This window comes from Micrococcus sp. TCR-5 (genome assembly GCF_052220525.1).
GTDB classification, from domain to species: Bacteria; Actinomycetota; Actinomycetes; order Actinomycetales; family Micrococcaceae; genus Micrococcus; species Micrococcus luteus.
The window spans coordinates 55,627-112,122 of record NZ_JBQPDO010000008.1 but is presented as its reverse complement, the minus strand read 5'-3'; the positions used below and the strand labels follow the sequence as shown (position 1 = coordinate 112,122).

At 72.2% G+C, this 56,496-nt stretch carries 49 protein-coding genes and 2 riboswitches (2 of these 51 cut by a window edge); of the genes, 28 read left to right on the top strand and 21 right to left on the bottom strand.

Translation table 11 applies throughout. The features are described from left to right. Positions 1-967: the 5' portion of an AAA family ATPase gene (locus tag ACTSKS_RS06575; protein ID WP_206481071.1), read on the bottom strand. Its footprint begins 95 nt before the window's first position; 967 of the gene's 1,062 nt are visible here — the first part of the coding sequence; it begins with the start codon at positions 965-967; its stop codon lies beyond the left edge, outside the window. A 115-nt stretch (positions 968-1,082) separates the two neighbouring features. Here ACTSKS_RS06575 and ACTSKS_RS06570 point away from each other — a divergent pair, with 115 nt between their 5' ends. From ACTSKS_RS06570 to ACTSKS_RS06510, 13 genes are all read left to right on the top strand, one after another. Next, positions 1,083-3,062, top strand: a complete 1,980-nt coding sequence (locus ACTSKS_RS06570; RefSeq protein ID WP_442927383.1) for a type I restriction-modification system subunit M — start codon at positions 1,083-1,085, stop codon at positions 3,060-3,062. Further along, positions 3,059-4,246, top strand: a complete 1,188-nt coding sequence (locus ACTSKS_RS06565) for a restriction endonuclease subunit S (protein ID WP_442927382.1) — start codon at positions 3,059-3,061, stop codon at positions 4,244-4,246. The genes ACTSKS_RS06570 and ACTSKS_RS06565 overlap by 4 nt, the downstream gene beginning before the upstream one ends. Before the next feature lie 6 nt (positions 4,247-4,252). Next, the gene (locus ACTSKS_RS06560; RefSeq protein WP_134415906.1) at positions 4,253-7,519 is read left to right on the top strand and encodes a type I restriction endonuclease subunit R; all 3,267 of its coding nucleotides are present in this window, start codon (positions 4,253-4,255) and stop codon (positions 7,517-7,519) included. Position 7,520: 1 nt separating this feature from the next. After that, positions 7,521-8,447 carry a GIY-YIG nuclease family protein gene (locus ACTSKS_RS06555; protein WP_166795238.1) on the top strand — a complete coding sequence of 309 codons (927 nt, stop codon included), beginning with the start codon at positions 7,521-7,523 and terminating at the stop codon, positions 8,445-8,447. A 110-nt stretch (positions 8,448-8,557) separates the two neighbouring features. Further along, a complete protein-coding gene (locus ACTSKS_RS06550; protein WP_242821237.1) occupies positions 8,558-9,988 on the top strand; it encodes a DUF262 domain-containing protein in 1,431 nt (476 codons plus the stop codon). Further along, the gene (locus tag ACTSKS_RS06545; RefSeq protein WP_134415900.1) at positions 9,978-12,035 is read left to right on the top strand and encodes a GmrSD restriction endonuclease domain-containing protein; all 2,058 of its coding nucleotides are present in this window, start codon (positions 9,978-9,980) and stop codon (positions 12,033-12,035) included. The genes ACTSKS_RS06550 and ACTSKS_RS06545 overlap by 11 nt, the downstream gene beginning before the upstream one ends. A 46-nt stretch (positions 12,036-12,081) precedes the next feature. Continuing rightward, the gene (locus ACTSKS_RS06540; protein ID WP_248087451.1) at positions 12,082-12,897 is read left to right on the top strand and encodes a DUF262 domain-containing protein; all 816 of its coding nucleotides are present in this window, start codon (positions 12,082-12,084) and stop codon (positions 12,895-12,897) included. Positions 12,898-12,945: 48 nt separating this feature from the next. Then, positions 12,946-14,622 carry a GmrSD restriction endonuclease domain-containing protein gene (locus tag ACTSKS_RS06535; RefSeq protein WP_248087455.1) on the top strand — a complete coding sequence of 559 codons (1,677 nt, stop codon included), beginning with the start codon at positions 12,946-12,948 and terminating at the stop codon, positions 14,620-14,622. Between the two features lie 75 nt (positions 14,623-14,697). Continuing rightward, on the top strand, positions 14,698-14,907 hold the full coding sequence (locus ACTSKS_RS06530) for a hypothetical protein (RefSeq protein ID WP_134377219.1): 210 nt from the start codon (positions 14,698-14,700) through the stop codon (positions 14,905-14,907). Further along, complete coding sequence (locus tag ACTSKS_RS06525; protein WP_134377220.1) at positions 14,904-15,464, top strand: hypothetical protein; 561 nt, start codon at positions 14,904-14,906, stop codon at positions 15,462-15,464. The genes ACTSKS_RS06530 and ACTSKS_RS06525 overlap by 4 nt, the downstream gene beginning before the upstream one ends. Before the next feature lie 187 nt (positions 15,465-15,651). Next, positions 15,652-16,848 (top strand): homing endonuclease associated repeat-containing protein, encoded by a 1,197-nt coding sequence (locus ACTSKS_RS06520; protein WP_134415896.1) that lies wholly within the window; start codon positions 15,652-15,654, stop codon positions 16,846-16,848. A gap of 49 nt (positions 16,849-16,897) precedes the next feature. Then, positions 16,898-17,638 carry a 4a-hydroxytetrahydrobiopterin dehydratase gene (locus ACTSKS_RS06515; protein WP_081339235.1) on the top strand — a complete coding sequence of 247 codons (741 nt, stop codon included), beginning with the start codon at positions 16,898-16,900 and terminating at the stop codon, positions 17,636-17,638. Positions 17,639-17,648: 10 nt separating this feature from the next. Beyond that, positions 17,649-18,338: a hypothetical protein gene (locus ACTSKS_RS06510; RefSeq protein WP_134377222.1), complete on the top strand. Its 690-nt coding sequence runs from the start codon at positions 17,649-17,651 to the stop codon at positions 18,336-18,338. A gap of 58 nt (positions 18,339-18,396) precedes the next feature. Here ACTSKS_RS06510 and ACTSKS_RS06505 read toward each other — a convergent pair whose 3' ends face one another. Next, complete coding sequence (locus ACTSKS_RS06505) at positions 18,397-19,197, bottom strand: enoyl-CoA hydratase/isomerase family protein (RefSeq protein ID WP_095346979.1); 801 nt, start codon at positions 19,195-19,197, stop codon at positions 18,397-18,399. A gap of 21 nt (positions 19,198-19,218) precedes the next feature. Between ACTSKS_RS06505 and ACTSKS_RS06500 the strand changes: the two genes are divergently transcribed. After that, a complete protein-coding gene (locus ACTSKS_RS06500; RefSeq protein WP_275898395.1) occupies positions 19,219-19,347 on the top strand; it encodes a hypothetical protein in 129 nt (42 codons plus the stop codon). Positions 19,348-19,356: 9 nt separating this feature from the next. Here the strand turns inward: ACTSKS_RS06500 and ACTSKS_RS06495 are convergent, their stop codons facing one another. Then, a complete protein-coding gene (locus tag ACTSKS_RS06495; RefSeq protein ID WP_163721043.1) occupies positions 19,357-19,899 on the bottom strand; it encodes a MarR family winged helix-turn-helix transcriptional regulator in 543 nt (180 codons plus the stop codon). A gap of 132 nt (positions 19,900-20,031) precedes the next feature. Here ACTSKS_RS06495 and ACTSKS_RS06490 point away from each other — a divergent pair, with 132 nt between their 5' ends. After that, on the top strand, positions 20,032-20,418 hold the full coding sequence (locus tag ACTSKS_RS06490) for a hypothetical protein (protein WP_163721041.1): 387 nt from the start codon (positions 20,032-20,034) through the stop codon (positions 20,416-20,418). A 9-nt stretch (positions 20,419-20,427) separates the two neighbouring features. Here the strand turns inward: ACTSKS_RS06490 and ACTSKS_RS06485 are convergent, their stop codons facing one another. Genes ACTSKS_RS06485 through ACTSKS_RS06475 form a run of 3 tightly spaced genes read right to left on the bottom strand, consistent with a single transcriptional unit; the run spans position 20,428 to position 24,397 of the window. Next, entirely contained in the window at positions 20,428-21,630 is a 1,203-nt protein-coding gene (locus ACTSKS_RS06485) for an acyl-CoA dehydrogenase family protein (RefSeq protein ID WP_163721039.1), read from the bottom strand. Then, on the bottom strand, positions 21,627-23,228 hold the full coding sequence (locus ACTSKS_RS06480; protein WP_134415894.1) for a fatty acyl-CoA synthetase: 1,602 nt from the start codon (positions 23,226-23,228) through the stop codon (positions 21,627-21,629). Before ACTSKS_RS06480 ends, ACTSKS_RS06485 begins: the two co-directional genes overlap by 4 nt. Before the next feature lie 20 nt (positions 23,229-23,248). Beyond that, entirely contained in the window at positions 23,249-24,397 is a 1,149-nt protein-coding gene (locus ACTSKS_RS06475; protein ID WP_134415892.1) for an acetyl-CoA C-acetyltransferase, read from the bottom strand. 258 nt (positions 24,398-24,655) lie between these two features. Between ACTSKS_RS06475 and ACTSKS_RS06470 the strand changes: the two genes are divergently transcribed. Continuing rightward, a complete protein-coding gene (locus tag ACTSKS_RS06470; RefSeq protein ID WP_095346987.1) occupies positions 24,656-24,910 on the top strand; it encodes a DUF6480 family protein in 255 nt (84 codons plus the stop codon). A gap of 138 nt (positions 24,911-25,048) precedes the next feature. Here ACTSKS_RS06470 and ACTSKS_RS06465 read toward each other — a convergent pair whose 3' ends face one another. The 7 genes from ACTSKS_RS06465 to ACTSKS_RS06435 form a co-directional block, all read right to left on the bottom strand. Next, positions 25,049-25,444 carry a hypothetical protein gene (locus ACTSKS_RS06465; RefSeq protein ID WP_063188917.1) on the bottom strand — a complete coding sequence of 132 codons (396 nt, stop codon included), beginning with the start codon at positions 25,442-25,444 and terminating at the stop codon, positions 25,049-25,051. Between the two features lie 190 nt (positions 25,445-25,634). Continuing rightward, positions 25,635-27,077 (bottom strand): alanine/glycine:cation symporter family protein, encoded by a 1,443-nt coding sequence (locus tag ACTSKS_RS06460; protein ID WP_095694964.1) that lies wholly within the window; start codon positions 27,075-27,077, stop codon positions 25,635-25,637. Between the two features lie 60 nt (positions 27,078-27,137). After that, positions 27,138-28,493: an RNase H family protein gene (locus ACTSKS_RS06455; RefSeq protein WP_134415890.1), complete on the bottom strand. Its 1,356-nt coding sequence runs from the start codon at positions 28,491-28,493 to the stop codon at positions 27,138-27,140. A gap of 206 nt (positions 28,494-28,699) precedes the next feature. Then, positions 28,700-29,206 (bottom strand): TetR family transcriptional regulator, encoded by a 507-nt coding sequence (locus ACTSKS_RS06450; protein ID WP_041102654.1) that lies wholly within the window; start codon positions 29,204-29,206, stop codon positions 28,700-28,702. After that, the gene (locus ACTSKS_RS06445) at positions 29,203-29,862 is read right to left on the bottom strand and encodes an ABC transporter ATP-binding protein (RefSeq protein WP_230594433.1); all 660 of its coding nucleotides are present in this window, start codon (positions 29,860-29,862) and stop codon (positions 29,203-29,205) included. The genes ACTSKS_RS06450 and ACTSKS_RS06445 overlap by 4 nt, the downstream gene beginning before the upstream one ends. A 41-nt stretch (positions 29,863-29,903) precedes the next feature. Beyond that, complete coding sequence (locus ACTSKS_RS06440; RefSeq protein ID WP_122055045.1) at positions 29,904-31,634, bottom strand: ABC transporter permease; 1,731 nt, start codon at positions 31,632-31,634, stop codon at positions 29,904-29,906. Beyond that, positions 31,634-32,701: a thiamine ABC transporter substrate-binding protein gene (locus tag ACTSKS_RS06435; RefSeq protein ID WP_134415886.1), complete on the bottom strand. Its 1,068-nt coding sequence runs from the start codon at positions 32,699-32,701 to the stop codon at positions 31,634-31,636. Before ACTSKS_RS06435 ends, ACTSKS_RS06440 begins: the two co-directional genes overlap by 1 nt. A 66-nt stretch (positions 32,702-32,767) precedes the next feature. Continuing rightward, a riboswitch (TPP riboswitch) is annotated at positions 32,768-32,873 on the bottom strand. A gap of 46 nt (positions 32,874-32,919) precedes the next feature. On the opposite strand from ACTSKS_RS06435, the gene ACTSKS_RS06430 reads away from it, so the two are divergent. Continuing rightward, positions 32,920-34,206: an AI-2E family transporter gene (locus tag ACTSKS_RS06430; protein WP_442927379.1), complete on the top strand. Its 1,287-nt coding sequence runs from the start codon at positions 32,920-32,922 to the stop codon at positions 34,204-34,206. Here the strand turns inward: ACTSKS_RS06430 and ACTSKS_RS06425 are convergent. Beyond that, on the bottom strand, positions 34,172-35,221 hold the full coding sequence (locus tag ACTSKS_RS06425; protein WP_145950681.1) for an agmatine deiminase family protein: 1,050 nt from the start codon (positions 35,219-35,221) through the stop codon (positions 34,172-34,174). The two genes, ACTSKS_RS06430 and ACTSKS_RS06425, sit on opposite strands and share 35 nt — an antisense overlap. A 131-nt stretch (positions 35,222-35,352) precedes the next feature. On the opposite strand from ACTSKS_RS06425, the gene ACTSKS_RS06420 reads away from it, so the two are divergent. The 4 genes from ACTSKS_RS06420 to ACTSKS_RS06405 all read left to right on the top strand — a co-directional run bounded on the left by ACTSKS_RS06420 (position 35,353) and on the right by ACTSKS_RS06405 (position 42,961). After that, positions 35,353-38,997 (top strand): proline dehydrogenase family protein, encoded by a 3,645-nt coding sequence (locus ACTSKS_RS06420; protein WP_442927378.1) that lies wholly within the window; start codon positions 35,353-35,355, stop codon positions 38,995-38,997. 19 nt (positions 38,998-39,016) lie between these two features. After that, complete coding sequence (locus ACTSKS_RS06415) at positions 39,017-39,598, top strand: acyl-CoA thioesterase (RefSeq protein ID WP_230259749.1); 582 nt, start codon at positions 39,017-39,019, stop codon at positions 39,596-39,598. Between the two features lie 31 nt (positions 39,599-39,629). Beyond that, positions 39,630-41,624, top strand: a complete 1,995-nt coding sequence (locus ACTSKS_RS06410; protein WP_230259748.1) for an FMN-binding glutamate synthase family protein — start codon at positions 39,630-39,632, stop codon at positions 41,622-41,624. A gap of 116 nt (positions 41,625-41,740) precedes the next feature. Further along, entirely contained in the window at positions 41,741-42,961 is a 1,221-nt protein-coding gene (locus ACTSKS_RS06405; RefSeq protein ID WP_041102662.1) for an MFS transporter, read from the top strand. A 210-nt stretch (positions 42,962-43,171) separates the two neighbouring features. Here the strand turns inward: ACTSKS_RS06405 and ACTSKS_RS06400 are convergent, their stop codons facing one another. Further along, positions 43,172-43,375, bottom strand: coding sequence for a cold-shock protein (locus ACTSKS_RS06400; protein WP_010080175.1), 204 nt, complete (start codon positions 43,373-43,375; stop codon positions 43,172-43,174). A gap of 238 nt (positions 43,376-43,613) precedes the next feature. After that, on the bottom strand, positions 43,614-44,138 hold the full coding sequence (locus ACTSKS_RS06395; RefSeq protein ID WP_020628180.1) for a flavin reductase family protein: 525 nt from the start codon (positions 44,136-44,138) through the stop codon (positions 43,614-43,616). Between the two features lie 73 nt (positions 44,139-44,211). Beyond that, positions 44,212-44,331: riboswitch (SAM riboswitch) on the bottom strand. Between the two features lie 192 nt (positions 44,332-44,523). On the opposite strand from ACTSKS_RS06395, the gene ACTSKS_RS06390 reads away from it, so the two are divergent. Next, the gene (locus ACTSKS_RS06390; RefSeq protein ID WP_230282018.1) at positions 44,524-45,138 is read left to right on the top strand and encodes a hypothetical protein; all 615 of its coding nucleotides are present in this window, start codon (positions 44,524-44,526) and stop codon (positions 45,136-45,138) included. A 47-nt stretch (positions 45,139-45,185) separates the two neighbouring features. On the opposite strand, the gene ACTSKS_RS06385 is transcribed toward ACTSKS_RS06390, so the two are convergent. Together ACTSKS_RS06385 and hisD are read right to left on the bottom strand one after the other, a co-directional pair. Next, positions 45,186-45,554, bottom strand: a complete 369-nt coding sequence (locus tag ACTSKS_RS06385; RefSeq protein ID WP_095347005.1) for an RNA-binding S4 domain-containing protein — start codon at positions 45,552-45,554, stop codon at positions 45,186-45,188. A 10-nt stretch (positions 45,555-45,564) separates the two neighbouring features. Continuing rightward, positions 45,565-46,881, bottom strand: coding sequence for a histidinol dehydrogenase (gene hisD / locus ACTSKS_RS06380; protein WP_442927376.1), 1,317 nt, complete (start codon positions 46,879-46,881; stop codon positions 45,565-45,567). A 131-nt stretch (positions 46,882-47,012) separates the two neighbouring features. On the opposite strand from hisD, the gene ACTSKS_RS06375 reads away from it, so the two are divergent. Beyond that, entirely contained in the window at positions 47,013-48,590 is a 1,578-nt protein-coding gene (locus tag ACTSKS_RS06375; protein ID WP_317676555.1) for a mechanosensitive ion channel family protein, read from the top strand. Positions 48,591-48,606: 16 nt separating this feature from the next. Here ACTSKS_RS06375 and ACTSKS_RS06370 read toward each other — a convergent pair whose 3' ends face one another. Together ACTSKS_RS06370 and ACTSKS_RS06365 are read right to left on the bottom strand one after the other, a co-directional pair. Continuing rightward, positions 48,607-49,143: a universal stress protein gene (locus ACTSKS_RS06370; protein WP_002855803.1), complete on the bottom strand. Its 537-nt coding sequence runs from the start codon at positions 49,141-49,143 to the stop codon at positions 48,607-48,609. A 73-nt stretch (positions 49,144-49,216) separates the two neighbouring features. Then, complete coding sequence (locus ACTSKS_RS06365) at positions 49,217-50,032, bottom strand: MBL fold metallo-hydrolase (protein WP_095694952.1); 816 nt, start codon at positions 50,030-50,032, stop codon at positions 49,217-49,219. Between the two features lie 12 nt (positions 50,033-50,044). On the opposite strand from ACTSKS_RS06365, the gene ACTSKS_RS06360 reads away from it, so the two are divergent. From ACTSKS_RS06360 to ACTSKS_RS06340, 5 genes are all read left to right on the top strand, one after another. After that, entirely contained in the window at positions 50,045-51,196 is a 1,152-nt protein-coding gene (locus ACTSKS_RS06360; protein WP_317676554.1) for a glutathione S-transferase family protein, read from the top strand. A gap of 200 nt (positions 51,197-51,396) precedes the next feature. Further along, on the top strand, positions 51,397-52,164 hold the full coding sequence (locus tag ACTSKS_RS06355; RefSeq protein WP_101967505.1) for a LamB/YcsF family protein: 768 nt from the start codon (positions 51,397-51,399) through the stop codon (positions 52,162-52,164). Further along, positions 52,161-53,921, top strand: a complete 1,761-nt coding sequence (locus tag ACTSKS_RS06350; RefSeq protein ID WP_442927374.1) for a carboxyltransferase domain-containing protein — start codon at positions 52,161-52,163, stop codon at positions 53,919-53,921. The genes ACTSKS_RS06355 and ACTSKS_RS06350 overlap by 4 nt, the downstream gene beginning before the upstream one ends. Next, positions 53,918-55,696, top strand: coding sequence for an acetyl/propionyl/methylcrotonyl-CoA carboxylase subunit alpha (locus ACTSKS_RS06345; protein WP_060774875.1), 1,779 nt, complete (start codon positions 53,918-53,920; stop codon positions 55,694-55,696). The genes ACTSKS_RS06350 and ACTSKS_RS06345 overlap by 4 nt, the downstream gene beginning before the upstream one ends. Beyond that, on the top strand, positions 55,693-56,400 hold the full coding sequence (locus ACTSKS_RS06340) for a GntR family transcriptional regulator (RefSeq protein WP_041104493.1): 708 nt from the start codon (positions 55,693-55,695) through the stop codon (positions 56,398-56,400). Before ACTSKS_RS06345 ends, ACTSKS_RS06340 begins: the two co-directional genes overlap by 4 nt. 22 nt (positions 56,401-56,422) lie before the next feature. On the opposite strand, the gene ACTSKS_RS06335 is transcribed toward ACTSKS_RS06340, so the two are convergent. Continuing rightward, on the bottom strand, positions 56,423-56,496 hold the final stretch of the coding sequence (locus ACTSKS_RS06335; protein ID WP_317676553.1) for a putative hydro-lyase. Its footprint extends 739 nt past the window's final position; the window shows 74 of its 813 coding nt (coding positions 740-813); the start codon falls outside the window, past its right edge; its stop codon occupies positions 56,423-56,425.

Sequence of the window (56,496 nt, the reverse complement as noted above, 5' to 3'; positions counted from 1 at the left end):
CGCGGGCAGCTGCGTCCGGCTGCCCGTCGTCAGTCGAACGCTGAAGCCCGATGAAACGAGGAACGATGTCACGCTCGTTCTCCAGAGTCATCTCCAGTTCTCGCAGGAGGAAGGTGCTGTGAGTGGCTACGAAAATCTGCACCCCATGCCGGGCCAGGTGGATGAGGGCATGGGCCACTGCCTTCTGAGAGGACGGATTGAGGTTGGCCTCGGGCTCGTCCCAGAACAGATACCCACTCTCCAACAGTGCCCCGGAGGAGATGAGCCGGACGATCATCGCCAGCTTCCGGTGGCCTTCGGCCAGCAGCGGTGCTTCCAGATTTCCGATGCCAGGTTGGTGGAGATAGAAGCGGCCGCCTCCCTCAGAGACCGTTCCTCCTTGGAGAAGCTCGGAGAAGGGAGCCAAGAGCTCGTTGGCGCGGCGGCCGCGCGGTCCACGGAGCGCCGGCAACAGCAGCAGCTGTACAGTGTCCCGCCATGTCTCTTCGAAGGGGGTCTGATATGTGTCGTAGAGGGAGACGAAATCGGCTCCCAGTGACAGAAGTTCGTGGGACGGCATGAAGACGGGCTGGTCCTCCTCGAGGGCCTCCGTCGGGTGCTTGGCGAGCTCGACTTCGGTGCGTGAGCGCGAAGAGAAGCTGAATTCCAAAGGTGTCCCCACACCCTCAAGCTTCAGTCGGACACTGCTTCGCGCAGTCCCCTGAACGCGGCGGCTCAAGCGGCCCAGCGAATCCGGGCGAAAAGTCCCCACCAGCTTGTCGGCGATGGCTGGCTGCAGCTCACGCTTCGTCGCACCGGGGTTCTCACGAAGCGAGCGTGTGGCCGCATAGAGCAGCTTCAGCAGCTGGGATTTGCCGGTGGAGTTGTCACCCAGAACAACATTCAGTGAGCGCGAGAATTCCACATTGATCGCTTCGAACGGACCGAAGGCCTCAGCCTTCAGGCCCGCCACCGGGTGCTTCGCCATGCGACCAGCGTACTGTTCCGGTGTACCTAAGTGGGTACACCTGTGATCTCCTGGCATCTGTTCGTGTCGATGCGGCCAGCATTCTGCCTCCACCCGACCCTGCTGAAAGGCCCCCATGCCCGCCCCTACCCCCGTCACCTCCCCCCAGAACCTCTCGAACTTCGTGTGGGGGATCGCGGATCAGCTGCGGGGCGTGTTCAAGCCGAACCAGTACGGCACGCTCGTCCTTCCGCTCACCATCCTGCGCCGTATGGAGGCGGTCATGGACCCGCACCGGGAGTTCTTCGCGGAGTTGGCGGAAAAGGGGCATCCGGACTTCGTCCTGGACAACCTGGTGCAGTCCCGCACGGGCCTGACGTTCTACAACCTCAGCCCCTTCACCCTGGACCGCATCCTGCAGGAGCCGGACCTGCTCCGCACGAACCTGCTGGCCTACGTGGACGGGTTCTCCCAGAACGTGGCGGACCTGTTCACCTATTACGAGTTCGACAAGACGGTCGCCAAGCTGGACGAGCACGACCGCCTCTTCCTGGTCCTGCAGCAGTTCGCCTCCATCGACCTCTCCCCGGACACCGTCTCCAACGCGGAGATGGGCACCCTCTTCGAGGACCTGATCCGCCGCTTCGCTGCTGCCTCCAACGAGACCGCCGGTGAGCACTTCACCCCGCGCGACGCGGTGAAGCTCCTCGTGGACCTGCTCACCGCCAACGACGACGACGTCCTCACCGGCTACCCGGTCCGCACCGTCTATGACCCCACGGCCGGCACCGGCGGCATGCTGTCCCTGTTGGACGAGCGCCTGCGCCGCATGAACCCGAACGCGGAGGTCCGCCTGTTCGGGCAGGAGCTCAACGACCAGTCCTATGCGATCTGCAAGTCCGAGCTGCTCGGCAAGGGCCAGGACGCGGACGGCATCGCTCGCGGGGACACCCTCAAGAACGACGCCCACCTGACCGAGCGCTTCGACTACGTCCTCTCCAACCCGCCCTACGGCGGCGACTGGAAGGCCTCCCGCACCGCGGTGGAGAAGGAGATCGCCGCCGGCGGCGCCACGAACCGCTTCCCGGGCGGCACCCCCGCCATCAGCGACGGCCAGATGCTGTTCCTCCAGCTCGTGGCTTCGAAGCTCCGCCCGGTCTCGGAGGGTGGCGGCCGGGCCGGCATCGTTCTCAACGGCTCCCCGCTGTTCACGGGCGGGGCCGGCTCGGGCCCGTCCGAGATCCGCCGCTGGCTGCTGGAGTCGGACCTGGTGGACGCGATCGTCGCGCTGCCCACGGACATGTTCTACAACACCGGCATTGCCACCTATGTGTGGGTGTTGGACAACAACAAGCCGGCAGACCGCCGCGGCACGGTGCAGCTGATCGACGCCCGCACGTTCTTCACCAAGCTGCGCCGCAACGTGGGCTCGAAGAACAAGGAGCTGTCCAAGGCGGACCGCCAGCGCGTGCTGGACATCTACCGGGACTTCGACGCCCAGTCCGAGGACAATACCGAGTTCTCCAAGGTCCTCACCCCGCAGGATTTCGGCTACCGGGAGATCACCGTGGAGCGCCCGCTGCAGCTGCGTTTCGAGGTGGAGGACGCCACCATCGCGGCGGCGCTCGCCACCAAGCCGGTGGACAAGCTTCCCGACGACGGCCGCTCGGCTCTCGAGGCCGCCCTCGCTTCCCTGCGTGGCCGGGTCTGGGACCACCAGCCCACCTTCGTACTGGAGCTGAAGAAGGCGTTGAAGGAGCACGGCGTGACCGCCGGTGCCCCGCTGGTGAAGGCCCTGACCGGGGCGATCGGCGTGCACGATCCCGAGGCGGAGGTGGTGAAGAACAAGAAGGGCGAGCCGGAGCCGGACACCTCGCTGCGGGACACCGAACTGGTGCCCTTCGGCCGGGACATTCACGAGTACTTTGAGGCCGAGGTGGCCCCGCACGTGCCCGGCGCCTGGATCGACGAAGCGAAGACGAAGATCGGCTACGAGATCCCCTTCACCCGGCTGTTCTACACGTACGTGCCGCCGCGCCCCCTCGAGGAGATCGACGCCGAGCTCAAGCAGCTCACGGCCGAGATCATCGAGCTGCTGCAGGAGGTGGAGCGGTGACAGCTCGATCCTCATCCAGGAAGTTCGGGTGGTGCGTTGACCTCGTTTCAGACAATGCGCCCGAGGAGTCGGAGTTCCGCGTCGCAGCTGAATCAATGGTCGGGCATACCGGTCGGCTCGTGACCGATCATCAAATCGACTCGGAGGGGCGCGGCACTTCGTTCCGAGCCGGTGATCTCCTCTTCAGCAAGCTGCGCCCGTACTTGGCGAAGTCGTGGGTTGCTAATCGTGACGGTGAGGCCCTCGGGGACATCCATGTGTACCGTCCGGTCGATGAAATGTGTTCTCGCTACCTCGGGTACCTAGTGCTGAGTTCCTTCTTCCTGGAACAGGTGAACGCGTCCACGTATGGAACCAAGATGCCGAGGGCAAACTGGGACTTCATCAAGACCATCGAAGTCTGGGCGCCTGACTTCGACACGCAGCGGCGCATCGCGGACTACCTCGACCGCGAGACCGCCACGATCGACGCCCTGATCGAGAAACAGCGTGCCCTCGCGGGAGCTCTCCGCGAGCGGCGCAGCGCGGCTATCGAACATGCACTTCAAGCGGCTGCCGATCGACGACTGCTGCTCAAACGCCTTGTCTCACGAGTCGACCAAGGCATCTCGCCAGACACGAGCTCGGCTACTGGCCTGGAAGACATCTGGGTCTTGAAGTCGGGCGCCAGCAACGATGGATTCTTCAACGAGGAGGCATCGAAACCGGTGCCTGAGAGTGTCACGGTTCCCCTTGGGATTGAGCTCCATGAGGGAGACTTGGTGGTATCCCGTGCCAGTGGTAGTCCGAGGCTCGTAGGATCGGCAGCAATAGTCGGTCAGCTGTCACGCCGCCTCGTTCTTTCGGACAAGAACTTCAGGCTGGTGCCAAGTCAGAACGTGTGGGTCCGATACCTCTACCGGGCTCTGAACTCGCAGATCTATCGGGAGCAAGTCCTGCGGTCGATCAGCGGAGCCGAAGGGCTTGCGAACAACCTGCCATTGTCGAAACTAATGAACTTCACGGTGCCCGTCCCACCCCTGGAAGAGCAGCGCGAGATCGCCGACCACCTCGACCGCGAGACCGCCACAATCGACGCCCTGATCGCCAAGGCCGAACGCTTCATCGAGCTCGCCCGGGAACGCCGTGCTGCACTGATCACCGCCGCCGTCACCGGCCAGATCGAGATCCCCACGGAGGACTGACCGCACATGGCCATCCACAACGAGAGCGAGCTCGAGACCTACATCTGCGAGTACCTGGAGCAGCACGACTGGCTCTACTCGCCCAGCGATGCCGGCTACGACCGCAAGAACGCGATCTTCCCCGAGGACGTCCACGCCTGGCTGGCGGAGAACCAGCCGGAGGACTACGGGCGCCTCGTGAAGGCCGATGCCCCGGCCTCCGCCCAACAGGCGCAGCGGGACCAGATCACCACCCGTCTGATCGACGTGCTGAACAAGCCGCAGGACACCGGCGTCGGCGGCACGCTCAACGTGCTTCGCAAGGGCTTCAAGGTCGGCACCTCCGCCACCCTGCGCATGGCCGAACCGCGGCCGGCCACGAACCTGAACCCGGCCGCCGTCGCCTCCTACGAGCGCATGCGGCTGCGCGTGATGCGTCAGGTGCACTTCAACCCGGCCACCAACCAGTCCGTGGACCTGGTGCTCTTCGTCAACGGCCTGCCCGTGGCGACGATCGAACTGAAGACCGACTCCACCCAGTCCATCGGCCACGCGAAGAAGCAGTACCGCGATCGCAACCCGAAGGCCACGCCGCTGTTTGGGTTCGGCACCCGCGCCGTGGTCCACTTCGCCGTCTCCAACCGCGAGGTCTGGATGACCACCAAGCTGGCCGGGAAGGACACCTTCTTCCTGCCCTTCAACCAGGGCGACGACGGCCACGCCGGCAACCCGCTCAATCCGGACGGCGGTTCCTCCACGGCCTACCTGTGGGAACGGATTCTCCAGCGGGACACCTGGCTCGAGATCCTCCAGAAGTTCGTCTTCCTCAAGAAGGAGACCGTGGAGGACGAGTATGGCCGCTCGCGCCGGAAGTCCACGCTGATCTTCCCGCGCTTCCACCAGTGGGAGGCCGTCACCACGATGCTCGCCGCCGTCCGCGAGGAGGGCGCCGGCAAGTCCTACCTGATCGAGCACTCCGCGGGCTCCGGCAAGACCAACACCATCGCCTGGACTGCCCACCGCCTGCTCTCCACCTACGGGGCGGACGAGCAGCGGGTGTTCGACTCGGTCATCGTGGTCACGGACCGCACCGTGCTGGACGACCAGCTTCAGGAGGCCGTCCGGCAGATCGAGCGGACCTCCGGCATCGTGGTGGCCGTGGACCGCAAGAACCTCGGGGGAGAGGCCACCAGCAAGTCCGCCCTGGTGAAGCAGACCCTGTTGCAGGGCAACCGGATCATCGTGGTGACGCTGCAGACCTTCCCCGCCGTGCTCGAGCTCCTCAAGGGTGACTCGACGCTCGCCGGCCGCACCTACGCAGTGATCGCGGACGAGGCGCACTCCTCCCAGACCGGCTCCGCCGCAGCCAAGCTCAAGCGCGTCCTCACCCCAGACGAGCAGGCCGACCTCGAAGACGGGGGAGAGGCGGACACCGAGTCCGTCCTCGCCGCCGAGGTCGCCGCCACCGGACGCGCGGAGAACATCAGCTTCTTCGCCTTCACCGCCACCCCGAAGGACAAGACCCTGCAGATGTTCGGCCGCCCCTCCGGCGAGTACGACGAGAAGGGCCAGGAGATCCCGGCCTCCTTCCACCGGTACACCATGCAGCAGGCCATCGAGGAGGAGTTCATCCTCGACGTGCTGAAGAACTTCACCAACTACGACACCGCCTTCAAGCTGGCCCTGGCCGGACAGCAGGGCGAGTTCCGTCCGGAAGGCGACCGGGCCGCCGTCGGGAAGCCGACCACCGAAGTGGACCAGACCGAGGCGAGCAAGAAGCTCATGCGGTGGGTCAAGCTGCACCCGACGAACATCGCGCAGAAGGTCAAGATCATCGTGGAGCACTTCCGCGCCAACGTGGCCGGACTGCTCGACGGGCAGGCCAAGGCCATGGTGGTCACCGACTCCCGCGCCGCCGCCGTCCGGTACAAGCGCCAGATGGACCAGTACATCCAGGACATGGGGTACACGGACGTGGGCACCCTGGTGGCCTTCTCCGGCGAGATCACCGACGACGACTTCGGGCTCGAGAAGGTCACAGAACGGTCCATGAACCCGTCCGTGACCGGCGACCTGGCGAAGGCGTTCGACGGGGACGGCTACCAGGTGATGATCGTGGCCAACAAGTACCAGACCGGCTTCGACCAGCCCAAGCTCTGCGCCCTGTACGTGGACAAGAAGCTCTCCGGCGTGCTCGCCGTCCAGACGCTGTCGCGCCTGAACCGTGCGGCACCCGGCAAGGACACCACCTACGTGCTGGACTTCGTGAACTCCGAAGACGACATCCAGGCCGCCTTCGAGCCGTACTACGCCGGCGCGAAGCTGGAGACGGTGACGGACCCGAACCTGATCCATGACCTGGGGACGAAACTCGACGCCGCGGGCGTGTACGACTGGGACGAGGTCGACGCGTTCGCCGAGGTGTGGGTCGTGTGGAAGCCGGGGAGCGGGCAGGAGGGCCTGCAGGCTGCGCTGGAGCCCGTGGCATACCGGTTCCGCAAGGAGCTGGCGCATGCGCGGATGAACCAGGACGAGACGCGCGTGAACGAGCTCGTGCTGGTGCGCAAAGACATGCGGTCCTTCGTCAGCCTCTACGACTTCCTCTCCCAGATCTACGAGTTCGGGGACACCGAGCACTACAAGCGGGCGCTGTTCCTGCGGCACCTGGTGCAGCTCGTGGGCGATCAGCCCGGCGGTGAGGAGCTGATCGACCTGAGCGATGTGCAGCTGGTGAGCATTCGGCAGAGGAAGACGTCCTCGGGGGACATCGGGTTGACCGGTGGGGCCGCGCTGAAGGGGACGACCGCTGTGGGAGGCGGGCAGGTGCGTGAGAAGCAGCGCGGGCCGTTGGAGGAAGTGATCGAGAAGATCAACGAGATCTTCGCCGGCGAAGGCGTGGATGCCTCCCCGTCCCAGCAGGAGGCGTGGGTCAGTGCCCTCGTGGCGCCGCTCATGGAGGACGAGAAGCTGCTGGGGCAGGCTGGAGCAAACTCGCTGGAGCAGTTCCTGGCGAGCCCGAACCTGGAACGGTCAGCGATGGGCGCCGTGTACGCGAATGAGGACGCCTTCGCGAAGATGACGGACATCGTGGGCAGGGGCGGGGACCCATCCAAGATGATCGTCGCGGCGATCGGGGAGTACCTGTACTGGAAGGTGCGGAGCGAGGGGACTGGGCCGGTGGACGTTGCTCACGGACGGTCCGCCGTTTTCGCTGACGAAACGGCCCCTTCGCAGGGTACTTCCGTCGATGAGAGGGCGAGCGCGACGCCGTCGCGCGTCCGGAAGGGGAACTGAGATGGCACATCCCAAGACACTGCAGGTCTTCCTGATGGACGGTGCACCCACCGGTCGGCTGAAGTGCACCCTCGACAACTGGACGGGCCTCGTCTACGTGGTGCCACGCACCAGTCTCAACGCGGACGGGCACCCCGAGGCGTTCGAAGGCACCGGTGTGTACCTGCTGCTGGGGCAGGACGCCGATTCCGGCGACGACGTCGTCTACGTCGGGCAGGCTGTCGGGCGGGCCAACGGCAACGGCATGGTAGGCAGGATCCGGGAGCACGTCCGGAGGGAGGCGCACGACTTCTGGAACCGAGCCATTCTCCTCTCCACCCTCGGGGACACCTTCGGTCCCACGGAAGTGACCTACCTGGAGCACTACTTCCACCAGGCTGCATCCACGGCCGGTCGCTTCACCGTGGACAACGCGGTAGCGCCCTCCCAGGGCAACGTCACTGAGGAGAAGAAGGCGGAGCTGGAGGAGTACGCCGACAAGGCCAAGATCCTGATCAGCGCCCTGGGGCATCGCGTCTTCGAGAGCGCTGACGGCTCACATGCCGCGGCCGCGGCTGGCCGGGCCACCCAGGCGCCCGAAGCGGAGCCGAAGCGCACCCTGTTCACCATGACGGTCAACGGCGTCAGAGCCCAGGGACACCCGACGCCGGACGGGTTCGTCGTCCTGCGGGGCAGTGGCCTCATGGAGGGGCTGCGGCCCAGCGCACCCCCCGGTGTCCGGGCGGGCCGGGAGCGCTTCGCCGACCACATCGGTGCCGATGGGGTGCTGACCGAGGACGTCTCCTTCACCAGCTCCTCGGCCGCGGCCGGATTCGTGGCCGGCGGGAGCATGAGCGGGCCGTCCTCATGGCGGGCGCCGGATGGGCGCACCCTCGGCGAGGTCGAGGCCGCCTCGGCCGCGCCGGAGCCCATGGAAGACGACGCCTGATGAGGACGCGGCCGACCGCCTTGGATGCCGCCGTCGACCATCCGCGGGGTGCCCAGAGCGACGCCCAAGGACCGGGGACGGAGCGCTCGGGGTCGTTGACCGCGAACGTCATGACCGTCGCGGACGCACTGCGCGACCCTCGTCTCCGTATCCCCGAGTACCAGCGGCCCTATACGTGGTCCACGACGAACACGGGGCAGCTCGTCGAGGACATCCGTCGCTTCCGTTCGGCCGCGTCCTACCGGATCGGCACCATGATCGTGCACGCCGAGGACGGCTGGCTGGACATCGTCGACGGCCAGCAGCGGTACATGACCTTCGCCCTGATCGCGCTCGCACTGCAGGAGGTCCTGGGCGACACCGCCGAGCGCGCCGAGCACCAGCGTGCGGCCCTGGACCGCGCGGCGGCCATCGAGCTGCCGCCGGGCCGCCGGGACGTGTCGGAGCGCCACATCGTCGAGAACCACCGCCTCATCCTGCAGACATTCCGGTCCTGGAAGAGCTCCGAGGTCGAGGATTTCGCGGACTACTTCTTGGACCACTGCACGTTGGTGCGTCTGGTCGTCAACGACCTCGACGCAGCATTCCAGATGTTCGACTCGCAGAACACCCGTGGCCGGGCGCTCCTGCCCACCGACCTGTTGAAGGCCTATCATCTCCGCGCCTATGGAGAGGCCACATCGGACCGGGCGGCGATCCTCACGGCCGTGCGGGAGTGGGAAGCTACCCCGCCGTTCGAGATCCACCATCTCTTCTCGCGTCTGCTCTATCCGATCCTCCGCTGGAGCGCCGGTGAGTCCCTGCCGCGCGACGGCTTCACCGCGTCCCGGATCGGAGCGTTCAAGGGGATCTCCGCGGGGCCGACGGGCCTCGGCCGACTGCCCTGGGCGCACGGGCTTCTCATGGCCAAGGCCCACGTGGACGACTACAACGGGCGCAACGCCGCGCTGATCGCGCACGGTGCCCTTCCTCCGCTGGAATTCCCGTTCCAGCTGACCCAGCCCGTCATCGACGGCGAGATGTTCTTCCGCCTCGTGCGCCACTACACCCGGCTCGCGAGGGCCCTCGGCGTCTCCGCGACGGACGCGGAGCAGACCGCCGGGGACGACGCCCGTCGCGGGAGGGAGAACAGGCAGTTTCAGACGATCACCCGGCTCGTCCGAGCGACCGGTACCGGCGCTGGCTACCGCTACACACAGGAGCTCTACGGAGCGCTGCTGCTGGCCTACGCGGACCGGTTCGGCGACCACGACATCGAGCGCGCCGCTCTCGTGCTCGCACGGCATGCCTTCGCATTGAGAACGCGGTTGACGCGGGTCTACCCGCGCTCCGTGGAACTTCACGCGCTGGGCCAGCACGGGGCGCCGGACCTGGAGGACCGGGTCAACCTGTTCCGCCTGATGAGGAGCAGCCTGGACCCCGCCGCCGTCACCGGGCGCGTGGCGGCCCTCCCCGGGCCGTACGTGGACGAGGCCTCCCCGGTGGAGCGTCTCTACTCGGACACGCCCTGGGACACGGAGGAAGCCCACGATGCAGACTGAGAAGCACGCGCCTGAGGCGCTGACGATCGAGGAGTTCTTCACCGCCGCCCGGCACTACCGGGTGCCGGTCTACCAACGGGCCTACGCCTGGACGCAGGTCGAGATCGCGACACTCCTCGCAGACGTGCGCCGCGCTCGCCTCCGCTCGGAGAAGCCGGATACGCAGGGAGCCTCGTCCGACTACTACCTCGGCTCGCTGGTGGTGAACCGAGCCACGACTCCTGAGGGCGTGCCGATCGACGAGGTGGTCGACGGGCAGCAGCGCCTGACCACGCTGACGGTGCTGGCGGCCGTCGCGGAGCGTGTCATCCGTGCCGGTGTCCTCGACCCCCGGGCGTTGGCCGTCCTGGATTACGAAGGGCGCCCCGAGGCCGGGGAGGACCTCGCGACCCTCCGCCGTCGGGGCGCCCCCGCCGGGACGTCGTTCCAGGTGGACGCCATCGGGGTGGCCGTCGAGACGATCGCTGCGGCCTGCCGGCGGGCCGTGGACCGGCAAACCCCGGCAGACGATCAGGAGGTGATGTTCGACGGCGACGACCTCGCGTACCTCTGGAAGCATGTCCGGTTGCTGCGCACCGAACTTCCGAAGGGCACGGACCTCAACCACTATTTCGAGGTGATGAACACTCGCGGTGAGCAGCTCGCCAAGCACGAGATCCTCAAGGCCACATTGATGCGGCCTCTCCAGGACGCCACGGACCGGAAGGTGTTCGCGCACGTCTGGGACGCCTGCGCCGTTCTGGACCGCCACGTCCAGCTCCAGTTCTCAACCGAGCGGCCGAAGGATGGCGGTGAGGCGGCAAGAGACGCCGTCTTCGGAGCGTCCTGGTCGGCCCTCCTCACACGGGATTTCGCGTCGCTGCGGGCAGCTCTCGCGCCGAGCCTGACCGCGACGGTGTCGGGCGCCCGCACCATCATTGGGGCTCTGCGGGCCGCCGGGCAGACCGCCGTGGAGTCCTGGCCCTCGTCCGACCAGCGCCAGGACGACGCCGATACCGGCGCCTACGGGACCATCGTCGACTTCCCGAACTTGCTGCTGCATGTGCTGCGCGTGATGCAGGAGAAGGGTGAGGGGGCCGAGCCCGGCCTGCCGCGGTGGGGCCAGGACTCAACGGGGGCCGTGCGGCTCGAGGACGGCTCCCTGCTGGAGCAGTTCGCCCAGCACGGCCAGGCCGACGCGGCCTGGTCTCAGCGCTTCCTCGTGACGCTGCTCCGTATGCGCCTTCTGCTGGACACTTATGTGATCAGGACTCTGGCGACGACGGGAACACAGGCGGACGAGGAGAACTGGGTGCTCAGCCGAGCTCAGAAGCTCGAGACGGAAGCCGGCGAGCGCTCTCCGCGCCGACGGCTGGGTGTGAAGAACACCTTCCAGGATCCGCAGGTCCAGGACGCCGTCCGGAACCTTCAGGCCATGTTCCAGGTCACCGACACGCGCCGCACGTCCAAGTACTTCCTGTACCGCATCCTGCGATGGCTGGATGCGCAGCCGGTGGACGGTGTGGACGGCGTGGCGTTTCAGCTCATGCTGGAAGATCTGGCGCGGGAGCGCCTCCGTGCCTACGACGCGGACGAGGGATTGGACCTTGGGGTCAAGGTCCCGAACTTCGTGTTCAACGTGCTGGATTACATCCTCTGGGATCTCGGACGTAATCCGTCCGCCGAAGCGGGGGCGCTCGGGGCTGCACTCGGCGACGTTGAACGGAGTGTCCTGTCCCAACGCGCAGGCTCATTCCGCTTCCGGTACCGGACTTCGGTGGAGCACTTCTATCCCGTGGTTCCTGGCGAAGGGCAGAAGGTCCTGACATCGACGGAGGTGAACCGTTTCGGGAACCTGTGCATCATGGGCCGACGCGAGAATTCCCAGCGGAACAACCTGATGCCCGTCTCGAAGGTGAAGCAGTACTCCTCGGACGAGCAGAGCCTCAAGTTCCAGCTCATGGCCGGCATCCTTCACGCCGAGGGCGACTGGGACGCCCCCCAGATCAAGGAGCACGGGAACAGCATGCGGCGGATGATCCAAGAATGGCAGGGCAAACGGCCCTGACATCGCGGGACGATCTGGCCCCAGAGGCCCCCGTTAAGCTCGTCACATGGTCGCCGCGCGTGAAGTCACCCTTCAGGAACTCCTCGGGGGCTCCTACCAGTACACGGTCCCGCTCTATCAGCGGACGTACTCCTGGGGCCGCCCGCAGTGGCAGCGACTGTGGGAGGACGTCGTGGACGTCGCCGACCACCGGCGGGACAACCCTTCGGCGACCCACTTCCTCGGTTCGCTCGTTCTCGCCGGCTTCCGGGACAACGGGCCCGGTGGCGTCCAGCGGTGGCTCGTGGTGGACGGGCAGCAGCGGCTGACGACGCTGACGCTCCTCCTCGCCGCTGTCCGCGACCACCGGGCTGAGCACGAAGGCCCCATGCACGCCGATCGGGTCAACGAGAAGTACCTGGTCAACAAGTGGGAGGACGGCGACCTCCGCTACAAGGTCCTGCCCACCCAGGCCGATCGCGGCGCCTACCGCGGACGGATCGAGCACGCCCCGGACGCTGCCGAAGGCTCCAGGATCAGCGAAGCCCACCAGTTCTTCCTGACGAAGCTGCTCGGGTTGAGTCAACCGTCTGCCGACGGTGAAGAGGAGCCGCTGACCTTGGCGGAGGTCGAGTCCGCCGTCGTCGCCGGCCTGTCGATCGTGTCCGTGACCACCGGGGAGAACGACAACGCCCACCGCATCTTCGAGTCGCTGAACAACACCGGCCTCAAGCTCACCCAGGGCGACCTGCTCAGGAACTACCTGTTCATGCAGCTGCCCACACGGGCGGATGAGGTCTACACCACCCTGTGGCTCCCGTTGCAGAACCTGCTCTCCAATGAGGAACTGGAGACCCTGTTCTGGCTCGACCTGGTGCAATAGGATCCCAAGATCCGCCAGACGGAGATCTACGCGGGGCAGCAGCGGCGCATGCGTGGCCTGCAGGACGAGTCGCAGGTCAGGGCGGAAGTCGAGCGGTTCCTGGCGTTGGGGCGTCTCTACGACGTGATGCTCCGCCCGGAGAAGGAGAAGGACGCCGCAGTGCGGTTCCGCTTGGCGCGCCTGCGCGCCTGGCGCACGACGACGACGTTCCCGATCACACTGCACCTGATGGAGCGCCGGTCGTTGGGGGACATCGACTCGGACGAACTGGCCCGTGCGCTCCTCTACCTCGAGTCGTACTTGGTCCGTCGTCTCGTCTTCGGTCGCTATTCCGACGGTCTCAACACCACCTTGCTCGCGGCCACGGCCGACATCCAGGGTCAGGACGACCCGGCGGATGCCCTGCAGCGCTTCCTCTCCAGCGGACGGAAGCACTTCGCCTCCGACGATCAGATCCGCCAGGCCGTGATGACGGCACCCTTCTACACGACGGGCCGGGCGGCCCACCGGAAGCTGATCCTCCGGTGGATCGAGGAGTCCTACGGCAGCAAGGAACCGGTGGACCTCGACAGCGCGACCATCGAGCACGTCTTGCCGCAGACCCTCACGGAGGAGTGGGAGCGCGCTCTGGCCGGCCAGCTCGAGGCGCACCAGGACCTTCGAGAGGTGCACACCGAGCTCCTCCACACCTTGGGCAACCTCACCCTCACCGGGTACAACAGCGAGCTGAGCAATGGGCCCTTCGCGGTCAAGCGTGCGGAGCTGGCCAAGAGCGGCATCCGCATGAACCAGGAGATCTCCGCTGAGCCGGTATGGGGTCCCGCGCAGATCCGTGCTCGCGCCGAGCGGCTGGCGGACCGGATCGTCGGTATCTGGCCGGGACCCTCAGCAGAGGCCGCCTCGGGAGTCGCCCACACGGCCTGGCAGACGCTGACGGACGCCGTCGAGGCCATTCCCGACGGGTCCTGGACCTCCTACGGCGAACTGGCACGGCTGATCGGAAGCCATCCGGTCCCCGTGGGGACCTACCTCGCACGGACGGCGCTGCCGCACGCTCATCGTGTGCTCCAGGCGGGTGGCACCGTCTCTCCGTCCTTCCGGTGGTCCGACGTCCACCGCACGGACGATCCGCATGACGTCCTCGCAGCCGAAGGCGTGCGCTTCTCCGAGGACGGACGGGCCGACGGCGGCCAGCGGCTGCTGGCGGAGCAGCTCGCCGAGCTCATCGACGTTGACGTCGACCTGACCGATCCCCGGTCACTCGCCGCCCCGGGCAACGACCCTGCGCTGCGGGACCGCTGGGTCGACCGACTTCACGACCACAACGATCCCGAAACGGCCCGCGCACTGATCGAGGTCCAACGAGGATGGGTCGAGCGCGGTGGCCGGGCGGAATTCGCGGACAATGCCGCCGGCGGTTGTTTCTTGGTCGTCCCGCGCACGTCAGCACGCGCCATCTGGCCGGTGATCCTGTACCCGACGTACGGCGTCGAGGTCGTCTTCTATCATCTGGCGAAGTGGGCTCCCTTCACGGACGAGACGCTTCTCGACGAGTTCCGGGGACGTCTGAATCTCATCCCCGAGGTGGAATTCGGCCCTGAGTCTCTCCGCCGGCGCCCGAGCATCAAGCCGCAGACCCTTCAGCCGGCCGCGGCGCAGGAGGCGTTCCTCGACGCGCTGGAATGGTTCCTGCGCACCGTCCAGGAGGACGACAGGACTTCCTGACAGCCCGGCCAGGGGCAGGTCCTGACGAGGCGCTGACCCCCTCACCCCGTCCACCTCACCCAGTACGCTCGCCCCATGAAGATCGGTCTCCGCAAGCCCAGCCTGAAGAAGTCCATCAAGGCCCGCACCACGGGCCGCGCCAAGCGCGCGATCAAGCGCAAGGTCATCCCCGGCTACGGCCGCAAGGGGATGGGCTGGCTGCGCGATCCGAAGCGCGCCGCCCGCAACGCGGTCTACAAGCGCACCACGTTCGGTCTCGGCGATGTCCTGCGGATGTTCCGATGAGCGCGCCCGGCAGCATCACCGCCGACGGCGCTCGCGGTCTCGCCACACACCGCGCCCCCGGCGCCGTCGAGCTCGTCGAGCCGCCCCGCGAAGCTGTGGAGTGGATGGCCTCATCCGCCCCCGCGACCGACCTCTGGTGGACCGCCACCGTCTGTGGCGAGGAGGACCCGGGCTGGCACCGGCTGGAGAGCGCCGCCCAGATCGCGGACCTGGTGCACGCCCTCACCGACCCGCGGGACAAGCTGATCCTCGAGGACGAGCCGCCCACCCGGTACGCGCAGATCATGCTGCTGGGCGACGGGCTCTTCATGGTGGAGATCGCCAAGCGGTTCGAGGGGCTCGGGGCCTACAACTGGCGGATCGGCCGGGGCCGGGCTGCGGACGAGGCCGCCAACGACCCCCAGGACCTCGTCCAGCCCCTGCAGGAGCTCACCGCCGCCGAGACCGTCGAGGTCCTCGTCAGCTGGGCACAGGGCCACGGCCTCCCGCTGCCCTACGGGGCGGCCCTGCGAACCTACGGCACCCCGCCGGACCCGGGGCTCGGGTTCGACTCGTGACGCTCTAGGGGCGCGAATGTTCCCGGGCGCGGTGCAGTGCCGACCGTATGGTGTGATAAGCGTCATGCAATTCCGATGATGAAGGAGCACAGTGGAGTTCGAGGTCCCTTCCGTGTCACCCGGCTCGGAGTCTCTTAACGCCCCGTTCACCTCGAAGCGACGCCGTGAGCTCGCTGCGCTGGCCAGCATGACCATCCTGCCGTCGACCCCGCGCGCTGTGAGGATGGCCCGGGAGTACTTCGAGGGCAGCACACTGGCCGAGATCGGGGAGCGGTTCGGCCGCACCCGGGAACGGGTCCGGCAGCTCATCCGTGATGAAGCGGGGTACTCGACCAAGGAATTGAAGGCGTACCGCGAACTCCTCGCTGACGAGGAGTTCCGCATGAAGCGGGCGGCCGCCGTGTCCTGGTCGGAGCGACACGTGGGCGTGCCGCTCTCTGTGGCATCGCAGGATCTGAGTCTGTCCCAGCAGGAGCTGCGGCGGTTGCTGGGCAAGCGCGTCAAGTTCCATCTGGGAGACGCCAAGCCGCGCAAGACGTCCTCGGCTACCCCGGACGAGGTTCTGCTCTCTGCTCTCCGCGAGTTCTACGAGGAGACGGGAGAGACGGCGGCGCAGTCGTTCACCCAGTGGTCCCGGAGCCACGGAGTGCCCACTCACCAGACAGTGGCCAACCGGTTTGGTGGATGGAACGCCGCTCTCGAACGCGCGGGCATCGCGGTCACGGACCGGCGTCGGAGTCGATCCAAGTACTCCGACGCAGAGTTGGTCGAAGCACTGGTGGACGCGTGGTCCTCAGCGACGCCGCCCCGCACCTACCTCGAACTCTCGGACTGGCTCTCCGCGCGCCCGGGCATGCCGTCGGCGGCCCTGATCCGCAATCGTCTCGGCGTGGGGTTCGAAGAGATGCGAGCGCGCGCCCTGCGCGTCGTGGCCGGTCAGTCGATGGGCTTCCCGGGGCGGAAGCGGACCCGGGTCGACTGGAAGGGCAAGCTCGATCCGGGGGACGACCCGCTGACCCTGGTGCGCCGGGCGATCGAGGACCGAGGGCCGCGCCTGACCGTCGCCGCCTACAACAGCTGGGCGGCGGAACACGGAGTCCCCGCCACGCCGACGGTCCTGCGCCGCGCTGGCACCAATTGGGTCCAGCTCGTGGAGGCGGCCGGCGGTACCCCCAACCCGCCGAAGCCCGCCAACCCCTTCACTACCGAGGAACTCCGGGTGTGGATGGAGCGGTTCATGACAGAGTCGGCCACCCACAGCCAGTCCGCTCACGAGGAGTGGCGCCAGGCCCACGGTGGCCCTTCGGCTCAGACGATCACCACCCGTCTTGGCCCGTGGCGAGAGGTCCTCGAAAATCTCGGCGGGGGCCAACGAGAGGGCTGAACCGGCGGTGAGCGCCCCGTGAAGTTTGTCCCCCGGGCATCATGGCCCCATGACGTCCGCTCTCAACCGCCTCGAGCATCTCGCCGCCCTCCCACCTCACACCGCGATCGACCCAGCCGAGCTTGCTGTGGCCCTCACGGGGGTGCCAGAGCTCGGGGGTTGGCGCGTCACGCCGTCGCCCACACCCGCCGGCACCACCCCACCCGAGCTCACCATCACCTACGCCACCGACGACTTCGCCACGGCCCTGGCCCTGGCGAACCGGATCGGGGAGGCAGCCGAGGCCGCCGACCACCACCCGGACCTGACCGTCTCCTACGGCCGGCTCACCGTGGGCATGCACAGCCACGACGTCCGCGCCCTCACCTCCCGCGACGTCCGCCTGGCCCGCACCGTCGCCCGCCTCGCCAGCGAGGTCCTCGCCCCCCACGCCCTCGCCGCGTACGGCACCCTGGCGCCCGGCCGCTCGAACGCGCACGTCATGGACGGTGTGCGCGGCACCTGGATCCCCGGCACCCTCCGCGGCACGCTCCACGCCAGCGGCATCGGTGCGGCCACCGGCTACCCAGGCGTCGTCCTCGCGGGCACCGCGCCCGCGCACGCGACCACCGACGTCCCCGCCCAGGTGCTCGTCTCCGCCGACCTCCCGGACCACTGGGACCGCCTCGACGCCTTCGAGGGCGCCGGCTACCGGCGGGTGCCCGGCGTCGTCGCCCTGGAGGACGACGACGCCGTCCGCCCCGCCTTCGTCTATGAGCTGGTGCCCGATGCCGTCCCGCCGTCCGCCTGAGCCCCCCGCCATGACACCGCACCTCGACACCCACCCCGACGCCCGCCCCGACCCCGGCTCCCGCCAGCGGGCCCTCGTCCGGCGCTCGCCCCTGATCCTCGCGGCCGTCGTCCTCCTGGCTGGAGCCGCCGTCCTCGCCGCCCAGGGACACCGCGAGGCGGCCGGCCTCAGCCTGCAGATCGTCACGGTGGTCCCCGTGCCGATCGCCCTCGAACGCGCCCACCGGGTCCGCCTGCCCACCGCGCTGCATGCGATGTACGCGGCCCTGCTGCTCGTCGCACCGTGGGTGGGTGCCGCGCTCGGCGGCTACGACGCCTGGCCGTGGTGGGATGCCCTCGTGCACTTCTACTCCGGCGTGCCGATCGCGCTCGGGTGCGTCTTCCTGCTGGGCGTCGCGGCCGCGCGCCGTGGGCTGGTCCTGCCGCCCGGGCTCGAGGCGCTCCTCGTGATGGCGCTGCACTCGCTCGTGGCCCTGGCGTGGGAGATCGCCGAGTTCACCGCCGACCAGGCGCTCGGCGCGCAGACGCAGAAGGGCAACACGGACACCATGACGGACATGATCGTCGGCACGCTCGGGGCCCTGATCGTGGCGTTCGCCCTGTACGCGCACCGCACCCGCGGCCGCTTCGCCTGGCTCTCGCGCTTCACCGGGGCTCGGACGGACCTCGCCGGGGGGCCGGCGCAGCCGCCGCCGGCCTGAGCCCGCGGCGGCGTCGCCTCAGTGGGCGACGCCGCCGGCCCGCGCCGCCGCCCACCTCTCACCGGCCCGCGAACGCCTCCACCCGCCGCACGGCCTCCGGGTGCTCGGACGCCGCCGCGATCGACGCCGCCTCCTGCCGCACATGCGCGCGCAGCGCCTCGACGTCGGCCCCGCGCGCCAGCGCCTTCGTCGGCCCATAGGTGTGCGCCGGACCGGCCACCAGCTCGTCCTCGAGCTCCGCCAGACGCGCCGCGAACGCGCCGCCGGCCACCGCCTCGGTCGCCAGGCCCCATGCGACGGCCTCGGTCCCGTTCAGGCGCCGCCCGCCGAGGAGCAGCTGCGTCGCGCGCACCGGCCCGAGCACCCGCGGCAGCCAGTAGGACACGCCCGTGTCCGGTGTCATCCCGAGCGCGGAGAACGCCGTCAGCAGCTGCGCGTCCTCGCGCACCAGCACGACGTCGCCGCCCAGCATGAGCCCGAGCCCCGCCCCGGCGGCCGTCCCGTTGACGCCGGCCAGCACCAGCAGGCGAGAGCCCGTCAGCGCCACCGCGACCTCGCCCGCCGCCTCGCCGAGCTCCTGGATCATCGCGCGCCGCTCCGGCCCGGCGGGGGAGGCGGCCATGGCCTGGACGTCCCCGCCGCCGCAGAAGATCCGCCCGGCGCCGGTCAGCGTGAGCACGTGCACGGAGTCGTCCGCCTCGGCCGCGGCGATCGCCGCGAGCACCTCGCGCGCCATCGTCAGTCCGAGCGCGTTGCCCTTCGCGGGCCGGTTCAGCGTCAGCCGCACGACGCCGGGCCGCGTCTCGACGAGGACGGCGGGGGCGTCGTCGGAGGAAGAAGGGGTGGGTGCGGTGCTCATGTCAGCTCCTGGGGTTGGCGGGTGCGGTGCGCGGGTGCCGGCCGCGAGGACGGCCGGCCGGGCATGGGGTGGGTGCGCGATCCGAAGCGCGCCGCCTACAACGCGGTCTACAAGCGCACCACGTTCAGCGTCTGGGACCTGTTCCGCTGAGTCTGTTCCTCACGCGGGCTGGTCCGCCTCGTCCTCGTCATGCTCCTCCACGCTGCGGATCAGGGCCCGCAGGAACGCGGCCGCGCCGGCGAGCTCGACCGGGGTGAGGCCCTCCACCGCGGCGAGCATACTGCGGTGCATGGCGCCCAGGGTGGCGCGGACCTCGTGGTCCGTCTTGGCCGTCGGCTCCACCACCACGGATCGGCGGTCCTGTGGGTGGGGCGCCCGTCGGGCGTAGCCGTCTCGGACCAGTCGGTCCACCAGGGCGCTGGCGGAGGCCGGGGTGATCTCCAGGGCGCTGGCCAGATCCCGCTGACGGACCTTGTGGCCGCGTCGGTCGGCCCGCAGCAGGTAACGCAGGGCTGACAGGTGGGTCTCTCCCATCCCCATGCTGTCCCGGGTGCGGGCGCGCATGCGCCGTTCGGCCTCCCGGTAGCGTCGCAGCAGGTTGAGCACGTCCACAGGTTCGATCTCACGGGCGCCGCGGGTGTACCAGTAGCCCGACGTCGGTTCGCCATCCGTGCTGGTCAGCGTGGTGTGCTCCTCACCCATGCGCTCTTGAACCTCCCTGTTCACGTCACCCCGAAAATTTGGTTAGTCTTCCTAACGCATAGTTAGACTAACATTTTCCAGGTCACGGCGATCTCTGTGAGGGGGCGCCCGGGCCGCGGCGAGAGGAATGTCATGACAGCAACGCTGGAGGCCCCCCAGGCCATGGGGCGGACCCTGTCCGCCGTCCCGCCCATACTCGAGTCCCCGGCGCCGCAGCCCGCCGCCTTCCGTGAGCGCTGCGCCCGCCTGGCCATGAGTGCCGCGCGGGCCGTCACCGTGTTCCCCGAGGTCGCTGAGGCCAGGTTCGCCATCACCGGCACCCCCTCCGCCCCCGCGCTGGAGGTGGACTGCATCCTGCGGGACGGAGAGGACACCGCGGCGGTCATCGAGACCATCGCGGTGCACCTCGTCGAGGACCTCGAGGAGCTGCTCGGCGCACGGTTCCACGAACGTCGGCTGGAGCTGGTCGTGGACCGCAGCCTGCCCCGGGTGGGCGTGGGGGTCGTCTCCGCGCCCTGAGGGAGGCGCTCACGCGAACGCGCTCATCCCGGTCAGGTCCCGGCCGAGGATCAACGCCTGCACGGACTCGGTGCCCTCGTAGGTGTGCAGCGCCTCGACGTCGGCGAAGTGCCGCATCACCCGGTGCTCGAGGAGGATGCCGTTGCCGCCGAGCATGTCGCGGGCGATCTGCGCCACCCGCCGCGCGCCCCGCGTGCAGGCGTACTTCAGCAGGGACGCCTGCTCGTCGCGCAGCCGCCCCGCCGCCTGCAGGCGGGCCACGGCCACGCAGCGGGTCTGCATCGCGGTCACCTCGTCCAGCATCTGCGCGAGCCGTTCCTGCACCATCTGGTGCGCCCCCAGCGGCTTGCCGAACTGCTCGCGCTGCCGGGCGTACGCGAGTGCGGCCTCGAACATGGCGGTCGCGTGGCCCAGCGCGGACCAGCCCACGTTCACGCGGGTGGCCACCAGCACGCGCGCGGCGTCCTTGAACGTCGCCACGCCCGGCAGCCGCGCGTCGTCGCCGACCCGCACGTCGGTCAGCGTGATCTCCGCCTGGTGGATGGCCCGCAGCGCGCCCTTGCCCGTGATCACCTCGGCCTCGTAGCCGGGCGTGGACTGCTCCACCACGAACCCCTTGACCTGGCCGTCCTCGGTGTCGCGCGCCCACACGATCGTGATGCCCCCGGCGGCCCCGTTGCCGATCCACTTCTTGGCGCCGTTCAGCACCCAGCCGCCGGCGCCGTCGGGCCGCGCGGACGTCTCGAGGGACACCGAGTCCGAACCGTGCAGCGGCTCCGTGAGCGCGAACCCGCCCGGCAGCGTGCCGCGCGCCACCGGCTCGAGGTACCGCTCCTTCTGCTCCGGGCTCGCGCAGTGCACCAGGGCGCGCAGCACGAGCCCGCCCTGCACCGCCGCCGCGGCCGCCATCGACCCGTCCGCGCGGGAGATCTCCATCGCCACCAGGCCCGCGGCCAACGGGGACATCACCGCGTGCCCCGGCACCTCCAGCCCGTCGGTGAGCAGGTCGAGCTCGCCCGCCCGCGCCACCAGGTCCAACGGGTACTCCGCCCGGTCCCAGTGCCCGTCGATCCGCTCGAGCACCTCCCGGCCGTAGGCACGGGCGCGGTCCCAGTGCGCGCGGTCCTCGTCCGTCGCCTCCCCGAACGCGTCCAGGTAGTCGACGTCCAGGGGCGTGACGACGTCGTAGGTCGGCTTCTGCGTGCGCGTCACCGGGCCTCCTGCGTCCGCTCGGCGCGCAGCGCGCGCTTGAGGAGCTTGCCCGACTGGTTCCGCGGCAGCTCCGCCACGAAGTCCACGCGCTTGGGCACCTTGAAGCCCGCCAGCCGCTCCTTCACGTGGGCGCGCACGGTCTCCGCGGTCAGCTCGGCGCCCTCCTTGAGCACGACGACGGCGGTCACCGCCTCGATCCAGCGCTCGTCCGGCAGGCCGATGACGGCGACCTCGGCCACCTCGTCGAGCTCGTAGATCGCGTCCTCGACCTCCCGCGGGGCGACCAGCACGCCGCCCGTGTTGATGACGTCCTTGATGCGGTCCACCACCTGGATGTAGCCGGCCGCGTCCTGGGTGACCTGGTCGCCGGAGCGGAACCAGCCGTCGTCGGTGAACGCGTCCGCGGTGGCGTCCGGGCGGTTCCAGTAGCCGGAGAGCAGCTGCGGCGAGCGGTACTGGATCTCGCCGGGCTCGCCGGGCGCGGCGGGGGCGCCGTCGGCCGTCATCACCCGCGCCTCCACGTGGAACACGGGGCGGCCGCATGAGGCCGGCCGCGCGTCGTGCTCCTCGGGGCGCAGCACGGTGCACAGGGGGCCCAGCTCGGACTGGCCGAAGCAGTTGTAGAAGCCGATGCCCGGCTGGCTCTGACGGAGGCGCTGCAGCACGGTCACCGGCATGATCGAGGCCCCGTACTGGGCCTTGTGCAGCGAGGAGAGGTCGCGCGTGGCCAGGTCCGGATGGTTCGCCAGCGGCACCCAGACGGTGGGCGCCAGGAACAGGGAGCCGATGTGCTCGGTCTCCACGAGCTCGAGCATCCGGGGGATGTCCGGGGCGGCGAGCAGTCGCACCGTGGCGCCGAGGCTCAGGTAGGGGAGCAGGAACACGTGCATCGCGGCCGAGTGGTACAGCGGCATGGCCACCAGGGGGCGGTCCTCGGCCGTGAAGTCCAGCGCGATGATCGAGGAGAGGTACTCCGCCACGAGCGCCCGGTGGGACATCATGGCGCCCTTGGGGGTGGAGGTGGTGCCGGAGGTGTAGAGCAGCTGGGCCAGGTCGGTGGCCGACACCTCCGCCTCCGGGGCGGCGGCGTCCAACGTCTCGTCCCGGGCGGTCTCCAGCACGGAGGGCTCGGCGTGGCCGGCGGGGAGCATGGTCCACACGTGCCGCAGAGCCGACGCGCGGCCCTCGGCCCGGACCTGGTCGACGCGCTCGAGCATGCCGGCGTCGGCCACCAGCAGCTCCGCACCCGAGTCCTCGAGGGCGTGCGCGAGCTCGCCGCCCTTGAGCGCGAAGTTCACGGGCACGTGCACGTAGCCGGCCGTGACGCAGGCCAGGAAGAGCAGCGCGTAGGCGTCCGAGTTGGTGGCGTAGGCGGCCACCCGGGTGCCGGCCGGCAGGCCGGTGTCCTGGAGGCGGCGGGCCACGCGGTGCGCTCCGTCGCGGAGCTGGGCGTAGGTCCAGTCGCGGTCCTCGAAGCGCAGGGCGACGGCTTGCGGGGAGCGGGCGACCGCGCGTGCGAACACGCGGCCGATCGTGTCCTCCGGGGCGGGGGAGGGGTGGGCGGCGGTGTCGGTGGGGTGGGTGATCTGGCCTCGCATGGGAACCTCCGGGGGACGGGTCAGAGACGTTCGATCACGGTGACGTTGGCCTGGCCGCCGCCCTCGCACATGGTCTGCAGGCCGTAGCGGCCGCCGCTGCGCTCGAGCTCGTGCAGCAGCGAGGTCATCAGGCGGGCGCCGGTGGCGCCGATGGGGTGGCCCAGGGCGATCGCCCCGCCGTTGACGTTGACCTTCGCCGGGTCCGCGCCGGTCTCGGTCAGCCAGGCCAGCACGACGGCGGCGAACGCCTCGTTGATCTCCACGAGGTCCATGTCGTCGATGGTCAGGCCCATGCGGTCGAGCGCGTACGCCGTCGCCGGGATCGGGGCGGAGAGCATCATGACGGGGTCGGCGCCGCGGGCGGAGAGGTGGTGGATGCGGGCTCGCGGGGTGAGGCCGTGGCGGCGCACGGCCTCCTCGGAGGCGAGCAGGAGGGCGGCCGCGCCGTCGGACATCTGGGACGCGGTGGCCGCGGTGTGCAGCCCGCCGGGGACGATCGGGTCGAGCGAGGCGATCTTCGCGGCGTCCGGGGTGCGGGGGCCCTCGTCCGCGGTGAGGCCAGCGAGGGGCAGGATCTCGCGGTCGAAGCGACCGTCGGCCTGGGCGGCGAGCGCGCGCTCGTGGGAGCGCACCGCGAACTCCTCCAGGGTGTCCCGGTCCAGGTTCCAGTGCCGGGCCATCATCTCGGCCCCGCGGAATTGGGAGATCTCCTCGTCCCCGTAGCGGGCGGCCCAGGACTCGGAGCCGGTGAACGGGTCGGGGAAGCCGAGATCGCGGGCGGCCGTGTTGGACCGGGAGAGCGGGATCGCGGACATGGACTGCACGCCACCGGCGACGACGAGGTCCGCCGTCCCGCTCATGATGGCCTGCGCGGCGTAGTGGACCGCCTGCTGGCCGGAGCCGCACTGGCGTTCGACCGTGGTGCCGGGGACGTCCTCGGAGAGCCCGGCCGCGAGCCAGGCGTTGCGCGCCACGTCCATGGCCTGTGGGCCGAGCTGGTCGATGCAGCCGAGGATGACCTCGTCGTACTCGGCCGAGTCGATGTCCTGGCGGGCGACGAGCTCGCGCAGCGGCGCGGCCGCCAGATCGAGGGGATGTACGCCGGCGAGCCCCTTCCCTCGGCGACCCACGGGGGTGCGGACGGCGTCGATGATGTAGGCCTCGGGCATGGGGGCTCCTCCGGACGGCGGGGACGTGACGCCGATCACGCTATTGCTTGGACATCCAACGATCAAGAGTGTGACGGGATCCGTTGCGGCGGCCTGGAGGAGCGCCGTTTCGTCAACGAAAGCGGCTCGGGGCGCGCCGTTTCGGCCACGAAAGCGCTGGGGCGGGCGTCGCCTCGCCCTGGTCAGGACCCCCTGCCCCGGGCCTACCGTGAGGGCCAGCGGCACGCACCCGTGCCGCTGAGACGAGAGGAGCCGGCCATGGCCACCCCGCACACCCCCGACCCCCAGGACGCCCGGCGCGCACGCGAGGCGACGGACGAGACCTCCGGCGTCGCGTTCGACGGCGACACGCCCCCAGCCGAGGGCGCAGGCGTCGGCCCGAGCAACCCGGGCATGGACGTGGAGCAGACCGGCGAGCGCTCGGCCGGCAAGATCGTGCTCGGGCTGATCATCGCCCTCGTGGTCATCGGCGTCCTGGTGTTCATCCTGGGCCGCGTCGCCGGCCTCGGCTGAGCCGCGGCGCAGACGCCTCGAGCACGCCACCGGCCCATCGCGACCACGGGGCGGGCACCGATCCGTCGGTGCCCGCCCCGTGGTCGTGTCCGCTCCGCGGTGATGCCGCTCAGCTGCGACGCCGCGCCGTCGCAGCGGTCAGAAGCCGCCGCCCACGGTCCGGCGGCCACCCGCCGTGCGTCGGCCGGCGGCACCGGACCGGCCGCGGGAGGCGAGGGCCCCGCCGAGCAGCCCGCCCAGCAGGCCGGTGCCGAGGCCGCCCGTGGACCGGGCCGAGGGTCCGAAGCCGCCGCGGTACGCACCGGAGCTGCGCCCGCGCGTCGTGCCCCCGGCGCCGCGGCGCGAGAGCTCACGCAGCGCCAGACCGCCGAGCGTGCCCAGGAGGGCACCGCCCAGGCCGCTGGACCGGCGTCCCTGAGAGCGGGCCTGCCGGCCGAAGCCGGGGGACCGGCCGATGTGCGCACCGATGGTGGGTCGGCTGGAGCGGCGGCCACCGCCGCCGAGAGTGCGGGTGAGGCTGGAGAGGATGCCCATGGTGTCCTCCTCGGACGTCGTGCCGGCCACTCGTGCGTGGCCGGTCGGGTGCGCCTCAACCTAGGCGTCAACCCCCGCACGGTGTCCAGACCGGGCATCCTCATGCATCGAGGCGGGATATCCACCCCACGGCCGCCCGCGGCAGCCAGATGGGGTCGATATCCCGCCTCGAAACGCGCGGGCGGGGGCGTCAGTCCTGGAGCGGGGAGGTCTTCGGCTCGTCCCTCCAGAGGGCCACGTTCCGCGCCTCGGGCAGGTCGGAGAGGTGGAAGCCCGGATCCATGCCCGCCTTGAGCTTGCGCTCGTAGTCCCGGAGCAGCTTCACGGCCAGCCCGCCCAGCGGGATGATCGCCACGAGGTTGATGGTCGCCATGAGGGCCGCGAACGTGTCCGCGAGGTTCCACACCAGCGCCACGGAGCCGAGCGCGCCGCCGACCACGCACACCAGCACGAGCACGCGGAACACGGTGATGGCCCGACCCGCGTGGCGGCCGGCCAGGTACCGGATGTTGGCCTCGCCGTAGTAGGTGTTGCCCAGCACGGAGGACCAGGCCAGGAAGAAGATGATGACGGTCAGCGCCGGGCCGGCCCACGCGCCCACGGCCTGCTGGAGCGCACCCTGGGTCACCTGCATGCCGAGCGCCTCCCCGCGTCCGTAGGCCGGGTTGGAGAGCAGGATGACGAACGCGGTGGCCGAGCACACGATCAGGGTGTCGAAGTAGACGCCCAGGGACTGCACGAAGCCCTGCTTGGCCGGGTGGGAGACGGCCGCGGTGGCGGCGGCGTTCGGGGCGGAGCCCATGCCGGCCTCGTTGGAGAACATGCCGCGGCGCACGCCCTGCATCACCATCGTCATGCCGACGGCGGCGCCCGCGACCTCGCGCAGGCCGAAGGCGTGGCCCACGATCAGCGCGATCATGCCCGGGACCTCGGTGATGTTGACGACCATCACGATCAGGGCCAGGAAGATGTAGAACGTGGCCATCACGGGGACCAGCACGTTGGTCACGGCCGAGAGCCGGCGCACGCCGCCGAAGATCACGAGGCCGGTGAGGGCGGCCAGGCCCAGGCCCACGATCCACGCGGTGGTGGAGGACGCGCCCCAGTTGGCCTGCACGGACTCGGAGATCGAGTTGGACTGCACGGCGTTGAACACGAAGCCGTAGGTCACGGTGATGGCGACGGCGAACACGGCCGCCAGCCACTTCGCGCCCAGACCGTCGCGGATGTAGTACGCGGGCCCGCCGAAGTAGCCGTCCGCGCCCTTCTGCTTGTACAGCTGGGCCAGCGTGGACTCGACGAACGCGGTGGCGCCGCCGATGATCGCCAGCAGCCACATCCAGAACACGGCGCCCGGGCCGCCGATCACGATCGCGATCGCCACGCCGGCCACGTTGCCGGTGCCCACGCGCGAGGCCGCCGAGATGGTGAAGGCGCGGAACGGGCTCACGCCGTCGTTCTCGAATCCGGTCTGGGACTTGGCCGTCACCGACCGGAGCATCTCCGGGAGCATGCGCACCTGCACGCCCACGGTCCGGATGGTGAACCACACCCCCGCCACGAAGAGCAGCGCCATCACGACGTACCAGTACTTGTCGTTGAAGGCGGTGACGGCCGCTGTGATCTGTTCCACTGTCGCTTCCACAGCCCCACCCTAGAGGCTGGGGCGGAGGACGCGGAATCGGGGCCGGGGTCAGCCGGCGGCGGCGTCGTCCTCGACGCGGAGCTGGATCAGCTGCCCCATCCGCTCGGGCAGGTCCCCCTCGGGGGTGCCGACGCTGGCGTGGCGGGCGGCGGCCCGGGCGAGGTCGTCGGCCAGTTCGTTGCCGTGCACGCCCACGTGGCCCTTGACCCACGTGGTGTCCACCTGGACGTCCGCGGCCTGCGCCAGGTCGACGGCGGCCAGCAGGCGCCGCAGGGTGCGGCGGATGCGCTCGCCCCGGGCGCCGCCGAGGGTGAGCCGCTCGCGGCGGGCGGCGTTGAGCAGGGCCAGCGCGGCGCGCGAGTCCGAGTGGATGGTGACCCGGCCGCCGGGGGTGCCCGCCCACGCGCAGATCACGTGCCCCAGCACGAGCGCCTCGAGTTCCACCTCGAGCGGCATCGTGGCCCCGGCCACGGCCTGCACGGCCCACATGCTCGGCCCGGCGACGGCGGCCGCCCCGCCGATGCGGGAGCCGCGCAGCACGGAGCCGTCCACGTACACGTCCGTCACGTCCGCCTCGTCCGCGAACGTGAGGCTGTGGGTCACCCCGGGCAGGTTGCGGCGCAGGAAGCGGTCCGTGCGGCGGCGGGAGAGGAAGACGCCGGAGGAGCGGCGCAGCGCGTCCTCCTCCTCCTGGGCGGCCTCGATGGCCTCGAGCGGGATCCGGGCCGCGCCCGTCTGGGCGACCGTCTCCGGGTCCACGTCCGGCAGCAGGTAGCTGGAGCGCTGCGTGCCCACGGGGGACTCGTCGAGCCGGTAGGAGACCACGCGCGTGTCCACGGGGGCGAGGACCTCGAGCAGGGAGAGCAGCTCGGCGTCCCGGTCCGAGCCCAGCCGCACGATCACCGGGCGCTCCGGCGGCAGGTCGACGGTGACGGTGGACCAGAAGGCGCTCAGATGCGCCGTGCCGACCATCCCGGTGTAGACGTGGCCGCGGACGTCGTCGCCGAGCTCGCGCAGCTCGAGCTCGCGGGCCACGTAGACGATGCCCCCCGTCGTCGGATGCAGGTCCAGGCGGAGGGCGGGGCCGTGGTCCACGCCGGGCAGCATGGCCAGCGGGCTGGCCACCACGCGGACGCCGTCCCGGCGGATCCGGGTGCGCGGCGGGGAGGGGCGGGGGACGACGGGGCCGGTGCGCGTGAGGTCGACGCCGTTCCGGTCCCGCGGGGTGCCCCGGGGCCGGCGGGCCCGGACCACGCGCAGCGGGCGGTGCTGCTCCTCCGCCTTGGCGCCCGGGCCACGGAACTCCCAGCCCACGTCGACGAGCGCCGCGGGGTGTGCGGGCTCGACGTCGTGATGCAGCGTCCGGTCCACGACCGTCCGCGGGTGGTTGATCCGTGCTCCCATGGCTTCGCCGGCTGTGTCGAAGGGGACCGCGCCGGAACTGTGAGCCGGGTCCGGCGGGCCATGCTGGTCCTGCGGCGGTCGGGCGGGATCGCCGGGGACGAAGGGGACGACCCGTCCCGACCTGTCCGCCCGACCTTACCGAGCGGACCTGTGAGGAGGCAGGTCTCCTCTCCTCGGCCTCCCGCGCGGCGGCGCCGGACGGGGGCTCAGAGCGGGTCCGTGCGGTGCCGCTGCACGTCCGGGCCGGTCGGCACGCCGAGCGCCTGCGCCTGCGCGCGCTGCTGCCGCAGGGACACGGTGCCCAGCAGCAGTGCCAGGGCCCGCTCCCCGTCCTCCGGGGTGTCTGCCGCCTCGGTGAGCAGACGGTGCAGGCCGAGACCGCCCAGCCCGAGCGCGAGGGCGGAGAGCACCAGGTCCGCCCCGTCCCGGTGCCGCAGCAGGGCGGCCTCCGCGGCCTCGGCGCGGCCCGCCAGGTCCGTGATGCGGCGGGCGCGCACGGTCTCCTCCGCCTCGGCGACGATCCGGTCCGCCACCCGCGCCAGCAGCGACTGCTTGTCCGGCACGTGCCAGTACAGCGCGGAGGCCTGCACGCCCAGCACCGCGGCCACGCGCCGCATGGACAGGTCGCCCATGCCGAAGTCCTGCAGGATCCCGACGGCGGCGTCTACCACGTCCTGGGCGGTCAGCCGGGGGCGGGGTGCGGGCGGGGTCATGCCGGAGAGGCTACCGCCGGGCCGGCCTCCTCCGCCGCGATGCGTCCCCCCGCGCCGAGGCGCACGGTGCGGTCGGCCATCACGGCGGCCTCCGCGAGGTCGTGGGTGACGACGACGCCGGTCGTCCCCGCCGCCCGCAGCACCGCCCGGATGTCCTCGGCCAGGCGCCGGCGCAGGTCCGCGTCGAGCGCGGACAGCGGCTCGTCCAGCAGGAGCACCCGCGGGGCAGGGGCCAGCGACCGGGCGAGCGCCACGCGCTGGGCCTGCCCGCCGGAGAGCCGCTGCACGGGCCGGTCCGTGAGCTCGGTCAGGCCCACCAGGTCCAGCAGCTCGGCCACGCGCGCCCGCCGCCGGGCCCGGTCCCAGCCGGCGGACTCGAGGCCGTACGCCACGTTCCGGCCCACGGTCCGGTGCGGGAACAGCTGCCCGTCCTGGAACACCATCCCCACGCCCCGGCGGTGCGTCGGCACCGCGGCCACGTCCCGCCCGTCGAGCTCCACCGTGCCCGCCACGACGTCCTCGAGCCCGGCGATCCCGCGCAGGATGGTGGACTTGCCCGAGCCGGAGGCGCCCACGAGCGCCACGATCTCCCCGGCGGCCACGTCCAGGTCCGTCCCCCGCACGGGGGTGGAGCCGTCCGGGTAGCGGATCGCCACGTCCCGGAGCCGGAGGGAGGCTCCCGTCGTCGTCGGCGTCATCACAGACCTCCCGCCCCGGCCGGGCCCCGGGGGCGCAGCCGCTCGCACACCAGCATGATCCCGGCGCTCAGCACGGCCAGCACCGTGGCCGCCGCGAGCGCCATCCCGTAGTTGTCCGCGCCCGGCCGGCCCAGCAGCCGGGCGATCAGCACCGGCAGGGTGGGCGCGGACGGGCTCGCCAGGAAGCTCGTGGCCCCGAACTCACCCAGGGACACCGCGAACGCGAAGCCCGCGGCCACGCCCACGCCGCGGGCGAGGAACGGGCCGTCCACCGTGGCCAGCACCCGCCACGGGCCCGCCCCGAGGGTGCGTGCGGCCTCCCGCAGCCGCGGGTCCACCGCCGCGAGCACGGGCACGAGCGCCCGCACCGCGAGCGGCAGCGCCACCACCGCCTGGGCCAGCGGCACGAGCACGCCCGAGGCCGCCAGCTCCGGGAACGCGGCCCGCAGGGACACGACGAAGCCGAAGCCCACGGTCACCGCGGACACCCCGAGCGGCAGGAGCAGGGCGCCGTCGAGGGCCCGCTGGGCCGCCAGCGCCGCGCGTGAGCGGAAGGGCCGGGTCAGCAGCAGGGCCAGCGGCACGGCCACCACGAGCGTCACGAGCGTGGCGTCCACGGCCACCCGCAGGGACTGTTCGAGCGCCTGGGCCGGCGTCGACCCGCCCACGAACCCGCTGCCCGCGCTCGTGGACAGCAGCCGATAGTTGCCCAGCCCCCAGCCGTGGCGGGTGTGGAAGGAGCGCACCACGAGCGTCAGGATCGGCGCCACCACGAGCGCCACCACCGCGAGCATCACGGCCACCGGGACCGCGTCCGCGCGCGTGAGCCGGGCCGGCGGCGTCTCCCGCAGGCGCAGCGCCCGCTGGGTGCGCGCCGCCGTCACGCCGGAGACCACGACGGCGGCCAGCACCACCGCGAACTGCAGCACGGAGAACACCGCCGCGGTCCGCAGGTCCAGGTAGACGGAGGTCTGCACCCAGATCTCCGACTCGAGCGTGCCGTAGCCGGGCCGGCCGAGCGTCTGGACGATGCCGAACGCGGACGCGCAGAACAGGAACACCAGCGCCGCGCTCGCGGCGATCGCCGGGGCGAGCTGGGGCAGCGTCACGGTGCGGAACGCCCGCCACGGCGAGGCGCCCAGGGTGCGGGCGGCCTCGGTCTGGCGCGGGTCGAGCGCGTTCCACAGCGCGCCCACCTGGCGCACCACCACGGACACGTTGAAGAAGACCATGGCCAGCACGACGGCGGTGGTCGTCTGGTCCAGCCCGGTGAAGCCCAGCGGTCCGCCGGGGGCGAGCAGGGCGCGGAACGCGACGCCGACCACCACCGTGGGCAGCACGAACGGCACGAGCACGAGGGCGCGGAGCACGGCCCGCCCCGGGACGCGACGCCGGTGCAGCACGAACGCGGTCGGCAGGCCGAGCGCCACCGAGACCACCGTGCCGGCGGCGGCCATCCCGAGCGTCTGGCCGAGGATGCGCCACGTGCGCTCGCGGGCGAGGGTCTGGCCGAAGGCGGTGAGGTCCACGGCGCCGGTGAACGCGTCGGCGTCGCCGCCGATCCCGCGCCAGAGCATGGCCGCCACGGGCCACGCGAAGAAGACGAGCAGGAAGGCGACCGGCAGGACGGCGGCCACCAGCCACCACGGGCCGAGCCCGTCCCCCCGGCCGCGGGCCCGCCGGCGCGGCAGGTCTGTGCCGGGGGCCGCGACCTCGGTGAGCGCGGACATCAGCGCCGGGAGGCCTCGGCCAGGGCGGTCCACTCCTTCAGCAGGTCCTCGCGGCGCTCGTCGATGCGGGCGGGGTCCGGGGTGATGGCGTCCTCGACGAGCGGCGCGTTCTGCGCCCACTCCTCGGGCAGCTGCACCGACTCGTCGATCGGGTACATGTACATCGACTCGGGCAGGGCGGTCTGGACCTCCTCGGTGAGCATGAAGTCCACGAACGCCTGCGCGCCCTCGGGGTTCTTCGCGCCCTCGAGCACGCCGGCGTACTCGACCTGCGGGGTGCAGGAGTCCTCGATCACCTCGGTCTCGGGGGCGAACGCGGGGGAGGAGGAGTAGGAGAGCACCACCGGGAACTGACCCTTGCCCTCGCCGCCGGAGAAGTCCGAGTTGTAGGCGTCGGACCAGCTGTCGGCGATCTTGCCCCCGTTCTCCATCAGGCCCCGCCACCAGTCCTGCCAGCCGTCGTCGCCGTACTTCTCCGTGGTGGCCGCGAGCAGCGCCAGGCCGGGGGAGGAGGCCACGGGGGAGGTGGCGACCGTCAGCTTCGCGTACTCGGGGTCGTCGAGCTGGTCGATCGAGGTGGGGGCCTCGACGTCGTGGGCCTCGAACCATGCCGGATCCGTGTTGAAGCACACCTGGCCCTGGTCCACCGGGGTCATGCGGTCCTCCACCATCCGGTCCTGTGCGGAGGCGGGCAGGTCCTGCGGGGTGTATTCGGCGACGACGCCCTCGCGGACGAGGCGGTGCGCCGAGTGGTCCTCCACGCCGTAGACGCCGTCCACGGTGGGCTCGTCCTTGGCCAGCAGGAGCTGGTTCACCACGCTGCCGGCGTCGCCGGGGGCCGTGGTCTTCAGGGTGTAGCCGGACTCCTGCTCGAACTTCTGGACGAGCTCCTCGGGCAGGTTGAACGAGTCGTGCGTCATGATCGTCACGGTCGTCGACTCGCCGCCGCCGGCCCCGGAGGCGGCCGACGACGCCCCGTCGCCGGACGAGCCGGACACCGAACAGCCGGTGAGGGCGAGGGCGGCCACCGAGAGGGCGGCGAGGGCGCGGTGCGGGGTGCGGGACATGGCGGTTCTCCTCTGGGACGGCAGAGGGGCCGGGACGAGGCCGCCACCGGAATCCCGGGACGACGTCGACCGGGAGACTCGACTTCCTTCGCCGGTGCGGACCGGAGCAGGTTCGAGGGTCTGCGGCGGACCGCACTCTCAGCGCCGCGCGGGCGCTCCCCTGTCGATGTGGACTGGTCCCGACCCTACCCCGTCCGGCCCGCGCATAGACTGCCCGCGTGAGCGCCGCACAGCCCGCGGGGGTGACCCCGCCGCCCGCCTCGTCCAGCCCCGCCTCCGACTGGGACATCCGCCGCCCCCACCGCATGTGGCCGCGCATGCTGGTGATCGTCCTGACGCTCGCGGGCCTGGTGCTGGTGGTGCAGTTCTTCCAGGGGATCGCCTCCATCGCGGCGCCCGTCTTCCTGGGGCTGAACCTCGTGATCGTGGCCTACCCCCTGCAGGCCTGGCTCATCCGCCGGGGCCTGCACCCCGTGCTCGGGGCCGCCACCACCGTCCTGCTGGTCGTCGCGGTGATGGCCGTGTTCGGGGGCATGATGGTGTGGTCCGGCCTCGAGCTGGTGGCGGAGCTGCCGAAGTACGCGGACCGCTTCCAGCAGATCGTCCTGGACGTCTCGCACTGGCTCAACGAGCGCGGCGTGACCCCGGACATGGTGTCCCAGCAGCTGGCCTCGATCGACATGAGCACCGTGACCGGGACGGCCGTCAGCGCCATCACGAAGATCGCCACGAACGTCTACGCGGTCTTCGGCCTGCTCGTCACCGTGATCATGGGCATGTTCTTCCTCGCGATGGACTCGATGGACGTCGAACGCCGCGTCCGCCTGCTCAGCACCGCCCGCCACGAGTTCGGCCACGCCCTGGTCGAGTTCGCCCAGGGCGTGCGCCGCTACTGGGTGGTCACCACGGTGTTCGGCCTGATCGTGGCGGTGCTGGACGTGATCGCCCTCATGCTGATCGGCGTTCCGCTCGCGCTCGTGTGGGGCGTGCTCAGCTTCCTCACCAACTACGTCCCGAACATCGGCTTCATCATCGGCCTGCTGCCGCCGGCCGTCCTGGGCCTGGCGGCGGGCGGCTGGTCCGACTTCCTGTGGGTGGTGGTCAGCTACTCGGTGCTGAACTTCGTGCTGCAGTCCGTGATCCAGCCCAAGGTGTCCGGCGACGCGATCGGCGTGATCCCCACCGTCAGCTTCCTCTCCCTGCTCTTCTGGGCCTGGGTCCTCGGCCCGCTCGGCGCCATCCTCGCGCTGCCCTGCACGCTGCTGGCCAAGGCCGTGCTGATCGACGCCGACCCGAACGCCCGCTGGATCAACGCGCTCATCGCCTCGGACCTGAAGGGGATGGAGCGCCGTCAGTCCTCGCTCCTGGAACGGCTGCGCCCGGCGGCCTGGCGATCCGACGCGCACGGGAAGGACGAGGACCGCGCCCCGGCGGACGGCGGGGACGACGACGGCCCCGCGGCGGAGGAGGTCACGGGCGAGGCTGGAGCAGCACCAGGTCGTTGAGCGCGCCGGCCAGCCGCAGCAGCGGCGGGGCGGGGAACGACAGCTGGGGCAGCCCCGGGTGCAGTGCCGCGCACGCGGCGGCCGCGGCCTCCTCGCCCGCGGCGTCCTCGAACGCCGGCCGCAGCACCGCCGCGCCCAGCGGCAGCGTGTCCAGGAGGGAGCGGGGGCCCCGCTCGGCCGGGTCGTACTCGGCGGGCTGCGCCGCCCCGGTCACCGTGCGCACGCGCAGGGGCCGGCCGCCGGCGTCGTCGGCGCCCTGCAGGAAGCGCAGCGCCGCCGCCGCGTAGGGGTGCTCGGGGTGGAACCGGTCGCCGCGCCAGTGCACGGCGGCCTCGCCGTCGCCCCCCAGCCGCACCCACGAGGCCAGGTGGCCGGGCCCGCCCCACGGCCCGGTGTCCGGCCGCGGTGCCGGCGGCACCCACAGCACCCGGGTGATCCCCAGCAGGGCGGCGAACTCGGCGGCCACCTGGCCGGGGGTCCACGCGCCGTTGATCCGCCCGTCCAGCACGGGGTCCGCGGCCACCACGGCCGTCCCCTCGCCGTCGGTCACCCAGGCCCCGCGCGGGGCGCACAGCAGGGGGGTGAGCAGCGGCAGTCCCGCCGCCTCCGCCACGGCCGTCGCGGCCGCGCCGTCGAGCGGCCCGGTCCCGGTCAGTCCCGCGGCGCTGCGCCAGGCGACGGCGGCCAGGCCCTCGGGGCGGCGGACGAAGCTCGGCCCGGTGCGGCCCAGCAGCGGTGAGCCCACGGGCGCGCGCAGCAGGTCCACCTCCGGGGGCACCAGCCGCGCCGCCCCGGCGTCGCGCGGGTGGGCGAGCACGGTGACCGGCAGCACGGCGGCGAGCGTCTCGGCCAGGCCCACGACGGCGTCCCGCGTCTCCTCCAGCAGCGTCGGCACCGGGTGGCGGTGGGGCAGGACGAGCCAGGCCCGCTCGGGCGGGTCCTCGGGTCCGGGCACGGGCACGACGAGGTCCCGGCGCTCCCGCGCGTCGGTGGGGGCGGGGTCGACGGCGGCCATGGCGGACGGGCTCCTGGGAAGACGGCGGCGACGCGCGGGCGCGCGGCGAGGGGATGTCCATCGAGCATAGGCGTCTGACAGGAAGCCGCGGCGGTTTGACCTGTGACCCGGAACACGTGCAGAGTGCGGCCATGACCGCGATGTTCTCCGCCCAGGACCATGACGATCTCGACCGGGTCCTCGGCGCGACCGGCGGGATCCCCGACCCCGCCGACCTGCACGCCCTCGCCGACGATGCCGTCGTGCAGGTGCGGCGCTGGCTCGCCGAGTCCCGGGACCACGAGGCCGACTTCGCGGCCCGCCAGCTGGCGGGCGCCCTGAAGGAGTCGGGCGGACTCGACTTCATCGTGCGCTTCGTGGACCACGTGGTCCGCCCCGAGGACCCCGCGATCGCCGCCCGGGCGCTGCGGGAGCTCGCCGGCCGCGCCCCCGGCTTCCTGCCCCCGGCCCTGCGCGCCGTCCTCGGCGTCGGCGGCCGCGCCGCCCCGCTCGTGCCGCGCATCGCCGTCCCCACGGCCCGCCGCGTGCTGCGGCACATGGTCTCCCACCTGATCGTCGACGCGCGGGACCGACAGCTCGGCAAGGCCATCGCGGCCCTGCGCGACGAGGGCACCCGGCTGAACATCAACCTGCTGGGCGAGGCGATCCTCGGCCAGGGCGAGGCGGACCGCCGGCTCGAGGGCATCGCCGCGCTGATCCGCCGCGACGACGTCGACTACGTGTCCGTGAAGGTCTCCGCCGCCACCGCCCCGCACGCGCCCTACGCGTTCGACGAGGCCGTCGCGGACATCACCGAGCGGCTCACCCCGCTGTTCGAGCTCGCCCGGGATCGGGACACCTTCATCAACCTGGATATGGAGGAGTACCGCGACCTCGACCTCACGCTCAACGTGTTCACCGCCCTGCTCGAGCAGCCGGGCCTGCGCGACTACGAGGCCGGCATCGTGCTGCAGGCCTACCTGCCGGACGCGCTCGCGGCCATGGTGCGCCTGCAGGAGTGGGCCGCGCGCCGCGTCGCCGCCGGCGGCGCCCCGGTCAAGGTGCGCGTGGTCAAGGGCGCCAACCTGCCCATGGAGCGGATGCAGGCCTCCCTGACGGGCTGGCCGCTGGCCACGGTGGGCTCGAAGCAGGAGGCGGACACCAACTACAAGCGCGTGCTCAACTACGCGCTCACCCCGGAGCATCTGGCCCACGTGCGCATCGGCGTGGCCGGGCACAACCTCTTCGACGTCGCCCTGGCCCACCGGCTGATCGAGCGCCGCGGGCTCGACCCGGCCGCGGTGGAGTTCGAGATGCTGCTCGGCATGGCCACCGGCCAGGCCGCCGCCGTCCGGGCCGACGTCGGCGCCCTGCTGCTCTACACGCCCGTGGTGCGGCCCGAGGAGTTCGACGTGGCGATCTCCTACCTCGTGCGCCGCCTCGAGGAGGGCGCCTCCCCGGAGAACTTCATGTCCGCCGTGTTCGACCTGGACGCGGACGCGGACCTGTTCGCCCGCGAGGAGGAGCGCTTCCGCGCCTCGCTGCGCCACCTGGACGCGGCCGTGACCCGTCCGAACCGCCTCCAGGACCGGTCCCGCGGGGAGGACGGGCCGACCCCCGCCCCCGTGGACGGCTTCGCCAACACCCCGGACACGGACCCCGCGCTGCCCGGCAACCGGGAGTGGGCCCGCCGGATCCTCGCGGCCGTCCCGGGCTCGGACCTCGGGACGGACACCGTCCGCGCCCACCGCGCCACCACGGCCGACGACGCCCGCGCCGCCATCGCCGCCACCGCCCACCCCGGCGCCCGCTGGGGCGCGCTCACCGGCCACGAGCGCGCCGACGCGCTGGACGCCGTCGGACGGGCCCTGCACGCCGGCCGGGCCCGCCTGCTGGAGGTGGCCGCCGCCGAGACCGGCAAGACCCTGGACCAGGGCGACCCCGAGGTCTCCGAGGCCGTGGACTTCGCGCACTACTACGCGCGCCTGGCCCGCGGCCTGGACGCGGTGGAGGGCGCTCGCGCCGTGCCCGTCCGCCTGACCCTGGTGATCCCGCCGTGGAACTTCCCCGTGGCCATCCCGGTCGGGGGCGTCCTCGCCGCACTCGGGGCCGGCTCGCCCGTGGTGTTCAAGCCGGCCCCGCAGTCCGAGCGGACGGGCGCGGTCGCGTGGGAGCTGATCGTGGCCGGGCTGCGGGACTCGGGCCTGTTCGACGACGGCGGCCCGCTCGCCGGGCACGACCCCGCGGACCTCGTGCGCCTGGTGACGCTGGCGGACGAGGACGAGGCGGAGGTCGGCGCGGCGCTCGTGACCGACCCGGCCGTCGAGCGGCTCATCCTCACCGGCAGCTGGGACACCGCACGGCTGTTCAAGGGGATGCGCCCCGACCTGCACCTGCTCGCCGAGACCTCCGGCAAGAACGCCGTGATCGTGACCCCGTCCGCGGATCTGGACCTGGCCACGAAGGACGTGGTCCAGTCCGCGTTCGGTCACGCCGGCCAGAAGTGCTCGGCGTCCTCCCTCGTGGTGCTCGTCGGCTCCGTGGGCACCTCCGAGCGCTTCCACCGGCAGCTGCTGGACGCGGCCTCGTCCCTGCACGTGGCGCACCCCGTGGACCCGCGCGCCGAGATGGGCCCCGTGATCGAGGCCCCCGGCGAGAAGCTGCGTCGCGGGCTCACCGAGCTCGGCCCGGGGGAGCGGTGGGCCCTGCGTCCGCGGCAGCTGGACGAGACGGGTCGCCTGTGGAGCCCGGGCATCCGCTCCGGCGTCCGCCCCGGCGCCGACGCCCACCTCACCGAGTACTTCGGCCCCGTGCTGGCCGTGATGACGGCCGAGACGCTCGAGGAGGCGATCGGGATCGTGAACGCCGTGGATTACGGCCTCACCTCCGGGCTGCACTCGCTGGACCGGGAGGAGATCGACGTGTGGCTGCGCGGCGTGCGCGCCGGCAACCTCTACGTGAACCGCGGCATCACCGGGGCCATCGTGCGCCGCCAGCCCTTCGGCGGCTGGAAGCGTTCCGTCGTCGGCCCCACCACGAAGGCCGGCGGGCCGCACTACCTGCATGGCCTCGTGGACTGGGAGGACGCGCCCACGTGGGCCGGGGGAGAGGGACGGCCCGGGGCCGAGGCCGACGGTGCGGGCGCATCCTGGCTCGAGACCGCCCGCGCCCTCGACACCCACGCGTGGACCACCGTGTTCGGGGTGGCCACGGACGTCTCCGCGCTCGAGGCCGAGCGGAACGTGCTGCGTCACGTCCCCACCCCGGTCCTCGTGCGGCGGCACTCGGGGCCCGCCGACCACCTGCTGCGCATCGTCTCCGCCGGCCTGCGCGCCGGGGCGCCCATGACCGTGAGCCTGCGCCCGACCCCCACCGCGGAGGGGCCCGATGTGGACGGACTCTCGGCCGAGGCCGTGCGCGGCCGGGTGGAGGAGCTGGTCCGGTCCGCCCGCACGGAGGGTGCCGGCACGGCCGCGCCGGTGGACGTCGTCGTCGAGGATGACGCCGCGTTCCACGACCGCGCCCGGCGGCTGGCCCTCATCCCGCCCGCAGCGGAGGGTGGCGGCGACGCACGGATCCGGCTCGTCGCCGACTGGACCGGCGACCGGGAGGCGGCCGAGGCGGCGCGGAGCGCGCTGCACGCGGCGCTCGGCGACACCCCCGACGTGGCGGTCTACGCTGGCCCCGTGGTGAGCGCCGGCGAGGTGGAGCTGCTGCCGTTCCTGCACGAACAGGCCGTGTCCGTGACCGCCCACCGGTTCGGCACGCCGGACCATCTGACCGAGGGGGTCCTGTGACCCCGAGGAGGAACCTCCGATGCATCTGATCCCCCGCACGATCTGGGTCGTCGCCCGCGCCCGCCGCCGCCCGCGCGCCGGACTCTGGGAGCCGACGACGCTGCCGATGCGCGCCCTGCCCACGGACGTGGACATGGCCCTGCACGTCAACAACGGCCAGTACTTCGGGCTGTTCGACCTCGGCCGCTTCGACGCGATGGTCCGCACCGGCCTGTGGGACGAGATCCGGCGTCGTCACTGGACGCCCGTGGTGCAGGCCGAGCAGATCGCGTTCCGCCGCTCGGTGACCCTGGGGCAGCGGTTCGACGTGGAGACGCGGATGATCGGCCTGGATGAGCGCGCGGTGTGGTTCGAGCAGCGCGTGGTGGTCGACGGCGACGTCGCGGTGCGCGCGTACATCTGCACGCGCCTGCGCAAGAAGGACGGCCGCCCCGTGGAGAACGACGAGGTCCGGGCGATCGCGGCGGCGGCCGGCCACGACCTCGCGGGGGAGCCGACGCCGCCGGAGTGGCTGCACGAGTGGCGGCGCAGCGTGGCCCTGCCGTCGGCCCGGACGCCCCTGCCCCACACGTGGGACCTCGACACAGTGCGGCAAGGATGAACGTTCGAGTGATATAGGGCACGATGGTCGGGTGAACAACAGACTCCTGATCGTCGCGACCCTCTCGCTGGCCGCGCTCGTCGTCGTGCTGGTGGCCGCCATCGGCGGCGGCGCGTGGTGGGTGCTGGCGGTGCTCCTGGTGGCGCTGCTCGTGCTCGCCGTGTGGGACATGACCCAGAAGCGGCACGCGATCCTCCGCAACTACCCCGTGCTCGGCCACATGCGGTATCTGCTGGAGTCGATCCGCCCCGAGATCCAGCAGTACTTCATCGAGCGCAACTTCGACGGCAAGCCGTTCGACCGGGACACCCGCTCGATCGTCTACGCCCGTGCGAAGGGACTGGACAGCCACAAGGCGTTCGGCACCGAGCGGGACACCTCGGAGATCGGCTACGAGTTCCTGTTGCACTCCACCGCCCCGGTCAACCCGCCGGAGGAGCCCCCCACGGTGCGGATCGGCGGCCCGGACTGCCGCCGACCCGTGGACATCTCGCTGATGAACATCTCGTCCATGTCCTTCGGCTCCCTCTCCGCCAACGCCGTGATCGCCATGAACAAGGGCGCCGGCCTGGGCGGGTTCATCCACGAGACCGGCGAGGGCGGCCTCACCAAGTACCACCGCGGCAACGGCGCGGACCTGTTCTGGGAGATCGGCTCCGGCTATTTCGGCTGCCGCAACGAGGACGGCACCTTCAGCCCGGAGAAGTTCGCCGAGAAGGCGCTGCTGCCCGAGGTCAAGGGCATCACCATCAAGATCTCCCAGGGCGCGAAGCCCGGCCTGGGCGGCATGCTGCCCAAGGAGAAGATCTCCCCCGAGATCGCCGAGGCCCGTGAGATCCCGATGGACAAGGACTGCCTGTCCCCGGCGTCCCACTCCGCGTTCCGCACCCCGCGCGAGATGGTCAGGTTCATCGAGCAGCTCCGTGAGCTCTCGGACGGCAAGCCGATCGGCATCAAGTTCTGCGTGGGCTCCCGCGTGGACGTGCTGGCCATGACCAAGGCCATCTGGGAGGAGCGGATCGCCCCCGACTTCATCATCGTGGACGGCTCCGAGGGCGGCACCGGCGCCGCCCCGCTCGAGTACTCGGACCGCGTGGGCACCCCGCTGACCGAGGGCCTCATGCTCGTGCACAACGCGCTCGTGGGCACCGGCCTGCGCCACATGATCAAGCTCGGCGCGGCCGGCAAGGTCGCCACCGGTTCGGACATCGTCAAGCGTCTGATCCAGGGCGCGGACTTCACCATGTCCGCCCGCGCGATGATGATGGCCACCGGGTGCATCCAGGCGCAGAAGTGCCACACGAACGAGTGCCCCGTGGGGGTGGCCACGCAGGACCCGCGTCTGATGCGCGCCCTCGACGTGGAGGACAAGGGCAACCGCGTCTTCAACTACCACCGCCTGACCGTGCGCGAGGCCGTGCAGATCATGGCGTCCATGGGCCTGACGCATCCGTCCCAGCTGAACACCCGCATGCTGCGCCGCCGCGTGGACCACCTGAGCACCCGCTCGTACGCGTCCATCTACCACTGGCTGCGCACGGACGAGCTGCTCAACGACCCGCCCGCCGGCTGGGCCATGGACTGGGAGGAGGCGGACGCGGACCACTTCGGCGAGCACGCCCGCGTGGACTACCTCACCGAGCGCGACCCCGAGTGGCGCTCCGAGCTGCTGATCCCGGGCCGCAAGGCGGCCGGCGCCCCCGTGCAGGGCTCCCCCATCTCCGGGACGGGCTCCACGCTCGTCGACGCCCGGCAGACCGAGTCCGTGCCGCTGACGACGTCGCCGATGCCGCGCGTCAGCTCGTTGGGTGAGGGTGAGTCGCTGTCCCCGCACGGCGGCCGTCGTCGGGCCCCGCAGGATCCGGCACCCGCCGCCACCGCCGGCGAGACGCCCACCGACGAGAACGAGGGCCTGCCGGCGGAGGCCGGCGAGCGGCCCGAGCGCCAGGACGGCGAGGAGGTCACCCAGCGCGGGACCACCGGCCGCGTGGAGGGCGAGCACCGCGGCGAGGGCCGCGTCGGCTGACCTGTCCCCGCAGTCACCCCCGCTTTCGAGGCGGGAAATCCACCTCACACGACGCCCCCGGGCGCCCATGAGATAGATTTCCCGCCTCGTCGCATGAGGGGTCGTAGCCTGGGGCCGTGACCCTGCCCGCCCCCGCCGCTCGCCGCCCCTCCGCGGCCCTGCTGTGGGTGCTGCTGGCGGCGATGGGCGCCGGGCCCCTGTTCAACTACGGCGTCTCCGCCTCCTCCACGGTCGTGATGGAGCGGCTCGACGTCACCTCGGGCCAGCTCGGCACCGTGATGACGGTCGTGTTCGCGGCGGCCGCCGTCACCTCGCTCGGCCTCGGCCGGGCCGCCGACCGCCTGTCCGCCCGCGCACAGCTGAGCATCATCTTCGGCGGCACCGCCGCGGCGCTCGTGCTCGGCGCCGTCGCCCCGTCCCTGCCCGTGCTGTACGCGGCGGCCGCCGTGGCGGGCGTCACGCAGGCCATCTCCAACCCCACCACGAACCGGATCATCCGGACCGTGGTGCCGCCGGAGAGGCGCATCGGGTGGGTCGGGGTGAAGCAGTCCGGCGTGCAGGCGGCCCAGCTGGTCGGCGGCCTGTTCTTCCCGGCCGCGTCCCTCGCCCTCGGCTGGACGGGCGCCGCGCTGGGGGCCGCGGTGCTCATCGGGGCGCTCTGGGTGCTCGCCCTGGTCGCCGCCCCGCCGCTGCCCGGGGCGCCGCCGCCGGCCACCGGCCCCGTCGGCGGGCGACGACGGCGGGACACCTCGCCCCTGCCGGCCACGGTCTGGTTCTTCGCGGCGATCGCGTTCCTCACCGGCCTGGGCATGCAGGCCACGAACACCTACCTGCCGCTTTTCGCGGTCGAGACGCTGGGAATGACGCTCGTGGCCGGCGGCGCCGCGGCGGCCGTGTCCGGGGTGGTGGGGGTGCTCTCCCGGATCGGGTGGAGCCGGCGGATGAGCTCCGGAGACCGGCCCACCACCCTGCTGGCCGTGATCTGCCTGGGTGCGGTGGCCGGCGTCGCGGTGTTCCTCGCCGCGGACCTGCTGGACCTGCCGGCCCTGCTGTGGGTGGGCGCCGCGGTGCACGGCCTGACGGTGCTGGGCGCCAACGTGGTGATCAACGCGGGCCTGTTGAGCGAGGTGCCGGCCGAGCGGCTGGGCCGTGCGACCGGGGCGAACTCGATGGGCATGTACGCCGGCTTCGCCCTGGGCCCGCTGCTGATGGGCCTGCTGCGCGACGTCACGGGCGACTACCGGGCCGGCTTCGCGGTCGTCGCGGCCGGGTATCTGCTGGCCCTGGGCGTGGTGCTGCTGTTGCGTCGCCACGTGGGTCGGCGGGGCGCGGCCTGACGCGCAGGGCCAGGACGAGGCCCACCCCGGAGGACCGCGCCTCAGCGACATCACCGCAGTGCAGCCCTGCGGTGATGTCGCAGCGCCGCGGTCGAACGGGCGTACGGCGGAGTGCGGCGCAGTGCGCGGCGGGGCGTGGACGCCTGACACACGACGACGCCCCCGGTCCGTGTGGACCGGGGGCGTCGGAAGCCGTGCGTCAGGCGAAGATCAGAGCTTCGTCACGTTGGCGGCCTGGAGGCCCTTGGGGCCGTCCTGGGTCTCGAACTCGACGCGGTCGTTCTCCTGGAGCTCCTTGAAGCCGTTGCCCTGGATGGCGGAGAAGTGCACGAACACGTCCGCGGAGTTGTCCTCGGGGGCGATGAAGCCGTAGCCCTTCTCAGCGTTGAACCACTTGACAGTACCGACAGCCATGATGGTGTCCTTTCGATGTGCCCCCGCGGTGCGGTGGCGGTGTTGGACCGCGGCCCGGATGTGGGACGCGGGTGAAGCGGCGAGACTGAACCGCTTGCCCAACACTCATCGACGCCGGCGATGCCGGGCTGACGAGCAGTGAAGATGGCGGGATACAGCTTGATCAACTTCAGGCTCCATCATTGCACGGATCTCGCCGACCGGGAACCAGGGGCCCGATTGTTCACCTGGAGTTCGCTCAGAGCGCGCGCAGGCCGTGGAAGAGATTGCGGTGCAGGGCGGCCGGGGGAGCGGCGTCCGTGTGATCCGCGAAGGCCGTCACCTCCAGCAGCACCACCGTGTGGTCGCCCGCCGGGACCTCGGCGTGCACCCGCGTCTCGAGCCAGAGCGAGGAGCCCCCGATCAGCAGGGCGTCGTGCGGGCTGCGGTGCACGTCGAGACCGGCGAAGCGGTCGCCCTCGCGGGAGGCCAGCTGGCGGCACAGCGGCGTCTGGTCCGCCGCGAGCAGGGAGACGCCGATCGCCCCGGCCCGGCGCAGGCGCGGCCAGGTGCGGGAGCTGTTCTGCGCGGAGAAGGACACGAGGGCCGGCTCCCAGGAGATGCCCACGCCGAAGGAGGAGGAGACCATCACCTCGGGGACGCCGTCGGCGAGGCCTGCCAGCGCGACGACCCCGGTGGGGAAGGCCGAGAGGCCGGAGCGGAGGTTGCCGAGGGACAGGTCGGTGTCCCACGTGGCGGTGTGGGGTTCGTGGGTCAGGGTCATGGCGCGCGTCCTCTTCCGATGACTGGCGCGGCTCCGCAGAAGGCGGGAACGCGGATCGCCCGGATCCGCGGAGGCGCGGTACTTGCCCGTCGGGGTGTCCGAGGGGCCGAATCATCACCTGGAGCACCCCACTACTGCGTGAGAGGGTTGCCGTCCCGCCGGCCAGGGCCGTGAATGACGGGAACTCGTGATTCTGGGGATCAGCCTACGGAGGGGTCCGTGGGGTGGTCAAAGCGCGGCGGTCGCGCGGCGTCATCCGAGCTGTCCGATGTGATGCTTGACACACCGCGCATCGCCAGCCAGGATCAAGCCACTCGAGAGGGGGGCTCGAGACCGCAGCCCGCGGCCCCGCAGTCGGTTCTCTGAGAGGGATCGGATCATGCGGATGGACATCGAGAAGAAGCGTGCGGCATTGTCGGCCGCCGTGGTCGTCGCGGCTCTCCTCGGTATCGCCATCTCGGGATGCTCCGCTTCCCCGGGCAGCGTCTCCTCCACCGCGAAGGCATCCACCGCTGCGGCGTCCTCCGTCACCGTGACGTCAGCGGCCCCCTCGGCAACCCGGTCGGCCTCCGCCACCGGTTCGTCCGCGTCGTCACCCGCCGGTGAAGAAGCACTCCCCGCCGCGCTGTTCGAGGAGGACGGGATGACGTTGGTCGAGTACACGCGCCGGCATCCGGATGCGGGCTATCTCGACCCGGAGAAGGAGTCCGTCCTGGAGGAGGCGGTCGGGACGGGCACACAGCAGATCACCGTGGACGCTCAACAGGGTGCGGTCCTTCGGGTCATCGTGCTGTGTCCTTCGGATGCCACCGGTGAGACGGAGATCCTGACCTCACGGGGTGGCGGGGGAACGAAGACCTGGATGGCCGGATCGGAGGCGCTGTGCGGCGGCTGGTCGGCGGCGACTCCCCCTGTGGATGAGGCGGGGCCGATGACGTTCACCGTCACGGTGGACAATGACAAGCCGTTCCGGATGGTGCTGACCGCACCCTCCGCGTGAGGCCACCATCACGACGGCGGATGACGGATCGGGGAGGACTGAGACGCTCAGCGTCGGTCGCGGCCCCGCAGCGCGTCCAGCTGTCGGCGGTCCCGTTTGGTGGGCCGGCCCGCGCCGCGCTCGCGGTACGGCACCGCGAGCAGCTCACGCGGCACGGGCGGCGGGGAGTGGTCCACGTACTGCTGCCGGGCCACGGGGGCGCCCACCCGCTTGGCGATCAGCCCCGTGACCTCGAGGATCCGCTCACCTCCGTCCTGGCGCACCCGCACCCGGTTCCCGACGACGACGGGCGTCGCCGCCTTCACGGGCTCGCCGTCGATGCGCACGTGGCCTGCGCGCACGGCCGCCGTGGCCGCGGACCGGGTCTTGTACAGCCGCACGGCCCACAGCCACGCGTCGATGCGGACGCCGCTCACGCCCGCCCCCTCACGCGAAGCGGGCGCGGATCGCGGCGCCGTGCGCGGGCAGGCGCTCGTCCTCGGCCAGCACGCCGATCCCGTCCGCGACCTCCTCGAGCCCGGTCTCCGTGTAGCGGATGCGCTGCTGCAGGCGCAGGAACGTCACCGTGTTCAGACCGGAGGAGTGCCGGGCCGTCCCCGAGGTGGGGAGCACATGGTTGGACCCGGCCGAGTAGTCGCCCAGCGGCACGGGGGCGTGCGGGCCCACGAACACGGCGCCGGCGTTGCGGATGCGCCCCACGAGGGCCTCGGGGTCGCGCGTCTGGATCTCGAGGTGTTCGGTGGCGTAGCGGTCGGAGACCTCCACGGCCTGGTCCATGTCCCGCACCAGCAGCACGCCGGACTGGGGGCCGGTGAGGGCCTCGCGGATCTGGTCCTCGTGGAACGCCCCGGGCACCTGCGCCTCGATCGCCGCCAGCACGTCCCGGAGCAGGTCCTCGGAGTCCGTGATGAGCACGGAGGCGGCCAGCGGGTCGTGTTCGGACTGGCTGATCAGGTCCGCGGCCACCCAGTCGGCGCGGGCGGTGCCGTCCGCGATCACGGCGATCTCGCTCGGCCCGGCCTCGGCGTCCACGCCGATCACGCCCTGGAGCGCGCGCTTGGCGGCGGCCACGTACACGTTGCCGGGCCCCGTCACCAGGTCGACGGGCGCGCAGAGCCACCCGCCGTCGTCGTCCTGGACGCCGTGCGCCAGCATGGCGACGGCCTGGGCGCCGCCGGCCGCGTAGACCTCGTCCACGCCCAGCAGCGCGCACGCGGCGAGCACGGTGGGGTGGGGCAGGCCGCCGTGGTCCCGCTGCGGGGGCGAGGTCACCGCGAGGCTCCCCACGCCGGCCGCCTGCGCGGGCACCACGTTCATCACCACCGAGGAGGGGTACACGGCGCGGCCGCCGGGCACGTACAGGCCGACGCGGCCCACGGGGATCCAGTGGTTCTCCACGACGGCGCCCTCGCCGAGCTCGACCGTGGAGTCCTGGGGGTGCTGGGCGGCGTGCACGAGCCGGGCCCGGCGGATCGACTCCTCCAGGGCGGCGCGCACCCGCGGGTCGAGCCCGGCCAGGGCGGCCTCGAGCCCCTCGCCGGGCACGCGCAGGGCGGGCGGGCGGACGCCGTCGAACCGCTCGGCCAGGTCCAGCAGGGTCTGCTCGCCGCCGTGGCGGACCTGCTCGATGATCGGGGCGACCGCCGGCACCACGGAGGACACGTCCACGTTCGCCCGCGGGATGATGCGGGACAGGTCCGCGGTGGCGGTGTCGAGCGGGCGCAGGTCGGTGACGGAGAGCACGGATTCCTCCAGGGGGGCGGCGGGCCGGCGGGACGGGGCGCGACGACGGCCGGGCCCGGACCGCGCGGACGGTCAGGCTCCATTGTGCTCTTCTCCGGGGTGCGTCCGGGGGCGGGTGTCAGACTGTCGTCATGGTCTTCCCCGCGCTGCCCGCCCTCGCGACCCCGCCCCTGCTGACCGCCCTGGACCGCCTCCTGGCGGGCGAGACCGTGCCGTCCGGGGTGGAGGGGGACATCCAGGACGGGGCGGCCGCCACCACCCGGGCCTTCGGCGTGGAATGGGGGACGCTGCTGACCGTGCTGATGGCGTTCGCGATCGGCGCGGCGGTCGTGTACCTGGCCCTGCAGGTGGCACGCGTCGTGCTCGTGCGCCGCCCCGCGTTCCAGCACGGCGCCGCACGGCTGAGCCTGCCGGCCGCCGTCGCCGCCGGCCTGCTGGCCTCCCGGATCTGGCTCGGGGTCATGGCCGAGGAGCAGGCCTGGTACCGGCCGGCGTCGTTCCTGATGCTCATCGCCGTGGCCGCGGCGGGCGCGTGGGCCGCGTGGCGCCTGGTCGGTGTGATCGAGGCGGGGATCCTCGGCCGCTACCAGGAGACCGGCGTCGAGCACTGCCGCGAGCGACGCATCCGCACGCAGACCATCCTGATCCGGCGCATCCTCAACGCGGTGATCGTGGTGGTGGCCGTCGCCGTCGTGCTGCTGGGCGTGCCGGAGGTGCGCTCGCTCGGCGCCGGCCTGCTGGCCTCCGCGGGCGTGATCTCCGTGATCGCCGGCCTCGCCGTGCAGTCCACGCTCACCAACGTGTTCGCCGGCTTCCAGCTGGCCTTCACGGACGCGATCCGCGTGGGAGACGTGGTGGACATGGAGGGCGTGTTCGGCACGGTGGAGGAGATCACCCTGTCCAACGTGGTCCTCAAGCTCTGGGACGGGCGGCGCATGGTCTACCCGTCCTCCCACTTCACCACCCAGCCGTTCGAGAACTGGACGCGCGTGGGCACGGAGGTCTCCGGCGTCGTGGAGCTGGACGTGGACTGGCGGGTGCCCATGCCGGCGCTGCGCGCACGACTCACCCAGCTGCTCGAGTCCACGGACCTGTGGGACGGGCGCGAGCACGCGCTGCAGGTGACCGACGCGACCGGCGGCGTCGTGCGCATCCGCGCCGTGGTCTCCGCCCGCAACTCCGGCGACCTCTGGGACCTGCGCTGCCTCGTGCGCGAGGACCTCGTGGCCTTCCTGCGCCACGAGCACCCCGAGGGCATCGTGGTGCAGCGCATGGTGGACCGGCACCCCGCCCACGACGACGGGGCGCCCGCCTCCGAGGGCTCCGACGCGAGGGTCCGCGGTGGCGACCGGACGGGTGAGCCGGGCCCGGACGGCTCCGGGGTGGCGGCCCGCGAGCCGCGCCCGCGCACCGCGCCGCTGCCGCGCGTCGACGGCGCCGATCCGCGCCCGGACACCCTCACCACACCGCTGACCCGCGTGGGCGACCGCTCCGGCCTGTACACCGGCTCGATGACGGCGGTGCAGCGCAACCGCGAACTCGCAGGCCCGGGCGAGGAGGCGTTCGCCGAGCGGCGCGCGCAGCAGGCCAAGCAGGCGGCGGAGGCCGCGGCCGCGGACGAGGCCGGACGGCGCAGCGGTGCCGGCTCTCACGCGGACGGCCTCCTCGACGACGCCGTCACCCGCCGCCGTCAGGACGACGAGGACTGAGGCGCGGCGGGAGCGCTCAGCGCTCGAGCGTCGGGTCCCCGGGATCGACGGGCGTGAGCCGACGCCGCTCGGCCATCGGCTCGGACGCGGGCAGGCCGTGGGCGGCCGGGTCCGTCTCGGCGACGTGGCTCACGGCCTCGGGCGTGTGGTCCCCGTACTGCCGGTACTCCTTCACGCACAGCACGGGCTGATCGATCTCCTGCAGCAGCTCGTCCGAGACCGATCCCATGACGAACCGGCCGAAGCCGCCGCGGCGGCGCACGCCGATGACCACGATGGACGGGTCCAGCTCCGCGGCCACGTCCTTCATCTCCTCCACCGTGGACCGGCCGCGTGCGTACTGGCGGAACTCGGCGGTCACGCCGGAGGCGTCCAACCGGGCTTGCACGCCGCGCTGCTGCTCCTCCGTGACGAGGGACTTGGTGCGGTGCTCGCCGCCGGGGCCCGCATTGACCACCACCACGCGCTCGCCGGTGGAGCGGGCGATGTCGAGGGCGGTGTCCAGAGCGGCGTCCGCGGCCTTCGAGGGGGCGTAGCCGACGAGGATGGTCATGGGGTGCCTCCGCGGGGTCGAGGGGTCGGGTCTGAGGTCAGCGTAGTGCGGGCCGGGCCCGCCGCGGAGGGGCTCAGCCCTCGCGCAGGTGGCGCAGGTGCGCGGCCACCGTCTGGACGGCCACGCGGGCCACGGTGCCGGTGAGGCCGGGGTAGATGCGCGGGGCCAGGTCCTCGGGCGTGATCGTCGCCGCCTGGCCTTCGGGCAGCTCGGCCAGGGCGGCGCGGATCTGCTCCAGGCGGCCCTCGCGGTGGTGCCGGTAGTCGCGGGCGACGACGTCCAGCGGCTCCGGCACGGGCCCGTGCGCGGGCAGCACCGTGAGCGGGCCCGCCGCCTCGAGACGGCGCAGGCTGGCCAGGTAGTCGGTGAGGGTGCCGTCCGGGTGGTCGAGCATCGTGGTGCCCGAGCCGAGGATGGTGTCGCCCGTGATGGCCGCGCCGTGCGCGCCCGCGTCCGGGACGACGAACGAGTAGGAGTCCGAGGTGTGGCCCGGGGTGGGCCACGCCAGCACCGGGGTGCCGGCGACGTCGATCCGCTCGTCCGGCGTCAGGACGGCGGCCCCGCCGCGGCACCAGTCCGGGTCCGCGGCGCGCACGGGGGCGCCCGTGGCCGCGTGGAACGCGTCCACCCCGCCGGTGTGGTCGGCGTGCCGGTGCGTCACCAGGATGAGCGCGATCCGGCGCCCCTCGGCCGCCGCGCGGACGCGCTCGAGGTGGGCGGCGACGTCGTCCTCCGGGCCCGGGTCCACCACGACGGCCGCGTCCGAGTCCGGTGCGGCGACCACGTACGTGTTGGTGCCCGCGAGGGTCATCGGGGAGGGGTTCTGGGCGGTCACGCAGCGCACCAGCGGGGCGGGCGTGGGGCCGGGTGTGGCGGTGGTCGTTGTCATAGGCTCGAGTGTATGGAGAACCAGCAGACCGGCCAGGCCGCGGACCGCGGCACCATCGACACGCGCGAGGGGCTCAAGCGCAACTACGTGCAGTCCGGGGCGGAGTTCACGCGGGACACGAACTACATCGCGGACCGGATCGTGGCGGACCCGGAGGCCGTGCGGGCCCTGCCCGTGGCCGAGCCGTCCACGGTCGGTCGCGTGGGCGGCGGGCTCACCGAGGGGGCCGAGGCGTGGCCCGTCGAGGCGGGCCGCTACCGGCTCGTGGCGGCGCGGGCGTGCCCGTGGGCGAACCGGACGATCATCGTGCGGCGCCTGCTCGGCCTGGAGGACGCGATCTCGCTGGGCACCCCGGGGCCGACCCACGACGAGCGGTCCTGGACCTTCGACCTCGACGAGGGCGGGAAGGACCCCGTGCTCGGCACCGAGCGGATCCAGGAGAACTACTTCACGCGGTTCCCCGACTACCCGCGGGGCATCACGGTGCCGGCGATCGTGGACGTGCCGACGGGCGGCGTCGTGACCAACGACTACCCGCAGATCACCCTCGACCTCTCGACGGAGTGGACCGCGTTCCACCGCGACGGCGCCCCGCAGCTGATCCCCGACGCCGGGCCGGAGCGGGACGAGATGTTCGAGGTGATCGAGCGCGTGTTCACCGAGGTGAACAACGGCGTGTACCGGTGCGGCTTCGCGGGCTCGCAGGAGGCGTACGACGCCGCGTACGAGCGGCTGTGGACCGCGATGGACTGGCTCGAGGAGCGCCTGACGACGCGCCGCTTCCTGATGGGGGAGCGGATCACCGAGGCCGACGTGCGGCTGTTCACCACGCTGGTGCGGTTCGACCCCGTGTACCACGGGCACTTCAAGTGCAACCGGAACAAGCTGACCGAGATGCCGGCGCTCTGGGGCTACGCGCGCGACCTGTTCCAGACCCCGGGCTTCGGCGACACGATCGACTTCGCGCAGATCAAGGAGCACTACTACGTGGTGCACGAGGACATCAACCCGACGCGCATCGTGCCCGCGGGCCCGGAGTTGGCGAGCTGGCTGAGCGAGCACGGGCGCGAGGCGTTCGGCGGGGACCCGTGGGGCGGCGGCACCGCACCCGGGCCCGTGCGCGAGGACGAGCGCGTGGACCCGGAGCACACGCCGCTGCGGTGAGGTCGCCCGGCCCGGCCCGCAACGCGGGTTGAGTTGTCGCGGGTCCCGGGCTGGGACACCCGCGATAACTCAACCCGCGTTGCCGAGTGGACCGGGTGAGCGTCAGAAGGGCGCGCCGGGGATTGTTGAACAATCCCCCCTCATGCCTCAAGATTGTGTGACCGGCACCTCAGCCGGGCCCGATCCGAGAGGACTGCACTGTGTCTCACGCGCCGCAGATCGACCTGAACTCCGACGTCGGCGAGTCCTTCGGCTCGTGGACGATGGGGGACGACGCCGCCATCATGCCCTCCGTCTCCTCCGCCAACGTCGCGTGCGGCTTCCACGCGGGCGATCCCTCGGGGATCGCCCAGACCTGCCGTGACGCGGTCGCCGCCGGCGTCACGATCGGCGCGCACGTGGGCTACCGCGACCTCGCCGGATTCGGCCGCCGCTTCCTGGACTGCACGCCCACCGAGCTGGCCGACGACGTCCTCTACCAGATCGGCGCCCTCGACGCGCTCGCCCGCGCGGCCGGCGGCCGGGTCCGCTACGTGAAGCCGCACGGCGCCCTCTACAACACGATCGTCCGTCACGAGGCGCACGCCCAGGCCGTCGTCGACGGCGTCAAGGCGTTCGGCTCCGACCTCCCGCTGCTGCTCCTGCCCGGCTCCGTCGCCCTGGACAAGGCGGCCGCCGCGGGGCTGCGCGGCGTCGCCGAGGCCTTCGCGGACCGCGGCTACAACCCGGACGGCACGCTCGTCTCCCGCCGCGAGCCCGGTGCGGTCCTCCACGACGAGGACGACGTCGCCACCCGCATGGTGCGCCTGGCCACCGAGGGCGTCGTCGCGGCGGTGGACGGCACGGACGTGCGCGTCGACGCCGAGAGCATCTGCCTGCACGGCGACACACCCGGCGCCGTGGCCATGGCCGCGGCCGTGCGCCGCGCGCTCGAGGGCGCGGGCGTGGCCATCAAGGCCTTCGCATGAGCGCCCCACATCACCCCGCCGCCGAGCCGCCGGCCCGCCCGATCCGCTGGGTCGGCACCCAGGGCTTCCTCGTCGAGTGCGCCTCGCTCGAGGACGTCATGGCCGTCCACGCCCACCTCACGGCCCACCCGGAGCGCGGCCAGCGCCAGGTCATGGCCGCCGCCGCGACCGTCCTGGTGACCTTCACCTCGCAGGCCGCCGCCGAGCACGCCGCACCGCGGGTCAGCACTCTCACCCCCGACGCCGGTGAGCTGACGGGGGGCCGCGTCGTCGAGATCCCCGTGGTCTACGACGGTGAGGACCTCGCCGAGGTCGGCCGGCTCACCGGGCTCGGCGTCGACGGCGTCATCCGGGCCCACAGCGAGGCCGACTGGTTCGCCGCGTTCGGCGGCTTCGCGCCGGGGTTCATGTACTGCGCCTCCGAGGCGGCCCCGTTCGAGGCGCCCCGCCGCAGCTCGCCCCGCACGGCCGTCCCCGCGGGCGCCGTCGCCGTCGCCGGGGCCTTCTCTGCCGTCTACCCGCGCACCTCGCCCGGCGGCTGGCAGCTGCTGGGGCACACCACCGCGGCCCTGTGGGACCTCGGCCGCGAGCAGCCCGCCCTGCTGCAGCCCGGCGACCGTGTCCGCTACGTCCCCGTGCGCCCGACGGCGTCCGTCACCTCCGGCACGGACGCGGCGGTCGACGCCACCCCGCCCGCCGACGCCGCGGCCGGCCTCCCGTCCGTGGCCGGCCGCCGCGGCGTCACCGTCGTGGACCCGGGGCTCCTGACCCTGGTCCAGGACCTGGGCCGCCCGGGCCTGGGCGACCTCGGCGTCGTCGCGTCTGGCGCGGCCGACCGGGACGCGGCACGCCAGGCGAACCGGCTCGTGGGCAACCGCTCCCGCGAGGCGGTGCTGGAGACCGTCCTGGGCGGCCTCACCCTCACCGCGCACGGCCACCAGGTGATGGCCCTGGCCGGCGCCGAGGCAGGCGGGACGATCACCGCGGCCGACGGCGCCACGCGCCGGGTGCCCGCCCGCACCCCGTTCGTCGTGCTGGACGGCCAGACGCTGACGGTGGACGAGCCGGTCGGCGGCCTGCGCGTGTATGTGGGCCTCCGGGGCGGGATCGACGTGCCGCCCGTGCTCGGCAGCCGCTCGACCGACACCCTGTCCGGGCTTGGCCCCGCCCCGCTGACGGCGGGGGACCGCCTCGCCCGCCGCGTCGGCCCGGATGCGAGGGGCGCCGCCGGCGCCTCCGCCGCGAGCCCGACCGCCGCCGGCACCCCCGCCCCGGAGGAGGCCGGCGTCGTGATGGTGGGGGACCCGGAGACCTCGCTGCGCCCCATGCCCGCGCCCGGCCAGGTGGCCGTGCTGCGCGTGGTCCCCGGCCCCCGCGACGACTGGTTCGGCGAGGCGGGCCTGGAGCGGCTGTTCACGCAGGACTGGGACGTGAGCCAGCAGACCGACCGGATCGGGGTGCGCCTCACGGCCCCCGACGACGGCGCACCGCTCGAGCGCGTGCGCGAAGGTGAGCTGAAGTCCGAGGGCGCCGTGCGCGGCGCGCTGCAGGTGCCGCCCTCGGGTGAGCCCGTCCTGTTCCTCTCCGACCATCCGGTCACCGGCGGCTACCCGGTGATCGGCGTCGTGGCCCGCGCGGACCTCAGCCTGGCGGCCCAGCTGCCGCCGGGCGCCCGCGTCCGCTTCGTCCCCCATCCCCGCCCCGGCGCCGAGACCGTCGTCGACTCCGCATCGCCCTCCGAGGAGACCCCCGCATGACCACCACCCCCGTCGCCCGCCCCGTCACGCGGGTGCTCATCGCCAACCGCGGCGAGATCGCCGTGCGCGTGGCCCGCGCCGCCCGCGACCACGGCATCGCCTCGATCGCCGTCTACTCGGATCCGGACGCCGACGCCCTGCACGTGGCCGTCGCGGACGAGGCCTTCCACCTGCCGGGCGCGTCCTCGGCGGACACCTACCTGAAGATCGACGCGGTCCTGGACGTCGCCCGCCGCGCCGGCGCCGACGCCGTGCACCCGGGCTACGGCTTCCTCTCCGAGAACGCCGACTTCGCGCAGGCCGTGATCGACGCCGGGATGACCTGGATCGGCCCGTCGCCGGACGCCATCCGCGCCCTCGGCGACAAGATCACCGCCCGCTCCCTCGCCCAGCAGGCGGGCGCCCCGCTCGTGCCGGGTTCGGACGGCCCCGTGCCGGACGCCGCCGCCGCGCGCGCGTTCGCCGAGGAGCACGGCCTGCCGATCGCCATCAAGGCGGCCTTCGGCGGCGGCGGCCGCGGCATCCGCGTGGTGCGCGAGCTCGGCGACGTCGAGGACGCGTTCGAGGCGACCGTCCGCGAGGCCGTCGCCGCGTTCGGCCGCGGCGAGTGCTTCGTGGAGCGCTTCCTGGACCGCCCCCGCCACGTGGAGGCCCAGGTCCTCGCCGACGAGCACGGCCACGTGGCCGTGCTCGGCACACGCGACTGCTCCCTGCAGCGCCGCAACCAGAAGCTCGTGGAGGAGGCCCCGGCGCCGTTCCTCACGGACGAGCAGCGCGAGCGCATCCACACCTCCGCCCGCGAGATCTGCCGCGCCGCCGGGTACACCGGGGCCGGCACGGTCGAGTACCTCGTGGCCCCGGACGGCCTCATCAGCTTCCTGGAGGTGAACACCCGCCTGCAGGTGGAGCATCCGGTCACCGAGGAGGTCTTCGGCGTGGACCTGGTGCGCGAGCAGTTCCGCGTCGCCGCCGGCGAGCCGCTGAGCATCCCCGAGGACCCGACGCCGCGCGGCCACGCCCTCGAGTTCCGCCTCAACGCCGAGGACCCGGCGTACGGCTTCCTGCCCGTGCCCGGCCCGATCGACGCGTTCGAGGCCCCCACCGGCCCCGGGGTCCGCATGGACTCGGGCGTCCGCACCGGCTCCGTGGTGCCGGGCGAGTACGACTCCCTGCTCGCCAAGCTCATCGTGTGGGGCGAGGACCGCGCCCAGGCCATCGCCCGCGCCCGCGACGCCCTGGCCGAGCTGCGCGTCGACGGCGTGCCCACCGTGGTGCCGTTCCACCGCGCCGTGCTCGAGCAGGACGCCTTCACCTCGGGGGACCGCCTCGGCGTCTACACCACGTGGATCGAGTCCGAGTTCGCCGAGCCGCTGGCCGAGTCCCCCTACCTGGGCGCCGAGGTGCCCGCCGGCGGCCGCACCGCCGTCACCGTCGAGCTGGACGGCCGCGCCGTGCGCCTGGGCCTGCCCGCCGATCTCTACGCGGCCCTCCTCGGAGGCGGCGGCGCGGGTGCCGCGGCCCCGGCCGGCGCTGCCGCAGGCGCCGGGAAGGCCGACGACGACGGCGCCGTGGCCTCGCCGGTCACCGGCACCCTGGCCTCGTGGAAGGTCGAGGACGGCGCCGAGGTGGCCGAGGGTGACACGGTCGCGATCGTGGAGGCGATGAAGATGGAGACGCCGATCCGTGCCCCGCGTGCGGGCCGGATCCAGCTCCTCGTGGCCGAGACCCCGGCCTCGGTGACGCGCGGCCAGGCGATCGCCCGGCTGGGGGCGTGACGGTGCCGGCGCGCGGCGGTGTCACCGGGGAAGGCCTCGCGCCCGGCGTCGGCGGCGGCGAGTCCGCCCCGGCTCCGGCTCCCGTGGCCGCGGCCGCACAGCTGCGGCAGCGGATCGCGGCGGCCGGGCTCGTGCCGGGGGAGCGACTGGGAGAGGTGGCGCTGGCCGCCGAGCTCCAGGTCAGCCGCAACAGCCTGCGCGAGGCGTTCACCATGCTGGCCTCGGAGGGCCTCGTGGAGCGACGGCCGCACCGCGGGGTGTTCGTGACGGCGCCGGGTCCGGAGGACGTGCGTGGGCTGTACCGCACGCGTCGGGTGATCCAGCTCGGCGCCCTCGAGCACGGCGAGCTCACCCCCGGCGCGGCGCGCCACCTGCGCTGTGCTCAGGACCTGCTCTCGGGCGGCCCGGACACCCCCGCGCGGGTCCTGGGCGACGCCAACCATCGCGTCCACGTCGGCATCGTGGACCTGGCCGGCGCCCCCGAGCTCACCCGCCTCATGGCGTCGGTGCAGGCCCGCGTGCGCCTGGCGTTCCACCCCATGGACGAGCAGACGCGCCTGCACATGCAGTTCGCGGACCGCAACCGGTGGATCGTGGAGCGGCTGCTGGCCGGCGACCTGCCCGCGGTGCACGCCATGTTCGGCGATTACCTGGACGAGGCGGAGCACTTCGTCCTGGCGCACCTCGCCGCCGCGGGGGACTGACCGCCTCCCCGGGCCCGGGCGGTCACGGGACCTGGAACATCCGGTCCGGCAGGTCCGTGATGAGCATGTGCCCGGGAGCGTGGGTGATGGCCAGCG

Coding starts and splice junctions, on each gene's coding strand:
- ACTSKS_RS06480 (WP_134415894.1), bottom strand. CDS start 23,228: ATGCGAGGCCAGATCACCCACCCCACCGACACCGCCGCCCACCCCTCC.
- ACTSKS_RS06395 (WP_020628180.1), bottom strand. CDS start 44,138: ATGACCCTGACCCACGAACCCCACACCGCCACGTGGGACACCGACCTG.
- ACTSKS_RS06510 (WP_134377222.1), top strand. CDS start 17,649: ATGACACCGCACCTCGACACCCACCCCGACGCCCGCCCCGACCCCGGC.
- ACTSKS_RS06555 (WP_166795238.1), top strand. CDS start 7,521: ATGGCACATCCCAAGACACTGCAGGTCTTCCTGATGGACGGTGCACCC.
- ACTSKS_RS06530 (WP_134377219.1), top strand. CDS start 14,698: ATGAAGATCGGTCTCCGCAAGCCCAGCCTGAAGAAGTCCATCAAGGCC.
- ACTSKS_RS06420 (WP_442927378.1), top strand. CDS start 35,353: ATGACCGCGATGTTCTCCGCCCAGGACCATGACGATCTCGACCGGGTC.
- ACTSKS_RS06515 (WP_081339235.1), top strand. CDS start 16,898: ATGACGTCCGCTCTCAACCGCCTCGAGCATCTCGCCGCCCTCCCACCT.
- ACTSKS_RS06490 (WP_163721041.1), top strand. CDS start 20,032: ATGACAGCAACGCTGGAGGCCCCCCAGGCCATGGGGCGGACCCTGTCC.
- ACTSKS_RS06495 (WP_163721043.1), bottom strand. CDS start 19,899: ATGGGTGAGGAGCACACCACGCTGACCAGCACGGATGGCGAACCGACG.
- ACTSKS_RS06455 (WP_134415890.1), bottom strand. CDS start 28,493: ATGGGAGCACGGATCAACCACCCGCGGACGGTCGTGGACCGGACGCTG.
- ACTSKS_RS06475 (WP_134415892.1), bottom strand. CDS start 24,397: ATGCCCGAGGCCTACATCATCGACGCCGTCCGCACCCCCGTGGGTCGC.
- ACTSKS_RS06370 (WP_002855803.1), bottom strand. CDS start 49,143: ATGACCATCCTCGTCGGCTACGCCCCCTCGAAGGCCGCGGACGCCGCT.
- ACTSKS_RS06570 (WP_442927383.1), top strand. CDS start 1,083: ATGCCCGCCCCTACCCCCGTCACCTCCCCCCAGAACCTCTCGAACTTC.
- ACTSKS_RS06520 (WP_134415896.1), top strand. CDS start 15,652: ATGACCATCCTGCCGTCGACCCCGCGCGCTGTGAGGATGGCCCGGGAG.
- ACTSKS_RS06450 (WP_041102654.1), bottom strand. CDS start 29,206: ATGACCCCGCCCGCACCCCGCCCCCGGCTGACCGCCCAGGACGTGGTA.
- ACTSKS_RS06545 (WP_134415900.1), top strand. CDS start 9,978: ATGCAGACTGAGAAGCACGCGCCTGAGGCGCTGACGATCGAGGAGTTC.
- ACTSKS_RS06435 (WP_134415886.1), bottom strand. CDS start 32,701: ATGTCCCGCACCCCGCACCGCGCCCTCGCCGCCCTCTCGGTGGCCGCC.
- ACTSKS_RS06375 (WP_317676555.1), top strand. CDS start 47,013: ATGGTCTTCCCCGCGCTGCCCGCCCTCGCGACCCCGCCCCTGCTGACC.
- ACTSKS_RS06425 (WP_145950681.1), bottom strand. CDS start 35,221: ATGGCCGCCGTCGACCCCGCCCCCACCGACGCGCGGGAGCGCCGGGAC.
- ACTSKS_RS06465 (WP_063188917.1), bottom strand. CDS start 25,444: ATGGGCATCCTCTCCAGCCTCACCCGCACTCTCGGCGGCGGTGGCCGC.
- ACTSKS_RS06360 (WP_317676554.1), top strand. CDS start 50,045: ATGGAGAACCAGCAGACCGGCCAGGCCGCGGACCGCGGCACCATCGAC.
- ACTSKS_RS06365 (WP_095694952.1), bottom strand. CDS start 50,032: ATGACAACGACCACCGCCACACCCGGCCCCACGCCCGCCCCGCTGGTG.
- ACTSKS_RS06390 (WP_230282018.1), top strand. CDS start 44,524: ATGGACATCGAGAAGAAGCGTGCGGCATTGTCGGCCGCCGTGGTCGTC.
- ACTSKS_RS06470 (WP_095346987.1), top strand. CDS start 24,656: ATGGCCACCCCGCACACCCCCGACCCCCAGGACGCCCGGCGCGCACGC.
- ACTSKS_RS06400 (WP_010080175.1), bottom strand. CDS start 43,375: ATGGCTGTCGGTACTGTCAAGTGGTTCAACGCTGAGAAGGGCTACGGC.
- ACTSKS_RS06440 (WP_122055045.1), bottom strand. CDS start 31,634: ATGTCCGCGCTCACCGAGGTCGCGGCCCCCGGCACAGACCTGCCGCGC.
- ACTSKS_RS06350 (WP_442927374.1), top strand. CDS start 52,161: ATGAGCGCCCCACATCACCCCGCCGCCGAGCCGCCGGCCCGCCCGATC.
- ACTSKS_RS06560 (WP_134415906.1), top strand. CDS start 4,253: ATGGCCATCCACAACGAGAGCGAGCTCGAGACCTACATCTGCGAGTAC.
- ACTSKS_RS06550 (WP_242821237.1), top strand. CDS start 8,558: ATGACCGTCGCGGACGCACTGCGCGACCCTCGTCTCCGTATCCCCGAG.
- ACTSKS_RS06345 (WP_060774875.1), top strand. CDS start 53,918: ATGACCACCACCCCCGTCGCCCGCCCCGTCACGCGGGTGCTCATCGCC.
- ACTSKS_RS06535 (WP_248087455.1), top strand. CDS start 12,946: ATGCGTGGCCTGCAGGACGAGTCGCAGGTCAGGGCGGAAGTCGAGCGG.
- ACTSKS_RS06525 (WP_134377220.1), top strand. CDS start 14,904: ATGAGCGCGCCCGGCAGCATCACCGCCGACGGCGCTCGCGGTCTCGCC.
- ACTSKS_RS06540 (WP_248087451.1), top strand. CDS start 12,082: ATGGTCGCCGCGCGTGAAGTCACCCTTCAGGAACTCCTCGGGGGCTCC.
- ACTSKS_RS06505 (WP_095346979.1), bottom strand. CDS start 19,197: ATGAGCACCGCACCCACCCCTTCTTCCTCCGACGACGCCCCCGCCGTC.
- ACTSKS_RS06415 (WP_230259749.1), top strand. CDS start 39,017: ATGCATCTGATCCCCCGCACGATCTGGGTCGTCGCCCGCGCCCGCCGC.